Raw genomic sequence first — 57,671 nt, 5'->3', positions numbered from 1 at the left:
GAAAAATTAAAATTACGATGAAAAGGCCGTTGAATCCTTCGGCTTCGCTCTGGACAGGCTATTCCGTCGGTAGCTTTTCCAGCAGGATTCCAGCAATATAAGGAGGTGTCGTTTTTAGAACAGAGCATCGATATTTTCATTCAGAACCTCTGTTTTCGAATCAACACCTTCTCCATCGTTCGGTAAGTCTGTTATACAAAACATTCACAAAACCCAACCTTCATGCCCTCTATTGCACCAACACTTGTGTTTTTTTGCGGATAATACACGCTAAGTGGTAAATATTTGTTAATTTGCCCGCTTAACCAACTTCTGAAAACTAAACTTCATGATCAGGAAATTACTCTCTGTTGTGGCAGCCGGCATCTTTGTGGCCGGGTCTGCCCAGGTCGGCTACTGGCCCAATGATACCAAAGGAAAAGACCGCAGCGTGTATGCGGTAAAAAACATCACCCTCTATCAGGATTACAAAACGAAAGTCGAAAATGCGGTTCTGGTCTTTCAGGAAGGCAAAATCCTGGCTTCCGGCAAGGTCAGCATTCCAAAAAATGCAGTGGTGATCGATGGCCACGGCGCTTTCGTCTATCCTTCGTTTATCGATCCGTATGCCAGCGTGGGCGTCGAAAAAGCCAAACGCAACGAGTACAATCCCGGCAGTTCTTACCTGCCCACAGACGCCACTTCATCTGCGTACAATGACGCGGTGAAAGCCGATGCACGCGCCGTAAGCACCTTTACCAATCAGGGCAAAGACTTTCAGGAGTATCTGAATCAGGGATTCGGTTCGGTGTTGAGCTTCAACGAGGACGGCATTGTCCGGGGCTCCGCCGTACTTATCGCTCTGGGCGAAGGTATTTCTTCGGAAAAGGTCATTAAAGAAGATGCAGGACTCATGCTGTCCCTGGACAAAGGAAGTTCACGGCAGGCCTACCCTTCCTCACTCGTGGGTGCTGTGGCGCTGCTGCGTCAGCTGTATCTGGATGCTGACTGGTATGGGAAAGCTGGAAATGCTGAAAATAAAAATACCAACCTAGAAGCGTTCAACCGCTTTAAGAAACTGCCCACCATCATTGAAACTTCTGAAAAGTGGGACGTACTGCGCGCCGATAATATCGGGGACGAAGCCGCAACACAGTTTGTCTTTGTGGGCTCCGGAACCGAATACCAGAGGGTGAAAGAAATGAAGGCGACCAACGGCACCTTCATCCTTCCGCTGGAATACCCCAAACCTTACCAAGTACAGGACATGATGAACCCCGAAGACCTGGATGTCGCAGACCTGAAACACTGGGAACTGGCACCTTACAATGCGGTATATCTGGCCAGAGAAAAAGTTCCTTTCGCGCTGACGATGTTTAAACTGAAAGATAAGGCATCCTTTCTCGACAAACTCCGGGACCTGAACAAAAAAGGGCTTTCCAAAGAAGAAATCCTGCAGTCGCTGACCCAAAAGCCGGCGCAAATCCTTCAGGTCACGTCACTCGGAAACCTCAACCAAGGTTCACTGGCCAATTTCATTATGGTTTCAGATGACCTTTTCGCGAAGGAAGCCGTGATCTATGAAAACTGGGTTTCCGGAAAACAGAACATCATCAACAGAAGTCCAGACACCGATGTGCGCGGCGATTACAGGGTACAGCTCAACAGCCAGACCTACGACCTTAAAATCAAAGGAAAGATCACCAAGCCGGAAGCGGAGATTATCCAAAGTGATAAAAAAGGAAAAGTAAAACTCGCTGTGGCCGATTATAAAATGGCCATGGAACTGAAACTTCCGAATGATTCGCTGCAGAACTACCGCATCATGCTGCCATTAACGGATTTCAGAAACCGAACCGGTACTGCTATGGATAAAGACGGACACAGTGTGCCTTTCACCATCAGTTTTGTCAAAGCTTTCGAACCTGAAGCAAAGAAAGAAGACATCGCCAAAGCTGACGAACCAGGAAAAATATGGTATCCGTTCTCTGCTTTTGGCGCAGAAACGCTGCCCGCTCAGAAAGACTATCTGATCAGAAATGCCACGGTATGGACCAACAGCAATAAAGGCATTGCAAAGAATACCGATGTAAAAGTTTCCAAAGGGAAAATCGTGCAGGTCGGACAGGGGCTTTCTCCAGGAAACGCTGCCGTAATCGACGGAACCAATTTCCACCTTACCAGCGGAATCATCGACGAACATACCCACATCGGACTTTCCCGGGGCGTGAATGAATCGGGAACAAACAATTCCGGCGAAGTCCGCATGAGCGATGCCATCGATCCCGATGATGTTAATTTTTACAGACAGCTTGCCGGAGGGGTAACCTCGGCGCAGCAGCTTCATGGCTCTGCCAATCCAGTGGGCGGACAGGCCTCTATGGTGAAATTCCGGTGGGGTGAAGATGCTGAAAACATGCGGTTTCCACAGGCAAAACCTTATATTAAATTTGCCCTGGGCGAAAATGTAAAACAGAGCAACTGGGGCAATAGCCCAAACCGCTTCCCGCAGTCCAGAGGTGGTGTCGAGCAGGCATTCGACTTTTGGTTCACCCGGGCACTGGAATACGAAAAAGAGAAAGCCGTCAACAAAAACTACCGAAAAGACCTCAGGCTGGAAACGATGCTGGAAATCCTGAAGGATAAAAGGTTTATCACCTGCCATTCCTATGTGCAGAGTGAAATCAATATGTTGATGGATGTGGCAGACCGGTTTGATTTCAGGGTGCAGACCTTTACTCATATTCTTGAAGGTTATAAAGTCGCCGACAAGATGAAGAAACACGGTGCCAATGCCTCCACCTTCTCCGACTGGTGGGCATATAAAGAAGAGGTGCGGGAAGCCATTCCCTACAATGCCGCACTGATGATGCAGGCAGGCGTGAACGTGGCCATCAATTCCGATGACGCGGAAATGGCGAGAAGACTCAATCAGGAAGCTGGAAAAACCGTAAAATATGGAAATGTACCTCAGGAAGAAGCCTGGAAAATGGTTACGCTGAATCCGGCAAAGATGCTGCAGATCGACCATAAAGTCGGAAGCATCGAAGCAGGTAAAGATGCCGATCTGGTGCTATGGACCAATAATCCGCTCAGTATTTACGCCACCGTGGATAAAACCTTTGTAGACGGAATCCTCTATTTCGACGCTGCACAGCAGCCCTTGAAGGACAAAATGGTGAAAGACGAAAAGAACAGAATCATTCAGAAAATGCTCTTCTCCGACGACGCCAAAAAAGGAAATACGCAGAGTACAGAGAAAAAGCAACGCACCCTTTATCACTGCGACACTTTAGAAGGCGAAGAACACGAATCCCATTCCCATTAATCAGAAATTACAATCAGAACATGAAAAAATCAGTCTTCAAAATACTTTCATTCACCCTGTTCATTTCCGGAGCGGTTTCGGCCCAGCGGCCTGCCCCCGCTCCGAAGCAGACTGTTCCTGTAGCGATTACAGGAGCCACCCTGCACACCGGGACAGGCACGGTACTTCAGAATGCTTCCCTTGTTTTCGACAACGGAAAAATCACCGGCATCAATTCGCCCATCCCTGCGAACGCCAAAGTGATCAACGCTTCCGGAAAACAGGTCTATCCGGGCTTTATCCTTGTCAATAATTCCCTTGGACTGGTCGAAGTATCCGCGACCAAAGCCACGGTGGATTTCGTAGAATCCAACGGCTTCATGCCGGAAGTACGGACTTTAATCGCTTTCAACACCGACAGTCACGTTATCCCGACCGTCCGTACCAATGGCGTGCTTCTGGCTCAGCCCGTGTTGGGAAGCGGAATCCTGAAAGGAACTTCTTCTGTGATGAATCTCGACGGCTGGAACTGGCAGGACGCCGTGGTGGCCACCGATAATGTGCTCCATCTTTCCTGGCCGGCGAACCGCAAGTTCACCGATGAAAAAAGGAATAAGGAAATAAAAGAACGGCGCGATGCTTCCATCCGGGAACTGAAAACCCTGTTTGCCAGAGCCAAAGCGTACCAACCCAAAAACGGCGTTAAAGATTATAAACTGGAAGCCATTGCTCCCGTGCTGAACGGTGATAAAATTCTGTTTGCCGACGTTTCAGGTGCCAATGAAGCACTGGAAGTCATTAAGTTCGCTCAGGATTATGGCGTGAAAAAGACGGTACTTCTGGGCGATTCAAGTCTTGAAAGTGTTCTGGATGACATTAAAAAAAGCGGTTTCCCGCTCATCATCAGCAATCCGCATTCACTGCCGCCCAACGAATCCACTTCGCCGAGACTTCCTTACGAATTTGCCAAACTGGTTTCAGACAAAGGAATCCTGCACGGTCTGGATTACAGCGCCAGAAAGGATTTCTCCGATTCCCGGAACCTGCCTTTCCTTGCCGGAACCACCGCGGCGTATGGCCTCGATAAAGAGAAAGCCCTGCAGAGCATCACGCTGAACCTGGCGAAAATATTAGCCATCGACAAAGATTACGGCAGTCTGGAAGTGGGCAAAAGTGCCACCCTTTTCATCTCCGACGGCGATGCGCTGGATCAGCTCACCAACAATGTCACCGAAGCCTTTATCGACGGCCGACAGATTGACCTCAATAACCAGCAGAAAGAGCTTTACAAAAGATATAAGGAGAAGTATTCAGGAGCGGAATGACGAATTGAAGATTTAAACTTTGTCAAAGTTCCTGACTTTGACAAAGTTGTTCTACGATGTAGTAATTAGAGGGAAATTTCCTTATCGCTCCTCAACAGGCGATTTCTTGTAGTCAGACTTTTGTAAAGAAAGAAAAAACTTTTATAAAAATGAAAAAAGGAATATTAGTAACTCTACTGATTTTTATGTGTGGTTTGCTTTTGTATTATTTCGGTTTCTCTGAGGAAAAGTATATTTCGGAAAATCAACAGGTAATCAACTGTGAAGAATGTCTCGTCAAAGATGAAGAAACCGCAATCAAAATAGCTGAGAATAAATTATTTGTTATGTATGGAAAATCAAAAATTGAAGAAGAAAGACCATACAATATCGACTTGGTTCATAATAAAGTATGGGTGATCACTGGGAGTTTAAACGCAGGAATTTTGGAGAAATTATTATCCGGAGGTATGCCTATGCTTGGAGGAGCATTCGAAATTAAGATCAACGCGAAGGATGGAAAAACAATAAACATAACTCATGATAAATAATCCCTCACTGCGTATTATATTGACAAATCCGCGCTGTTTGCTAAAGCTTTCACCAATCACGTGAATTTCGGATCACCATGAAAGTCAAAGGAATGTCAAAGGAATGTATAAGTAATGTCAACCCTTATCTTTTCTTTTTCCCTACTCCCTCTTGATTCGTTCCCATAATTCTCCCTATTTTAGCGGTCTTAAAACTCTATTATGACGGCGACCGGTTTTATCCAAAAATCCCTTAATCTCTCAGAGAAAAACATCAGCGCTACTTTGAAACTGCTGGCAGAAGACTGCACCATTCCCTTCATTTCGCGCTACCGGAAAGATGCCACCGGAAATCTGGATGAAGTTCAAATTGAAGACATTTTCAAACTCAACAAGCAGTTTGATGAAATGGTAAAACGGAAAGAAAGCATTCTGAAATCAATTGAAGAACAGAACGCTTTAACCCCCAATTTAAAGCAAAGAATTGAGGAAAGTTTCGATCTTCAGGAACTGGAAGACCTGTATTTGCCTTTCAAAAAAAAGCGCAAAACAAAAGCCGATGCTGCGAAAGAAAAAGGCCTGGAACCTCTGGCAAAAATCATCATGAGCCAGAATGCCAATGATTTACCGTTTTTAGCCTCAAAATATTTGAATGAAAAGGTGAGTTCGGAAGAAGAAGCTTTGCAGGGTGCGAGAGATATTATGGCAGAATGGATCAATGAAAATATGTACGTGCGGAAAAACCTGCGCCGGCTTTTTCAGCGAAAGGCGCTCATTTCTTCAAAAGTGGTGAAAAGCAAATTGGAAGAGGAAACTGCGCAGAAATTCAAACAGTATTTCGACTGGCAAGAAAGCCTGAACAGAATCCCGTCTCACCGGCTGTTGGCGATGCTGCGTGCAGAAACGGAAGGTTTTGTGAAAACCAAAATAGAAATCGACAAAGAAGAAGCGATTGATTTTATAGAACAAACCCTCATTAAATCAAATAATGAATCTGCAGATCAGATTGCTTTGGCCATCAAAGACAGTTACAAAAGATTGCTGGAGCCCGCTATTTCCAACGAAACTTTGCAGGAAGCGAAAGAAAAAGCCGATCAGAAAGCCATCGAAATCTTTGCAGAAAATCTGAGGCAATTGCTGCTCGCTCCCCCATTGGGCGAAAAGCGGATTTTAGCGGTCGATCCCGGTTTTAAAAGCGGATGCAAAATCGTCTGCCTCGATGAAAAAGGGGATCTGCTGCACAATGAAACCATTTACCCCCATGCGCCGCAAAACGAAACGGGGATGGCGATGAAGAAAATCCGTTCTTTGGTGAATTCCTTTAACATTGAAGCGATTTCGATTGGAAACGGAACGGCCAGTCGGGAAACTGAATTTTTTATTAAGAAGATCGCTTTCGATAAACCGCCTCAGGTTTTCATCGTTTCCGAAGCCGGCGCATCGGTGTATTCTGCAAGTAAAATTGCGAGAGATGAATTCCCCAGTTTTGATGTAACCGTTCGTGGCGCCATTTCAATCGGAAGAAGACTGTCCGATCCTTTAGCGGAGTTGGTTAAAATTGATGCAAAATCGATTGGTGTCGGACAATATCAGCACGATGTCGATCAAACACAATTGAAAAACGAACTGGATTCTACGGTAATGAAATGCGTGAATTCTGTTGGCATTAATTTAAATACCGCAAGCAAATCTCTATTGAGTTACGTTTCGGGAATCGGCGAAAAAATGGCAGAAAACATCGTGAATTACCGCACAGAAAACGGGGCTTTTGAAGACCGGAAGCAATTGAAAAAAGTTCCGCGTTTGGGCGAAAAAGCTTACCAGCAAGCCGCAGCTTTTATTAGAATTACGAATGCGAAAAATCCTTTGGATAATTCGGCGGTTCATCCGGAAGCTTATGCAATAGTGGAAAAAATGGCGAAAGATTTGGGTTTAAAAACCATCGACCTGATCGCGAATAAAGGAAAAATTCAAACCATTGCTCCTGAAAAATACGTGACCGAAACCATAGGGATTTTAGGAATTAAAGACATTTTAAAAGAACTGGAAAAACCCGGACTGGATCCCCGAAAAGCGGCGAAAGTGTTTGAATTTGATCCAACGGTGAAAAGCATTAAAAACTTAAAACCCGGAATGATTCTCCCCGGAATTGTGAATAATATTACCGCTTTCGGTTGTTTCGTAGATTTGGGAATTAAAGAAAGCGGCTTGGTTCATATTTCCCAGCTCAAAGAAGGTTTCGTTTCGGATGTGAATGAAGTGGTAAAACTGCATCAGCATGTTCAGGTGAAAGTGGTGGAAGTTGATGAGGACAGGAAAAGAGTGCAGTTGAGTATGATTCTGTGATTCTTTTTTTAAAGAAAAGATGCAAGACAGGTGCAACATAATTCTGAAAAAGGATTTTGTGATTCTTTTTTTAACGCAAAGGCGCAAGACAGCTACAGCATGCTTCTGAAAAAGGCGCAAGGGCGCTTCGCTTGGCAAAGGGACTGTTTAAAATCTGACAGGAAAGTGGAAGATATTTAGTGTGATTTTGTGATTCTTTTTTTAACGCAAAGAGGCAAGACAGCTCCAGCACGCTTCTGAAAAAGGCGCAAAGGCGCTTTGCTTGGGAAAGAGGGATTGCTTTCTGTTTTAAAATGGCGGGGATTTTTTTAACTTAATTCAGATTTTATTCAGATTTAAAACTTAATTTTCTAAAAAATTGCTATGAAAATTTTATTGATCGAAGATGAAAGACAGCTGAGCAAAAGTATTTTAACGTATCTGAAGAGCGAAAAATACAGTTGTGATCTGGCGGAAAATTTTGAAACTGCAGAGGAAAAATTAGAACTATACGAGTACGACTGTATTCTGCTGGATATTACTTTGCCCGATGGCAATGGTCTTCAACTTTTAAAACAACTGAAAGAGAATAAAAAATCCGACGGTGTTATCATCATTTCTGCTAAAAACTCTTTAGATGATAAAATCAGCGGTTTACAGTTGGGAGCGGACGATTATCTGGCGAAACCTTTTCACCTTTCCGAATTGGGCGCAAGGATTTCTGCCGTGATCAGAAGAAAACATTTCAAAGGAAACTCCTCCATTACCGTCAATGATTTAGAGATTCATTCGGAAGCAAAACTGATCTCTTTTAAGAGTAAACCCATCGATTTCACGCGGAAGGAATTTGATATCCTCCTCTACCTTGCCGTCAATAAAAACAAAATCATTTCTAAAAATGCCATTGCCGAGCACATTGCAGAAGACAATATTCAGTTCTTCGACAATTTTGATTTTTTGTATGCCCACATCAAAAACATTAAGAAAAAATTAGCGGCTATTGGTGCACAAGACTGCATCAAATCGGTGTACGGAATGGGATACAAATTAGAAGCATTATGAAACTGACGCACTATATTTCTCTGCGCTACATCGGCGTTACGATTTTGGTCATGCTGATTTCCATACCGCTTTTTTACGTCGCCATTCAAAATGTTTTAACCCATAATATTGACGAAAGTTTAGCCGGTCAAAAGAACTTTATTAGCGAAAAACTTCAGCATTTACCTTCTGATCATTTTGTGAATTTTGACGACAGAATCAGTATTGAAAAAAATCCCCGACAACTTCTGACGGAAAAAATCTTCACCAGCGATGCCTATCATAAAGAAGATGACGAGATCGAGAGCTACCGCATTCTTGAATTTCCTGTAAAAACAACCGACGGCACTTTTAATGTCAGGATCCGCCAGTCTTTGGTTGAAAGTGAAGATTTGATGAAAAGCATTCTTTATCTCCTCATTTCGGTTTTTGTGGCACTTACCGCGACTTTACTGCTGATCAACATCCAGGTAAAAAAAAGAGTCTGGAAACCTTTTTACCATACTTTGGACCAGTTAAAGAAATTCCGCGTAGATCATGCGGAAGGTTTGCATCTGGCTCGGGGCAAAATTAATGAACTCAATGATCTGAATGATTCACTGAACGAGTTAGCCGCGACCAACAAAAAAGTATTTCAGTCGCAAAAAGAATTTACCGAAAACGCGTCCCACGAACTGCAAACGCCGCTGGCCATCATTCAGAATAATATTGAACTCTTCTGGCAAACCGATTTTATTACGGAGCAACAGGCAGAAATCCTGAACGATATTTCGACTGCCACCACCAGAATGCGCAAACTGAATCAGGCACTTTTGCTTCTGTCTAAAATTGAAAATAAACAGTTCACCAATATTCAGCCCGTCAATTTTAATCTTATTGTCGATACTTATATTAAAAATTATCAGGAACAGATCAAATTTAAAAACCTTAGCCTTAAAAAAGATTTTTCCGAAGTTTTTATCGTGGAAATTGATTTCGGTCTGGCTGAAATTTTAGTGGGGAATTTATTTTTTAACGCCTTAAAGTACGCGCCTCAGGAAAGTGAAGTGGAAGTCATCATTCATAAAAACGAACTGAAAATTGCTAACCATGCAGAAGGATCTGCTCTGGATCAGCACCAATTATTTAAACGGTTTCAGCGCCAAAACACGCACGAAAAAGGGAACGGTTTAGGCCTGGAAATCGCGAAAGAAATCGCGGCTGCATTTCATTTAGATTTAAAATATCAGTTTGAAAACCATCAACATCAGTTTATTTTAAATCGGCAATAATTGCCCGGCGTTTTCTTAGTTTTTTTTTAGAAATTCAGATTATGTACAGAATTAAACAGTAATTTTGATAGATAATTTCTAGATTCTGTTAACCATGGCTTTCCAAAAAAAACTGAAAATAGCAGTGCTCCTGCTTTTGTTTCTGGTACATTCAGGATACCGGGCACAAAGCAAAAATACGCTTGATTACTATCTAGAAACCGCGCAGCAGACTAATCCGAATTTACAGGATTTAAAAAATCAGATCAGCATTACGGCGATAGACAGCATCAAAATGCAGCGCGAATACGGTTTCAAAGTTATCGGAATTGCTGACGCTTCCTATTCGCCACAAATCAATAACTGGGGCTACGATGGGAATTCCACCATCAACGGAAAGAATCTCGCTCTTTTAGGTAGAGTTTCACGCGATTTCGTCAGCAAAAAAAACTTTCAGGCAAAACTCAATTCCTTTTCACTGACGGTTCAGCAATTATTAAATCAAAAAAATCTTTCCGCGCTCACGCTGAAAAAAGCGGTTACAGAACAATACCTTTTGGCGTATGAAAGCCAGGAGCAAACGAAAATCGATCAGGAAATCATTCATATTTTTCAACAGGAAGATGTAATTTTAAAGAAACTGACCCAGCAATCCGTCTTCCGACAAACTGATTACCTGACTTTTAAAGTAACGCAACAGCAAAATGAACTGCTCCAAAAGCAACATTTCGCAGATTTTCAAAATAATTTCGGACTCCTGCAATACCTTTCCGGAAATAATGAAAAGCAGTTACCGGATTTAGAGCCGCCGACTTTTAATAAGAAAATGGAACCCGATTTTGAAGAAAGTATTTATGCCCAAACTTTTCGTACAGACAGTCTGAAACTGGCCAATGACCTGCAATTGATCAATTATAATTACCAGCCGAAAATCTCAGTTTTTGCCGATGGCGGTTATTCGTCAGCTTTAATTCAAACGCCATACAAAAACTTCGGAGTCAGCGCAGGAATTTCTTTAACGGTTCCAATCTATGATGGTCATCAAAGACAGCTTTCCCTGGAACAGAAAAAAATAGAACTCAACACGCGGAAAAACTACACCCAATTTGAGCAGAAACAGTTTGAGCAGCAAAAAGCGCAGCTTACAGCCCAAATCCGGCAATACCGGGATATGATCAGTCTTGCGAATACACAGATGAAATACGCCCAAACTTTGATTGAAGCCAACCTGAAACAGCTGCCGACCGGCGACGTGAAAATGGTCGATTTTATTTTGGCAATCACCAACTATACAACTTTGAAAATTGGACTTTTGCAATACAGAATGCAGGTTTTAAGACTTGAAAATCACTATGAAAATATAATTCTACAATAATGAAATCCCTTCAAATATTTACCATTTTTCTGATTTCGATTTTAATGATTTCTTGCAAGAAAAAGTCGGAAACGGTTGCGCAGGAACCTGTAGTAAACGCTGCAACACCAGTTTCAGTAGCTTTTCCGACAGATACACTTTCCATTAATAATGACATTTCCATTAATGCAACTGCGACTTATTTATTAAAATCGGATGTAAAAGCGAACGCGACAGGATACATTACCAACGTGAGAATTAATCTGGGCGATGCGGTAAAAAAAGGGCAGTTTTTATTTTCTGTGCAGACCAAAGAATCGCGCGCTTTAGGAAATACCATTAATAAACTGGATCCTTCTTTTCGCTTTTCGGGCGTTACAACGGTGACTTGTCCGGCAACGGGATTCGTCAATGCTCTAAATCACCAGATTGGAGATTATGTGCAGGAAGGTGAAATTTTAGCGGGAATTACCGATTCATCAAGTTTCGGATTGGTGATGAATGTGCCTTATGAATACCATGAAATGCTCATCAATAATAAAAATCTGGAAATTAATTTACCGGACGGAAAAACGATTTACGGTCATATTGCAAAATTGTTACCAGGTGTTGATCCCATTTCACAAACCGAAAAGGTTTTGGTAAAACCCAACGACAATATTGCTATTCCTGAAAGTTTAATTGTGACCATCCGTCTGAAACGGCAAAACAGCCAAACCGGATTGTACGTTCCGAAAAGTGCTGTATTAACCGATGAAACGCAGACCGAATTTTGGATCATGAAATTAAAAGATAAAAATACCGCCGTAAAAGTGAACATTGTAAAAGGGACTGAAAATAACAGTTACGTACAAATTATTTCAGGGAATATCAGTTTAAAAGACCAGATTATCACCTCCGGAAATTACGGTTTAGAAAATAATGCAAAAGTGAAAATTGAGCCGTAAAATGCTAGATAACCACAAAAGTCACAAAAGGTAAAATTAAAAGCATTATGTTTTTAAGTTCACAAAATTAAAGATGAAGTGGTCTTTAAAAAGCAATAAAACAGTACTTTAAGAATGTATCTTTTGTGACTTTTGTGGTTGATATCTTCGGAATGAAAAAACTTAGCAGAAGCTTTTTGGTCTTTAAAAAGTAAAAATTTAATCTTTAAAAAATGAAGCTTATGTGACTTTTGTGGTGAAAGAATTTGTAAAACTAATCAGTTTAAAATGAAAAACTCTTTTTTTGTAAGATATAAAAATCCGCTTTTGGTGATGATTCTGCTTTTTATTTTAGGCGGCGTTTTTTCCTATACCAAAATAAAATCCTCCCTGTTTCCGCAGATTACTTTTCCGAAAATAAAAATCATTGCAGAAGCCGGTGAACAGCCGGTTGACCAAATGACCGTTGCGGTGACGCGGCCTTTGGAAAACGCAGTCAAACAAATTCCCGATCTGCACCTGCTGAAAAGTACCACAAGCAGAGGAAGCTGTGAAATTTCCGCCTTTATGGACTGGAATGCTAATATCGACCTGAGCCAACAGCAAATTGAGGCAAAAATTAATGAGATTAAAAATCAACTTCCGCCCAACATCAATATCACCGTAGAAAAAATGAATCCGGCCATTTTACCGGTGATGGGCTATTCTTTGAATGCTTCTTCGATTTCGCCCATTGCGCTGAAACAATTGGCACTTTATACCATAAAACCCTTTCTGTCGCAGGTTGACGGCGTGAGCGACATTAGAATTATCGGCGGACAGGACAAAGAATTCTGGGCCATTCTCGACCAGGGAAAAATGACGAGATTGGGTTTGAATCCAAAAGACATTGAAACTGCACTGAATGAAACCAACTTCATCAAGTCCAACGGCTTTTCTTCCGATTATAATTTTCTGTATTTAACGCTGACCAATTCCCAAATCCGAAGTCTTGAAGATCTGCAGAATGTGGTCTTAAAAAATGATGGAAACAGAGCGATCTATTTTAAAGATATTGCTAAAATTGAAGTTCACACCGCCAAGCAATTTATCAAAGTCAACGCCAACGGAACCGAAAGTATTTTGATTGCGGTCATCCAACAACCCAATGCCAATGTGGTAGAGGTTTCTGCAGCGATGGAAGCGAAAATTGCCGAATTACAGAAAACTTTGCCCAAAGAAGTGGTGATAAAACCTTATTACGTGCAGGCCGATTTTGTAAATAGTTCCATCAAAAGTGTCACAGATGCGCTTTGGATCGGACTTTTGCTCGCTATTATCGTCGCCATTTTATTTTTAAAATCCTGGAAAGCAAGTGCCACCATTTTGATCACCATTCCAGTGACGATTTGTTTAACGCTGGTTATTTTATATGCGACCGGTGCGACTTTTAATATTATGACTTTAGGCGCAATTGCGGCGGCAATTGGTCTAATCATCGATGATGCGATTGTCATTGTAGAACAAATTCACCGTACACACGAAGAATTTCCGGAGGAAAACAGTACCACTTTAGTCCAAAAAGCCGTCAATTATTTATTGAAAGCCATGGTGGGTTCTTCATTGAGTACGATTGTTATTTTTCTGCCTTTTATGCTGATGAGTGGCGTTGCCGGTGCTTATTTCAAAGTCATGACGAATACCATGATCATTACCTTGGTGAGTTCATTTTTCGTCACCTGGCTTTTATTGCCCGTGATTTATTTGTTTTTATCTAAAAAAGGAAAACCCAAAAAAAAAGAAGTTCATCACGAAGTAAAAGAAAGAAAATGGGTAGGCTTTTTCATCCGGAAACCAGTTTTTTCATACGTGTTTATGGCGGTTTTGGTTGTAATTACGGCCTTCATTATTCCGAATATTTCCACCGGATTTTTACCCGATATGGACGAAGGAAGTATTATACTGGACTACAATTCGCCACCCGGAACTTCTTTGGAGGAAACCGACCGCGAGCTTCGGGAAGTGGAAAAAATAATTAAGGCCAATCCACAGGTGGAAGCCTACAGCCGAAGAACCGGAACGCAAATGGGATTTTTCATTACCGAACCCAACCGCGGCGATTATTTAATTAATCTAAAAAAAGACAGAACCCAAACGACAGCAGAAGTTACAGACGATCTCCGAAGTAAAATTGAAGCCACGGGTTTACCATTGACCGTTGATTTCGGCCAGGTTATTACCGATATGCTCGGCGATTTAATGAGCAGCGCGCAACCGATTGAGATCAAAATTTTCGGGAATGATGTTCCTACCCTTCAGAAATATTCGCAGCAAATTTCGAAAATTGTGGGAAAAATCCCAGGAACAGCCGATGTTTTTGACGGAATTATCATTGCAGGACCTTCGATTCAGATTACCCCGAATTTTCCTGTTTTAGCGCAATATCAGATTTCGCCTCAGAATTTTCAATACCAGACACAGACGATTTTAAGCGGAAATACGGTCGGCGATTTATTTGATAAAAATCAGTTCACGCCGATCCGGATTCTGTATAATACTCAATCAAACGCGTCACTTCAGGAAATCCAAAACAGCATGATTTCATTACCCAACGGACAACTGAAACCGCTGAAAGAATTTGCAGAAGTCTCTATTTTGGAAGGCACGGCGGAAGTAGAACGCGAAGATTTGCAGAATATGGGCGTGGTAACAGCACGTTTGGATAATGGTGATTTGGGCGGAACGATTAAAAAAATTCAAACAGAAATCAACAAAAACATCAAACTGCCGACGGGTTACAGTATTTCTTACGGCGGCGCTTACGCAGAACAGCAAAAATCTTTCAGTGAATTGCTTTTGATTTTGTTCGTTTCCTGCTTGCTCGTTTTTACGACCATTTTGTTTCTTTTCAGAAATTTAAAAGTTGCTTTCTTAATATTGTTGGTTTCAGTTTTAGGAATTTCGGGGAGTTTTATTTTATTATTTATAACCGGAACACCGCTGAATGTCGGCAGTTATACCGGATTGATCATGATGGTCGGAATTATCGGAGAAAATGCCATTTTCACTTATCTGCAGTTTGAAGAAACTTTAGAGAAAAAATCCAAAGAAGATGCTCTGATTTACGCCATCAGTACGAGATTACGTCCAAAATTAATGACGGCTTTAGGGGCCATTATCGCCTTAATGCCTTTGGCTTTGGGAATTGGAACCGGAGCACAAATGCACCAACCGTTGGCAATTGCGGTTATTGGAGGTTTTTCAATTGCGTTGCCTTTACTGTTAATCGTTTTTCCGACGCTTTTAAATCAATTAAATTTTAAAGAAAAATCTTCAGCTAAAAACGCAGAAACAGAGAGCAATTGAACCGTCAAAAATCAATTAAGAAGTGAAGAAAATTAAAAATAAATACTAAGCAGATAAACTTCCTAAAATAGCTGCTTTCCTTACTTTCTTTCCTCACTGAGGTTCAACACAGGTACAAGAAATCAAAAAACGCTGTAAATACATAGATACCTCTCTTTTGCATTTTAATTGCTGTCGCCGAGCGGTGATTTTATTCCTTCGTATTCAACCGGTAGTGGGTACTGCGTCCGCCGGAACCGGATTTGAGGAGGATGCCTTTTTCAATTAAGTCCGTAATGTCGCGGAGGGCGGTATCGGATGAGCTTTTTGTCAGTTTGGCATATTTGGAAGTGGTGAGATTTCCTTCAAAACCATCCAACAGTTTGGTGATGACCAAATGCTGACGGTCATTGGTGATGGCGGGACTGTTTTTCACCATAAAATCATGCTTTGTGATGACTTTGCTGATGATTCCGTCTGAATTTATAATGGCCTCTTTGAGGCAGTTCAGAAACCAAACCAGCCACTGCGTAATATCCAGACTGCTCTTCTGGGATTTCTCCAGGATTTGATAATATGATTTTTTATCAGCATTGATCTGGGTTGACATGCTGTAAAAGCGCTGGTTTACCCGATCTGCTCTGGAAAGCTGCATATCTGCAATTGCGCGTGCTATTCTACCATTTCCGTCATCGAAAGGGTGTATCGTGACGAACCAGAAATGGGCTACGCCCGCTTTTAACAGGTCATCCATCTTCTGCTCCTCATTGAACCACGTGAGGAAATTCAGCATTTCACTTTCCAGCAGATTAGCTCTCGGAGCTTCAAAGTGTATTTTTTCTTTGCCCATCACTCCGGAAACTACCTGCATCTCCCCTGTCCTCCATTTCGCTACTTCAATTTTATACATGCCGCTTCTTCCGGCGGGAAATAATGCGGAATGCCAGCCAAACAAACGCTCGTCAGTTAGTGATTTATCGTTATTCTGTGTTGCATCCAACATCATTTCAACGATTCCATCAATATGCCGGTCTTTGTTTTCTTTTCCTTTGTAATCCAAACCCAGATGAACTGCAATGGAGGAACGCACGAGTTCAGGATTAAGGAGTTCCCCTTCAATTTCTGATGATTTTACTACATCCTGGATCAGGGTTTCCAGGTTCGCTTCGTTTCTGAGTTCGAAGCCCAAGAGTTCTACTTTCCCCAGGAGTTTACCCTGCAGGTAACGGACTTCTGCCAGCAGGTTGATCAGCTCATCAGGCTGCCAAGAAAAGTGGGGCCATTGCTTCAATTGGTGGATATATACTGCCATCGTTAAGGATTATGCTGTAAATATAGTGATTAATCTCCGTATATTTTGCGGTGATTATGGAGTTTAATCACCGCACCGTGGATGGAGCTGTAAGGAAAGGCGATAAGGATATTCTGTAACCACGCGATAGAATCGCGCGGCAGCAGAAATTGAACCATTAAGAATCAATTAAGGAGCTAAGAAAATTAAGTTTTCCACCGGAAATTATAATGCGCAAATCTTCATTGACTTTTCAACAGAAATTTTAAAAAACTAAAAAGAAGGAAGAATAACTTTGTGACTTGTGTGGTTGAAAATCTAAAACTATCATTGGAAATTAAACCGTTAAGAATCAATTAAGGAGTTAAGAAAATTAAGTTTTCCACCGGAAATTATAAATGCGCAAATCTTCATTGACTTTTCAGCAGAAATTTTAAAAAACTAAAAAACAGGAAGCACAATGGTTAAAAATCTAAAACTATCATTGGAAATTGAACCATTAAGAATCAATTAAGAAGTTAAGAAAATTAAGTTTTCCACCGGAAATTATAATGCGCAAATCTTCATTGACTTTTCAACAGAAATTTTAAAAAACTAAAAAAAAGGAAGAATAACTTTGTGACTTCGTGGTTAAACAATTCTTAGTATAAGTAAAAAAATGTCGGATATTAATTAAATGTTAAACTTTTTATAAGGAGATAAAAAATCAGATTCTCTACAGATTGGCGGGGCACTTTTGTAGGAAAGATTGAAATACATTCAGTCCGAAAAATAAAAATATTTACAAAATGAAAAAGCCAATCGTAATACTGTCATTTATTTTAGCACTTGGCGCAGGAACCATCACTGCACAACAAATGAATAAAGGCGGTGAAGTACCGGTAGTGGTGAAGAACGCCTTTAAAAAAGATTTCCCGCAGGTGAAAAAAGTAAAATGGGATGATGAACACGGAACGTATGAAGCAGAATTTAAACTGAACGGTAAGGAAACTTCTGCCACTTACAATCCAAAAGGCATGAAAGAAGAAACCGAAACTTCTTTGAAAATCAGCGAATTACCGAAAAACATCATCTCTTATGTCGCGGCAAAAAAATATGGTAAAATAAAAGAAGCGGCAAAAATTGTAAAAGCTGACGGTTCTATAGTTTATGAAGCCGAGGTAAAAGCGGGCGACCTTTTGTTTGACCACAATGGAAATTTCCAGAAATTAGTGGTTGAAAAAGACTAAAATTATTCTTAAAGGCAATTCTGTACCGGGATTGCCTTTTATTTTATCATCCGGTAAAGGAAATTTCAGATAAAATACGTCAAAAACAAAAGGGATTTAAAACTTCATCAGTTTTAAAGAAAAACAAACGTACTTCGTTTATTGAAGGAATACAACTGGTTATATTTCAATGAATTCAAAATTATTTCACAATTTATATTGATGAATTGGATCTGAGATTCCTTTAAAAAAACAGTGTAATTTTAATGCATTTGACCTGCCGGTGAAAAGCAGTTATCCGTGAAAAAACCTATTTCACTTTAAACCTTGTCATAAAATTAAGACCCAACCAGGTCCAGCTTTGCATTGATGCGGGATTTGCAACGTTTTTAAGATATTTCATCCCGTCGGTCGCAAACATTTGAGAGTGCCCCAGTTGCATGGTGAAAATACTGGCGACTTTGTACGTAAAGACCACATCACCTTCTGTTCCTAAATACCGGGAGTATTCTTTATTATTCGCCACATCATATCCCAATTCCGCATTGCCGGCAAACGCATGAAGATCGAAAGCCAGGGAAGCTTTTGGATTGAACTTGAAATGAGATTTTAGATAAAAATCCTTCAAGCCTACGCTGTTGAAATGATTGCCGACGTAAAAATAATCCATGAAACCGTTAAACTTATGATTTGTTCCGTACAGCGGGCTGAACGAATTATTTTTGGAAACATCTCCATTATAATCCGATCCTGAAAGCCATTCGGTACCCAGAATAATATTGGCATTTTGAGTCAGAATAAAATCGACGTTTGCTGAAAACTGATAAGCATTTTTGCTTTGTGCCAAAGTATTTTTACCGGTCTGCCAATAAGCAGAACCAAAGAAACCAACGTTTCCGAAGTATTTTTTAGCATTCATTCCGACGGTCAACATATCGTAATGCGTACCGTTCAGATGCTGAACGACATTATTGAGACCGATAAAGGAAAGACTTGCTTTCGGCCACAGATACTGATAATGAAGAATCTGTATCGATTTCGTTCTTTCACCGGAATCCAATATGCTGTACAATTCTCTGTCCGGCAGATCGTTCGCATCGTTATCGTCATTGTTATAGGTCACCACCGCTTCCAGTTTCGATTGCGGACTGAGGCGGAAAACTCCTTTCGCAGCATCAAAACTCCGACCCTGCATCTGCCAGTCCAAAGCGCCAAGCAGTCTTTCGTCATCGTAAGAAAGAATTTGGCGGCCAACCTTTAATCCAGTGTTTTTAGTGAACTGATATTTTGCCCAGGCCTCATTCACATTCAGGGTTCCGCTGCGCTGGTTGGTCGAGGAAACTTCGCCCCAAACCCTGGCATCCTGCAGGGAAATAAAGAGTTCCAGATCCTTCCAGTAATAATCCACGCCCAGTCGTGCTCTTGAAAAAACATTGGTTTCGGGTTTTTTATTTTCCGGGATTAAAGTTTTATAGCCATTATCGAGTTCAGCGCGGGTTCGGAAATCCATATTAATTTTCAGACTGTCGGTCTGAGCTTTTGCTGAAAACGTAAAAAAGGACAAGGCACAAAATGTAAAAATCTGTTTCTTCATGATGATGATTTTCAAGGTTGGATTTTTATTAAGACAAAAAAGTCTTATTTAAACTGATGCGAAATTAATTATAAAGCGGGAAACTGTTTCGTGAATACCACCAGAAAAACTGAAATCCTGCGAAAAGTCATTTTTTCAGCATAAAACAGAGAACATTAGCCGAAAACAAATTCTAAACCGGCGCTAACCCTTTCGGTTTTACTTATGGAGCAACTGATTGGGAATGTCAGTCGTAACAAAATCAATTCCCTGCATTTTTAGTTTTTCAAATACTGCAGTATCATTGACCGTCCATGAATTCGTTATTAATCCCAACATTTTAGCCTGCGAAATCCAGCCTGGATTTGTAATAAAAACTGAATAATGATAACTGAAACCGTCAAAACCTCTTTGTTTAATTTCTAAAGGCGAAAGGTCTCCGTTCAGGTATTTTACTTTAAAAGTTGGTTCCTCTTTTTTTAGCTGTTCACAAATATTCAGACTGAATGAAATAAATTCGCACTGCGATTCCATTTGAAAAGTTTTAACCAGCTGAACGGCTTTCTGTACCAACTCATTTTCCCGGAGTCCGGAACTGATCGGTTTCAGTTCGATGACTAGTTTTAGGGATGGATTGTTTTTACCTTTCTCTAAAAAATCCTTTAATGTTGGAATGTTCTCCCCATTTTTTAATTTCAGTTTCTCCAAATCTGCAAAATTGGTTTCTGAAATTTCCAGCGAGTCGTAATGTTCATCATGATAGATAATCAGCACTCCGTCTTTTGACATCCGAACGTCGAACTCTGTCCCATAAATATTTAATCCCCGCGCATTTTCTAAGGATTGAAGGGAATTTTCAGAAGTTGGAGGTTCTGTCTGCCAGAATCCCCGGTGTGCGATAATCTGAGTTTGTGTCTGCATGCGGAACAAATTTAATACTAAAAAACAAAAGCGGGCAAAACCCACTTTTGTTGTACACTACGGAAACTCTTTACTAATAAATTAAAGAACTCAAATTAAGGATTCGTAGAAAAAATAGAACCGTTAGCAATTAAAGCTCTTCTGTTCATCTTTAAAATATCACGAACCCATTCTGCGAAATCTTCAGGCTGCAAAACCGTTTCTGGATTTCCGTCGGTCAGCCCGCCCTGAATCGACATATCGGAGGCGATGGTACTTGGCGTCAAAGTAATTACGCGGATATTCTGTTTTCTCCATTCTGCCATCATCGATTGTGATAAAGAAACGACCGCAGCTTTCGACGCAGCGTACGCCGACATATTCGGTCCGCCTTTCAAGCCTGCAGTTGATGCTACATTCACAATATCGCCCGCGCCTTTTTCTTTCAGGAACGGATACACCGCTTTTGCTGCATAATACACGCCGAAAAGGTTGGTCTTAATGACCTGTTCCCAAGTTTCAGAAGGCATTTCTGCAATGCTTCCGAAGTTCCCGATTCCAGCATTGTTGATGAGAATATCAACACCGCCCAGATCTTTTGCCAAGGCCGCAATACCTGCCTGTACGGCAGTTTCTTCATCCATGCTGAATATTGCATAAGCAGCCTGAACGCCTAAGCCTTTCAATTCTTCAACTGTTGCTTTAAGATTTTCTTCATTTCTACCGGTAATACCGATATTCACTCCTTCTTTCGCCAATATTAAAGCCACCGCTTTTCCGAGACCTCTCCCACCACCTGTAACGATGGCGTTTTTTCCTTTTAAATTCATTTTAGTTATTTTTAAATTCGTGCAGAATACAATTTTGTTTGTTTCCGGTTGAATGATTTATATTGATTAAATATTTATAAGCACACTGCTTTTTTTAACGCAAAGACGCTAAGTTTTATCCTTCAGTGCTACCTGAAATTACGGGCGCAAAGGCGTTACACTTAGCAAAGGTAACCGTAATATTTTCTCTAATCTTTGATTTCACTCAGCAATTGCTTAAAATCAACTTACCTCGCTGTGATTTTTTTTGAATGCTTTTAAGAATAATATCTTTGTGCCTCCGTGGTTTAAAAAAAATTTAATGAGCAATTACCATCGTTTAATTCTTACTGACATTTTGTTTTAATAAACTGATACAATAACCGTACAGCAACTCCGGTACCACCACTTTGTCGGTAGCCTTTTGCGTCATTGACGAACGATGCTCCGGCGATATCCAAATGGATCCATGGGTAATCGGTGAAATGTTCGAGGAATTTTCCGGCGGTTGTCGCGCCACCGATGGGTCCTCCAATATTTTTCAAATCGGCGATATCCGATTTCAGCAGTTCTTCGAATTCTGTCCAGAACGGCAGCTGGATCAGTCTTTCGTAAGTCTCTTCCCCGGACACTTTCAATTGTTCCATGAAATCCTGGTTATTCCCTGCCATTGCAATTCCGAATGAGCCGGTGATGGCGACAGAAGCGCCGGTCAATGTTGCCATATCAACGACCAATTCAGGATTGAAACGTTTTGCATAGGTTAGCGCATCGGCCAAAACCAAGCGTCCTTCGGCATCGGTATTCTGTACTTCTACGGTGGTGCCGTCCATCATGGTGATGATATCATCGACGACCAAAGCGTCAGAAGAGATTTTATTGTCGGTTGCCGGAACCAAACCGATGATCCGGTACGGTAATTTATTCGCGGCAGCGGCAGAAATAATTCCCAAAACTGCGGCACCACCAGCCATATCCGATTTCATGGAGGTCATATTGCCGCCCACCTTGATGGAATATCCACCGGTATCAAACGTTACTCCTTTTCCTACTAAAACCAAAGGTTTCTCATTCACCGCATTTTCCGGCTTGTAATGAAAAACAGTGAAGGTAGGAGGTACAGAAGATCCTCTGTTGACGGCCAGAATTCCGCCCATGCCCAATTTTGCGATTTCTTCTTTCCCCAGTATTTCGGTTTGAAAACCAAATTTCTTGCCCGCTTCTGTGGCGTATTCGGAGAATCTCAGCGCATCCATAAACTGAGGCGGTTCATTCACCATGGTTTTGGTTAATGATATGGCTTCTGCAATTTTCTGTAATTCGGTCAGCGACTTTTTATCGATAAAGTGCGAAGAACAGGAAATTTTAATCTCAAAAGCTGTTTTTTCTTTTTTATATTTAGAAAAACTGTAACTGCTCAAAAGCAAACCCTCTAAAAAAGCAAACCGTTGAAGTTCAGTCAAACCGCTAACCTCATCAATATTCACCTCTTTGCTGTTCACCTCTTTCAAGGCCTGAAAGACTGAAGCGCCTGCAAGTCTTAGACTTTCCAGATCGGTCTTTGGGAGCGTAATCAGGAATTGCTGTACCTCGCCGTTAGTGATGATTACTTTGTTCTTCTTTTTTTCAAAGGCGTCGTTAACCGATTCAGCAACCGATTTTGGATATTGATTTGACACCTCATCAGTTTGACTGACAATAAGGTGTACCGGACTGCTTTCCGCAGCAAGATGATCTTTTTTAGCGTACGATACTAACGTTGCATTTAAATAATGTTCTGTCATTTTTTATTTTATTTTTTATTTTTTAAAGGTGGTGAAGTGATTGGTCACCATTTTCGTGATTCCAGTTCATGAACTGCCGGTGAAGAATCTACAGCGCACGTTCCGGGCATGTCCCGGCCGGAAAATTACTTTACCGACTGAGAAGCTCTTCCCTCCAACCACTATAATCTGCCTGATAACTGCTCGAGCTGCCGAACGATATCTCTCGGATGGGCACCCTGCTGCAGGGAATCGGCTGCAATTTTAAAGGCTAAAATCTCCGCTCCCAGTTCTTTTCCTTTCTCCTGAATCATTTGGAGGAGTTCATTCATTTCTATCTGATAACCCAGCATCATGAAAGACGAAAGCATTTTTCCGGCAATTTCGGTATCGGTTTCACCGAAGGCTTTTCCGGCGATGAGGGGTAATAGAAATTCCCCTTCGACAAAAATTGCATCTCCCTCCGGGAAATCCTGGACAAACTGCGGAAAATTGAATCTTGTTTTTGCACTTGCAAGAATAAAATCTTCTATCAGATCCAGCTCTTCATCAGAGAGATGACTGAATTCATCCTCATCATCTTTATCCTCATCCTCATCTTCATACTCATCGTAGAGATCTTCATCATCTTCAAAACCGTCTTCTTCTCCGGAAAACAAACTGTCATCCTCTTCATCATCTCCGTCTCGGTCTGAATGATCCTCTTTAGGATCTGCGTTTGACTTTGACTGGATTTTTTTCATCTCCTGCTGAACCAATTTGTAAAATTCATCGAAACGGAATTCATACTTTTCATCGAGTTCCCTGAGTTCTTCTTCCACCTCTTCCAAAAACTCAGCGTCTTCTTCAAAGATCTCCTCTTCCGTGGCGACGTCGCGGAGCCAGATTTTATCCCGTTGCAGCATGCTGAAAACACGAAAAATAACTGCTTCTGCCTGTTTACGGTCCTCATCTTCGATGAGAATATCAAAAGCAGAAAGGTTTTCGAGGTAAAAGTTTTTATCGATCATTATAGCAGAATTTGTTGGTTAAAATTGAAGTGCAGTTAAACTGGAATTAATAAAAGACCCTTGAAAGCGATTTTTTAAAACCTCCATTTAATGCAGCGAAATTTACGAAAACTTTCGCAGGTGACTGGAATGATCAGGTGATTTTGCTACTTAACATGAGCTAAACGCCCCCTCAATAAATACATAAGAGATTGTTATTAAAGCACTTCAAAGAGGTAACGAACCGCTGTCATTTTAAATACAGTTGCAAACCCCTTGAAGGAATGCCAGCGGGTTTCAGGAAGCACCCTCATTCCCGCCCATTTCTCCGGCAAACTTCTCTCGGCACTGCTTCTGGTACTGCGACAGCGGCATGCCATAAATGATGTAAAAAAGATGCCGCATGTTCGAAGGCGAGGCAATTCCACATAAAGCACACAACTGTTCAGCCGACCGATTCGCTACTGCAGGATCTTCAGCCATCATCCCGGCAATATAGGCAATGCGCAACTCTGCGAGATAGCGGCTGACACTCATTCCTTTTTCGCTGTTAAGATACCGCGACAGATAATTGGCATTGACGCCTGCCTCCTGTGCCACCTTTTTAAGGCTAAGGTTCGGTGCTAAAAACGCTTTGTCTTCTTCAAATTTCCGGAGGTTATTCCGGATGGTTTGGCGGATTTCTGGGGTCAGGGCAGGTGTTCTCTTTGGTGCTTTAGGTTCCGTTTCCAAATTTTCCGTGCTGAGGATGCCACCTGCCAAGAGTACGACCGGCGGTTTTTCCAGATAATCATCAAGAAGGTAGCCTGCCAAAATAAGTGAAATAAATATAACGCCAAAAAGGACTGTCCGATACCGGTCAGCAGTATTTTGATGATCATCCGTGATGCTGGCCAATCGGAACCGTGCGTACAGGTGATGCCAGTCTTCGTGGTTCACCGTTTCAGCCGCTCTTAATGCATCCATATAAGAAGTAAGATCGCGGAAGTTTAACCTTTGACCGGCTTCACGGATAAGGTAATGGTAGCCGTGCTGCAGTTCAGGAAATATAAAATGGTGGCGCTGAAAAACCGAATCCATCTTTTTAAAATAGCTCACCCCTTCATCTTTACGGTTTTGCATCACAGCGTTATTGCCTTTGTAATAATAAATTACGGACACCCAGGCAAAATCTTTTGCTTTGATCAGTTCCGGCAACGCAAGGTCGAGTTCCCCAATACTTGCCTTATAATTTCCTTTGTTGTATTCAGAAATACCTCTGGATTTTAAAAAGCAGCTTCTGATCACCGCGAAATCACGGCCTTCAGGAATTTCCTTGAGCACTGCTTCAATGAGGCGGTCCGCGCTCGCATCCTTATCCGTTTGCTGGTAGATGTTCACGAGCTCGTGCAGACTGTCATAATAATTTTTGCGAAGGTGTTGCAGCCGTTGACCTGGCTGCTCCTTGTGAAGTTCTTTCCTGAAAAAAGCAGCACACCTTTTAAGATTGTCGGTAGCCTCCTGATGCAAACCCATGTAACCCTTCACGACCCCAAATTGATACAGCAGCCTGTACTGAAGATAAGGATCACCGCTGATTTTGGCATAATCTGCCGCTTTCAGGTAATCCTCCATTGCAGCCTGGTAGTTTCTGTAATGAGCGTACGTCACAATTCCTCTGCTCATATAGGCCTCGCCAATCAGATCACTGCGGCCGCTGCGGTGCGCAATGGCGATGGCACTGTCGGCATACTTCAGCTTTAAGGGTACGGTGGGGTGAAATTTCAGGGCATCAAGATAGGCATAGGTAAGCTGCGCAGAATTCTTTTCCTCTTTTGTCAGCGTGATCAGGAGTCCTATAAAGGGAATTGCCGCCGGATCACCGTGCTCCATCTGCTGATACTGCTTTCGGATCTGCTGATAGGTTACATTGTCCTCGCACTGCGCAACGAAGGGTTCCGCAGTGAAGAGCAGGAGTAATATAAACAGTCTGAGCGAAAGCATGTTAGCTTCATTTTATAGGAATATTTTATCAAAATTAAGTTTTTTTATGATATGGCGCAAGTGAATGATGATATTATGAGGGAATTGTGTGCAAAGGGTGCTGTAAGCTGGATTACGCGCTCACTTTTCAAAGTTTCTAAGGCGGTAACAGGATACTTTGACAAAGTTTTTGAAGATAGGAATCGGCGATCAGCCTGAGGGTTGATTCTAAAATATTCTTTTTACTTTTTGTCTTGACACAAAAAATAACAAAAAAATCAAGACTGGATCTTTTCGCTAAAAAATGAAGATTTCTTCTTAGAAATTGACTCCCTGTGGTCGTCGAACCACTTCGTTAGGTTTCCCCGAAATTTATCTCGTCCCTAAGACGAGACTCGGGCGGAAACAAGATTTGTTATCGATTGAAGTTATTTGCCGCCATCGAACAGTGGGGATTATTGTTACTTTTTGTCTTGACACAAAAAGTAACAAAAAAGTCAAGACTGGATCTTTTTGCTAAAAAATGAAGATTTCTTCCAAGAAAATCCCCAAACTTGCACGGGAACAAAATATCGCTGTGAAACGAGATTATTGCCGTGCTTCGGACAAAGGGGATTTTTAGGTGGTATGTTCGTTTAAAAACTGGATGGGAAGAAATCTTCATTTTTCTTAACGCAAAAATCTCCTAAGTCGATAGAATTTCGTTTTATAATTGAAGGTTTGTTGAAAAATTAAATTCACTCCTTTTTATGCTGAGCGAAACGGAAGTAAGGCTTGGAAAAATGAATTTAATTTTCCTCTATTCTTTTTACTTTTTGTCTTGACACAAAAAGTAACAAAAAAGTCAAGACTGGATCTTTTTGTTAAAAAATGAAGATTTCTTCCAAGAAAATCCCCGAACTCGCGCGGAAACAAAGTACCGCTTCGAAACCGAGATGATGGCCGCGCTTCGGACAAAGGGGATTTTTAGACGGTATGTTCTTTTAAAAACGTGGATGGGAAGAAATCTTCATTTTTCTTAACGCAAAAATCTCCTAAGTCGATAGAATTTCGTTTTATAATTGAAGGTTTGTTGAAAAATTAAATTCACTCCTTTTTATGCTGAGCGAAACGGAAGTAAGGCTTGGAAAAATGAATTTAATTTTCCTCTATTCTTTTTACTTTTTGTCTTGACACAAAAAGTAACAAAAAAGTCAAGACTGGATCTTTTTGCCTCATTCCTTTTTATGTTTTTGATGGAATCGGCGAACCTCCTTCGTCGGTTTGCTAAAAAATGAAAATTTCTTCCAAGAAATTGACTCCCTGTGGTCGTCGAACCACTTCGTTAGGTTTCCCCGAAATTTATCTCGTCCCTAAGACGAGACTTGCACGGGAACAAAATATCGCTGTGAAACCGAGATTATGGCCGTGCTTCGGACAAACGGGATTTTTAGGTGGTATGTTCGTTTAAAAACTGGATGGGAAGAAATCTCAATTTTTCTTAACGCAAAAATCTCCTAAGTCATTTTAATTTCGTTTTTACATCTTAGTTTCGTTGAAAAATCTCCTAAGTCGATAGAATTTCCCTTTTTAATTGAATCTTCGATTTCAAGACCTCATTTTTTTTGCCTCATTCCTTTTCTTGTTTTTAATGGAACTGGCGGATCTGTGGAATCCGTGGAATCTGTGAGCCATTTTCAGTTAAGAAAATGAAGCATCAGGTTTTTAATTGAGCAATGAGTTAATTGGCTACTCAAGTTTTGACTTTAAAATCTATCATCTCATATCTCTAAGTCTTATGTCTGTAAGTCTCATTTGAACTCACATGAATAAAACAAACATGATGTTAATCCCCAATATCAGGTATCGAATTATAGGTTCTCTCAAACATTTTTACGATATCTTCTTCTTTTTTACGAATATCGGCAACACTGTTATTAATCAAAAGATAAGAGCTTATAAAAGGATATTCTAAATGGGTGAAAGTTATATTTCCAATTCTGTCCTGAATAAATTTCGAATAGACCCGAAATCTCTGGTTATTTTCCAGATTCTCAGTCAGTTTTTTAGGGTTCGAAAAATCAATAGATCTTGATGAACATAATCCAAAACTGCAATTGGGATGTTGCTCCAGCAAAATAAGAATCAGGGAAGTACAGGTATCAAGAATTCTAATTACAGATGTGAAATTGCCTTTATTAATGATTTTGTTGTATTTATATTGGCTTCCTCTGTCTTTTTTACAGTAGAATTTCAATGCCATTACATTTTCTAAATGGTATTCCGCTCTTATAATATAATGTAATCTGGTTTCTTCGCAATAGAATTTGTATATATACGTAAAAAGATGGGCGGAACCATCTTTACATTTATCTTTTTGTATGAATATAAGCCCGTACAATTTCGGGAAGAGGATTAATGAACAACTCTTTTAGGACTCACCGCAGACGCTACAACTTTTCTGCCCTTTAGATTTTTAGCCGAAATTTTTACAGAAACTACTGTAGATAATGGTTTCCAATTTAGTTTTTCGCCTTTTGATAAAGTCCTTGTACTCATAATTTTATGAATTTATAATACAAAGATATTATTTAAAATGAAAATAACAAAACTTTTAATATTTAGGACAAATCCAAGAGACTTTTCTTCACTTCAGCTCGAAGAACCCTCTCTAAACCCGTTAAATTAAAACTTTGACAAAGTTTTTGAGGATAGGAATCGGCGATCAGCCTGAGGGTGGATTCTAAAATATTCTTTTTACTTTTTGTCTTGACACAAAAAGTAACAAAAAAGTCAAGACTGGATCTTTTCGCTAAAAAATGAAGATTTCTTCCAAGAAATTGACTCCCTGTGGTCGTCGAACCACTTCGTTAGGTTTCCCCGAAATTTATCTCGTCCCTAAGACGAGACTCGCGCGGAAACAAAGTACCGCTTCGAAACCGAGATGATGGCCGCGCTTCAGACAAAGGGGATTTTTAGGCGTTATGCGTGTTTAAAGAGTTGGATGAGAAGAAATCTTCATTTTTCTTAACGCAAAAATCTCCTAAGTCGATATAATTTCACTTTTTAATTGAAGGTTTATTTAAAGGCCAAATAAGCTCTCATTTTTATGCTGAACAAAGCCGAAGTAATAGTTTGGGCAAAGAAATTTGATTTTTCTTAACGCAAAAATCTCCTAAGTCATTATCCACTCAAGGAGGGTGGTTATTCTTATTAATCTCCTAAGGGGCTATTTTTGAGAAAGTGGTTTTGGTTAAACCTGTGACTAGGTTATTTTTTTTCCAGATGTAAAAATTGGCATTTTAATGTTTTTTGATTTTGGGAGTCATTTTAGGAGAAATTTTTGTTGCAGGAAGTCTTCAGTTGCTCCTGTTGCGGCTTAAACCGCACATTTCTAAACAGGCAGCCAGCGCCCATCAGTAAAGGGGATGTTGGGAATAAGCCGCTTTGGTGTGTTTAAGCCGCAACGCAGTTCCGGCTTATTCTCACTTTTTTTATCAAAACCCGGAATATTTGCCCGTCTTTAGGAGACGGCGATGCAGCGGGTCAGTTTGCGAATAAGCCGTCAGACATTGGGAATAAGCCGCCCACCCTCTTGTTTTTCAATGATCGACCGCTATACATTTGAATCAGCATTCGGATCAGATGGATCCGTACAGAATGGATCACGCAAATTATACGGTCATGAAAACTTTAAGAAAATTCTTCCCGATTATTGTAAGTTTCTTTTTTGTCCTGCTTTTTATTTATGCTTCGGCAAGTAAAATGCTCGACTTTGAAAACTTCCAGGTGCAGCTGGCGCAATCGCCATTGCTGAGTGCTTATGCGGGATTTATTTCTTACGCGGTCATCATTCTGGAACTGGTGATTGCCGGTTTGCTCTGCTTCCATCTTACGCGTCTTTGGGGATTGTTTGCGTCTTTTGCAATCATGGTAGCTTTTACGGTTTACATCTACCTCATCCTTAACTATAGTGATTTTGTGCCCTGCTCCTGTGGCGGGATTCTTGAAAAAATGAGCTGGCAACAGCATTTGGTTTTTAATATGGTCTGTGTCCTTTTGGCACTCACCGGTGTATTTTTCATTGGGAAAGAACGGGCGTACCGCTGGTCCCGGACTGCAGCAGAGCTGGCATTTACAGCCATACTGTCTGCAGGCAGCATGGTCGCCCTCTTTCTTTCTTCTGAATACATCATGAAAAAAGAGAATAATTTTACGAGGAGGTTTTTACCTCATCCTATTGATTTTCCTCAAAAATTAAATCTCGAAGTTAATTCTTTCTATTTTGCAGGACAGCATGGTGACACAATTTTTCTCGGAAACAAAGTCGCACCACTTATTATGGGTAAGGTATATCCGTCGTTTGACAAACTGATATTAGACACCTTAAAAATCAGTGACGCATCTTTACCTTTCCAAGAACTCAAATTACAAGTGCAATATCCTTATTTCAGTCTTGCTGATGGTCATGTACCTGCCGTTTTCGAAGGTGAATTTCCAGATGTGAATGCACAATTAGCAATGCATCAAAAGGCTTATTTCTCCACGATAGTAATGATAAAACCTAAACATTATATTTTCAGGGGACAAAGTACGAAGACCAGAGAAACTATTATGGGTTTGTTAGAAACAGAGCCTGATGTTAAGTTTCGATTTAACACGACTTTTCTGGAGAAGCAGATCGATGGAATCTTCGACACCGATGGCAATTTTGTAACAGATCCTGTAAAACAGAATGTAATTTACACTTATTTCTATCGGAATGAATACAGAGTTTTGGATGATCAGCTCCGTTTTACAGGACAGGGAAAAACCATAGACACCATTACCAAAGCGCAACTAAAGCTCAATACCCTGAAAGATGGCAGGATCAAAATGAACGCCCCTCCCCTCAAAGTTAATCAGGATCAGGCCGCTTACGGCGGGTTACTTTTTAATGAAGCGAACCTCCGAGGCAGGCATGAGTCAGCAAAAATGTGGCAGCAGGCAAAAGTTGTAGATGTATACCACTACCCGACAGCTACCTATCGTTACAGTTTTTATGTACATCATGACGGACCAAACAAAATGAGAAGCATGCTGGTGACCGCAAAACATTTTTATATCCTCAGCGGAAATCAGCTCATAAGATACCAGCGCATGCGGTGACTTCTGTAGGCCAACAGAAGCAGGAGAAGTCGAAAACCTGTAAAAAAGAGTAGGCAAAAACTTTATCAATTTATTATTATGAAAAATTTAATTTTACCTGCCTTCGTGGTATTGATCGGAGCAGGAAGTGCTTTCGCAACTCAAAATGCGAAAAAAGACGCCAGTAAACTTGTCGATAGACAAGGTTATATCTACAATCATGCATTGCAGGAATGTGAGGAGGCAAATATGTGTTCCACTTTTGAATCTGATGAGGTGTGTACAATTGATGACACACCATCCGGACAACAAGCTTACGGTCTTAATTCACCTGGGGATTTAAGTACTTGTAACGCTGTATTGTTCAAAAAAAGTAATTAATCATTAAAAAAGGCTCCTTACTCGGGAGCCTCTTTCATTAACATTGGTAGCATCCAATCTGCAGGTGCCTTATCTTTCAAATAATAATCCAGCCATTGCCAGGATTTCAAGGTGAGATCGGTTTTGTTTTCTTTATTACCTAGAACATGTCCTTCATCAGGATATCTCAGGAAAATTCCATCTTTCCCCAATCTTTTTAATCCCAGAAAATAAGACATGGGCTGTTCCGGTGCAACATTCGTGTCTTCTTTACCACCCCACAGCAAAATTGGTTGGGTCACATTGGGTAATTTGTAGATCGGAGAATTTTCCAGATACTTTTTCCAATCTGTAAATACATTGGCATTAATCACAAACTGTTGCTGTGCAGTCCTGTCAAAATCGGGCATACCATCCATTTTACGGATTGTTAAGGCTGCTCTCGCCAAATCAACCGGGGCAACTCCTGCAATTGCAGTGCGGAATAATTTCGAACTTCCCATTAAATACGTTGCCCCATAACCGCCAAAAGAAGTACCCCGAACTGCCACCTTTTCATTATTGATATTGGCTTTCCGCAATGTTAACTCCACGACATTTTCCATTGATTTGGTCAGTGACTGCCCCAAATTTCCCACCTCTTGATCAATCTGTGGCAGTAATACAAAATAACCCTGCTCTACAAAATGCCTGTTATTAAAACCCGCACTATTTTCCAAAGACGGAATTTCATAACGCAGCGCTTCCCGTGCCATATTTTCGTAAACATTTACAATCATAGGATACTTTTCAGTGGGATTATAGTTCTTTGGATACAGCAGTGCTGCCTCCAACTTCTTTCCACGCGACATATATTCGAAAATTTTCACTTTTAAAGTCAGTGCTTCTGAATTGTCTTTTTGAGCCTGACCAACTTCCTCTAATTTTCTTTTGCTGTACTTATAAATTTGGGTAGGCTGATTGTAAAATTCAGTAGAAAATAACAAATCCTCATTGCGCTGAAATACTTTGTTGATTCTAAATTTCCCTTCCGTAATGACTACTGGTTTGCCCTTGCTTTTTAGATATGCAAGACCACTTCTGTAATTTTTCTTATTAAAGAAGGTCACCAATATATCCTTTTCCAGATTGATAACTTCTCGTTTCTCTGGCCCTAAATCTGTGACCACCTGATACTGCAATCCTTCTCTGCTACCAAAGGTAATTTGTTGTGAGGCATTGCTATGAAGATCTAAAAGAAAAAGATCATGCTCACCGGTAATCAGATATTTTCCCGGTACTGAAGTCCGTAGTGCTGCAGTAATAGGTTGATCAGACAATTCTCCGTAAATTTCCGTATGCCATTTTAACCCTTTGGGCAGATCAGCATCATATGTTCTGTTCTTCAAAAAATCCTGTATCTGCCATTTTTCATCTTCAAAAAAAAGCATTACTTCTTGACTTCCATCATATACCCTGTTTATTTTATACACATAGGGATTCTTTGTTTCAGAAACTTTAATTCCGTATGGGGAGAATAGGGTGATGTTTCTTTTGGGATTACTCAGCGTATCTACATAATCATTAAAATATTTATATTGTACAAAATCGCCTTTTTCGCTAATAAAATCGGCAACAAAACCTTCGTCCTTCACTGTAGGAAACCTTGACCACTTTTGGGATTGCAAATCATAGATTGCCATCTGCTTCAGCGCAAGAGGATACTGCAGGGGTTGATTGCTGTAATTAATGTCAGCAAGACCCTTCTTTTTATCGAAGTTTTTATGCAGATTCAAAACGAGATACCTCCCTTCTCTTACTTTCAATGCATTCCCTAATCTAGAAGATACCTCATAAGGAACGGAAATTCGCAAAGTATTCCGTTTTATTTTATTTATTTTCCATGCCCATTCCACTAACTGTATGTCATCGTTCTTCTGAACTAGTGCATAAACGCTTTCCTTGCTGATACCCATTTGCAAAATAGAGGATATATCTATTGATTTCTGTTGCATATTTGCCATATCCACCACGATGCACTGATCTTTTGACCTCGCCAATAGTAACCCATGATCATCTTCAAAGCCAGTGTCCAATATTCCATTCAAATGCAACAGCAACTTACCATCGTTGCTATAAACCTTCAATGCTTCATTCTTTCGATCCGTTAAAATCACTTTCTTGGTGAACTTGCTGAGGTGAACGAAAAAATTTCCTTCTATCGTTGTATGTTTACCTTTTTTAAGGTCCACGAAAGTCACCTGTTCACTCTGAGTAGATGCTACGAGATATCGATTATCGATGAAGTCATAAGCATTTCTTAACGGTAAACTTTGAGAGGTGTTCTTTAGAATATCTCGGAGCAGAAATTCATTTTTCCCATAGTCATTACGCTGGTTCACTACGAAATAATTTAAATCCGCACTCACCGCTACAATGCGGGAGGTAAAATAGTTCTGATAATGCAGTGTTTTTTTAAGGTATGCACTGTCCTGTGCATTGGGCTGCGCTTTAAGGGAAACCAAAGCCATTAAAAAGATGCCTGCAAAAAATATTTTAGTAGCCTTCATTCTGCGGATTTAAATTGGGATTAATCAACAGTTCACTTTCTGGCAATGGAAAAACTCTAAATTTAGACTGCCAATTCACCTTGCTCTTTACCATTTCAGTATCCAATACCCCAAAATGCTTCATATCAAAAAAGCGATGTCCCATTTCTGTAAACAACTCGTGCCGACGTTCCGCTAAAACAATATTCAATAATTCATTCTTGTTATTGCTGGTTATATCTGGTAATCCTGCACGAGATCTAATTGCATTAATATCACTTCTTGCTTCGTCATATCGCTGCAGGTTGACAAGTGCTTCTGCACGAAGCAAATACACTTCTTCCAGACGCATCAGGACTGAATATTCTAAGGATGTGGTGGTCACACTTCTTTGCTTGTACTTGTGGGTAAAGTAATAGCGTTGCTGGTTATTGTCTTTTATTTCACCTATCCAATATTGTCTTCTGAGGTCATTTGTTTCAAAAGATGCGACAAGGTTCGATGCTAAAGAAATAATTTTCGGTGGTGCACTTACCAACACATGTACATTACCATTGGCGGTATTAGCTTGTGCGGTAGCGGGGCGAAGAGCCCATAAAGTCCCAGTAGAACCTTTCAAAAAAACTTTTTGCAAATCTGCTTCTATATGATATCCGGGCGTATTAATTACATTGCTGGCATTGGCGACCACCTTTCCCCAATCCTTCTGGAGCATAGCTATTCGTGCCATGAGTGCATACGTCGCAATCGTAGTCGGCCGTACACGTTCACCTGCATTAGCAGTAATTGGCAATAAGTTTACGGCTATCGCTAAATCTGCCTGTGCTTTATCATAGACCATACCTTCAGAGATTTTGCCCACTGATAAATTTATTAAGTAATCTGTAGTATCTACATATGGAACAGCTCCATATACCCCTGTTAAATAAACATGCAATAAAGCCCGCAGAAAAAGACCTTCGCCATGCAACTGATTTTTGGTTGCTATATCTACACTAGGAGATTTTTCCAAACCTTCTATAATGCTGTTTATAGCGTAGATCTGAGAATACGTGGTAGACCATAAGGTCTTTGCGGTGTTCACTTGTGGCGTGATTGATAACTGATAACAATTACTGATATCAGTTCCCGACACTTGATAACTCATTAGTTCATCAGCATATGCTCCTAGAAAAACAGCCGCTCCTGAGGATGCTCCCGATAAAAAGCCACTACTATCGAATGAGCTATAAACGCCTGCCATCGCGGCTCTAGCCAAGGAAGCATCTTGGAATACCAAATCCTTGGTTAACTGGTTATTGGGAAGATCTACCTCTAGAAATTGGGAACAGCCCGACAACAAGGTCGCTATTCCAAGTATTGCAATAATATTTTTCATGATTTTAAAAATTTAAGTTGATACCAAAAGACCATACCCGCAACATCGGCGTATACCCAAGGGTATTAAATTCAGGATCAGTTCCTTTGTAATTAGTCCATGTCCAAAGATTTTGTCCCTCTAGATATACACTTGCTTTTAATTTGCTATTTCCCAACTCAGGAAGAAGATACTTTACACTTACATTCTTTACACGGATATAGTAGGAATCGTCCACAGTAGCATCACTTAATCTAAAATTAGCATTCGCCGTTGTCAGTGTACTCTTACTTCCAGAGGTGGGCTGCTGATAGGTGGCATCGGTATGTTCAGGTGTCCAATAGTCGGTAAAAATTGCAGGATAATTCCCCATTGTTCCTAGATTAGCAACACTACTCAATATATTCTCTCGCGTCTGCTTGGAAACTTGCATCAACAACTGCAGGTTCCAACTTTTATAGTCCAGACTATTTTGTAAACCGCCATACCATTGTACTCCTATATTCTTTATTACGGTGCGATCATTAATATCTAGTTTTCCATCACCATTCACATCTTCAAAACGGTATATTCCCGTAATAGGATCCACACCTAGATAATGGTACAGCTTCTTCATAGTGGTAGATTGCCCTATTGCAAAGGTATTCGCATAAGTAGAACCGCGTAGGTTAGGAAAATCTATCAGCGTATTTTTTGGAATTGATAAATTAAGAGAAGTCGTCCATTTAAAGTTTATTTTCTTCACATTCTCACTTTGCAAAGTAAACTCCCAACCTCTATTTTCGACAATGGCATTTAGATTCGCTTGTATAGAACTAAAACCTGTGCTCATAGGCAGTGGAATACCTACCAACTGGCTAGACGACCTATTTCGATACCATCCTACGGAAGTTGTTAGTCTATCTTCAAAAAAACCTAAATCTATACCAAGCTCTAGTTTACGGGTGACCTCCCAGCTAAAATTGGGATTATACAATCGACTAGGCGTCATACCCGGTACACCATCATAGGAAATTCCTGTATTTTCGTAGGTATCATAATATTGATAGTTTCCAATAAGGTCACTCCCAACGCTACCATAACTGCCCCTCAATTTTCCCGTACTTAACCATTTTACTTCCTCCAAGAATACTTCATCATCAAATAGCCAAGCCGCACCTATGGCACCAAAGTTCCCAAATTTATTGTTCGGCCCAAATCGACTACTCCCGTCTCTTCTACTCGTCACATTTACAATATATCGTCCTTTATATTGATAGTTAAGTCTTCCGTAGACAGACATATATTTGTACACGAAGTTATCCGAACTACTCACCACGATATTGGCCGCAGAACCAATATTCTCTATCATTTCATCCGATGGAAAGTTGGAGGCATATATTGCTGTACCCTCACCCGTCTGTTCCTGAAAAGTTCCCCCTACCAATGCCTGAACATGATGCTCTCCCCATTTCTTATCCCAATTGAACTGCGGTTCCAATATCCAACTGTTTTGTAAGGTATTTCCCAAGCGTAGTGCTGATTTATCACTTCCTATATTATTGGCGGGATCATAGAAAGTTTTGGGAAACAACTGATTCTCCTTAGATTGCGCATCGGTATATCCACTATTTAGTTTAAGCTCAAGCCCCTCTCCAATTTGGTAGGTTATATTAATAGTAGCCATCAGTTGCTTAGCAGTACTTTTGTATCGTTGCGTAGCTGCAGCCATCGGATTGGTAAAAGTGCTCTTTTCCCAGTTCAGTACTCCCAATGAGGTATACAATGCTGGAGCATTAGGTGTTAAAGAGCTATAGACTCTGGAAAAATCTGTAGGTGGCAATAAGTTATTTTGCGTCGTATAATAGGAACTTAAATTGAGTTTTAGTTTTTTATCTGCGCTTTGGTGGGACAAGTTTACTCCTACAGTATTTCTTTTATACTTATAATTACCAGGAAAGACCGTTCCCTGCTCATCATGTCCTGCATTAATGGAAAACTGAGTACTTTCAGTGCCTCCCTGTATATTTAACCTTGTACTGTTCTGCTCCGCATAACCGCCTACCATGTACTTTTGCCAATCGGTATATCTGTTAATATCCCAGGTTCCATTTATATCATAAGCATTCACAGGGTATTTGGTAATACCGTCATTAGCAAAAGCCTGTTTTCGTAATGAGATATACTGTTCCGTATTCATCATTTGAGGCATTTTGCCTACATCTGCTAATCCCTGGGCAACATTCAGCGAGACAGCTGTCCGTCCCTTTTTCCCTTTCTTTGTAGTCACCAGTACCACACCGTTAGCTCCTCTGGATCCATAGATCGCTGTAGCATCAGCGTCTTTCAGTACCTCAAAACTTTCAATATCGTTCGGGTTGATTACATTTAATGGATTGGTTTCCTGAGACGGCAATATAGCTGCTGACATCCCAAATTTGAAGTCGTTACCTGCAGGTACTGGTATACCATCTATAACGTATAAAGGCGTATTGGCATTATATCCTCCAATAGCGTTTGTTCTTAAACTATTTCTTCCCCGTATCTGCACGTCATATCCCCCACCTGGCGTTCCACTATTCTGCACAATGCTCACCCCCGCCATTCTCCCTTGCACGGCCGAAAGCACATTGTTCACCGGCTGATTCTCAATATCCTTCGCGCTCACTTTCGAAATACTCCCCGTACTTTCTTTAGCCTTCACATTGTAGTATCCCGCATTCAGCACCACTTCTTCAATCGACTTTACTTTTTCGGTAAGAGCAACCGTAAAAGTGGACTTTCCATCGGTGGTGATTCTTCTTTCACCGTACTCCGGATGCCGGAAAATAAGGATGGGATTTTCTCCTGCTATTTGGAGCGAGAAAGTTCCGGTTTCGGTGGTGGTCGTCATTTGGCTACTGCCTTCTTGGGTGATGACTACCCCACTAATGGGTTTTTCTCCGTTGTTCACCGTGCCCGTGACGGTGCGGGTTTGTGCCTGGACCTGCGAATGAATCGCAGAAAACACCAGACAACCGGAAACAAGTCCTATGGTTGATAGGATTTTTTTCATAGTTTTGTTTTTTAATTGTTAGTTCATTTTTGTACTGATAATTGTTATTGCTCTTTCCTGTGGGGTCTGCAAACTTTAGGGAAAGGGCGTTTTTTTTCTTTAAGATGATAGAGAAAAGAGAAAAGATAATAGAAAAAAGATGATAGACCAGGCGTTGCACCGTTTAAAAAGCTGATGGCGCATTCAAAAGGTTCATTCTTTTTCTTACTTCTGATTTCCGGTTCCTGACTCTTATTTTTTATCAAGAGAAAAGAGAAAAGATAATAGATAATAGAGAAAAGATGATAGACCAGGCGTTGCACCGTTTAAAAAGCGGATGGCGCATTCAAAAGGTTTAATTCATCCTTTTTCTTCATTCTAATTTCTGGTTCCTGACTCTTGAAATACTCAAATACTTCTCATGAACTCCTCATGAACTATCCATGAAGTATCCATGAAGATTCTGTGTTGATTTCCAAATAAAATATTTATTTTTTTTTGTAAATTTGTTTTTCAAGTCAGTCAAGAACTAGACTCTGTAGCGTGTTAAACCATTTGTGTTTGCACGCTATTTTTTGTTTGATATTCTTTGTCATATTCTGTTTCGTTTTTAAATAATAGGTAAATTAATTCTAAAAGTTTTCTTTGTATTGTTACCAAAGCTTTCATTTTTATACCATGTTTTGAAACTAATCTTGCATAGATATTTCTAAAATTATCATCCCATTTTACCGCAGCTAAAGCTGGTAAGTGAAGTGATTTTCGCAGATTCCTATTTCCCTTTTAGATATTCTCGGCTTGCCTTTTACGGATGTTCCTGATTGCTTTTCTATTACATCAAGACCTGCATAACTCGATAATTGAGATTTGTTCCTAATGAGTTCAAAACCGTTTGTTTCCGCTAAAACGATTACCGCTGTTAAATCTCCGATTCCCGGAATCGTTGTAACTCGTCCTATAATTTGCTTTATTTTCGGATGAAGATCTACAATCGATTTAATATCATTTTTAATTTCTTTCTCTTGTGTATTTAAAAATCTGATACGCAACTGCATTCTATCTAAACTTTTTAAATTAGGCTCTGCTTCAGTCTTTTCAGCATGAATTTGATTTTTAATAATACTTCTTTCCAGAACGATCTGGTCTCTTTCCCGAGTCAACTGTTGAAGTTCTTTATAGGCTTTTTCTGGTCTTTTCCACGCTTCTAATTTTCGTTCCAATCCAAATTGAGAAATGGCTTGAGAACAACTCTTGTCTGTTATCGTTTTCACCTCCAAAGTTCTCATGTAATTGCTAATCTTGTTGGGTAAAACAACACTAACATTGTACTTGTTTTCTTCAAGATAATAGGCGAATTTTTGGTGATAAACTCCTGTCGCTTCCATCACATAATTAACTACGACATCTTGGTTTCTTAATTTATTAATCCACTCAACCAACAATCTCATACCATTATCAGTATTTTTAAAAACTTTGTATGTAGATAAATCAATTGAAAAATCTTCAAATAAACATCCGAAAGTAACCACTAATTCTTTCTGTGCGACATCAATCCCTGCCACTTGTTTCAATACTTTTTTCATCATTATTTTTTAACTTATTTTAAAAGTGATGAATCTTCCTTCGTCTTTTCTCCTGGTTGGATATTCTGGATATTAAGCTCTGCCTAATTCCTTACATTCTGTTCAGACTCTAAAAGATAAATAAGAATGAGGTGTTTTCTTCATGTGAATATGTCTCTATGAACTATTTAGTATCAATTTCACTCTCATTCTTACTCACTTTATGTTGCAAAAGTAATCATACGAATTATTCAGTGTTACACCTTTGCAAACATAGGAGTATCCATGAAGATTCTGTGTTGATTTCCAAATAAAATATTTATTTTTTTTTGTAAATTTGTTTTTCAAGTCAGTCAAGAACTAGACTCTGTAGCGTGTTAAACCATTTGTGTTTGCACGCTATTTTTTGTTTGATATTCTTTGTCATATTCTGTTTCGTTTTTAAATAATAGGTAAATTAATTCTAAAAGTTTTCTTTGTATTGTTACCAAAGCTTTCATTTTTATACCATGTTTTGAAACTAATCTTGCATAGATATTTCTAAAATTATCATCCCATTTTACCGCAGCTAAAGCTGGTAAGTGAAGTGATTTTCGCAGATTCCTATTTCCCTTTTTAGATATTCTCGGCTTGCCTTTTACGGATGTTCCTGATTGCTTTTCTATTACATCAAGACCTGCATAACTCGATAATTGAGATTTGTTCCTAATGAGTTCAAAACCATTTGTTTCCGCTAAAACGATTACCGCTGTTAAATCTCCGATTCCCGGAATCGTTGTAACTCGTCCTATAATTTGTTTTATTTTCGGATGAAGATCTACAATCGATTTAATATCATTTTTAATTTCTTTCTCTTGTGTATTTAAAAATCTGATACGCAACTGCATTCTATCTAAACTTTTTAAATTAGGCTCTGCTTCAGTCTTTTCAGCATGAATTTGATTTTTAATAATACTTCTTTCCAGAACGATCTGGTCTCTTTCCCGAGTCAACTGTTGAAGTTCTTTATAGGCTTTTTCTGGTCTTTTCCACGCTTCTAATTTTCGTTCCAATCCAAATTGAGAAATGGCTTGAGAACAACTCTTGTCTGTTATCGTTTTCACCTCCAAAGTTCTCATGTAATTGCTAATCTTGTTGGGTAAAACAACACTAACATTGTACTTGTTTTCTTCAAGATAATAGGCGAATTTTTGGTGATAAACTCCTGTCGCTTCCATCACATAATTAACTACGACATCTTGGTTTCTTAATTTATTAATCCACTCAACCAACAATCTCATACCATTATCAGTATTTTTAAAAACTTTGTATGCAGATAAATCAATTGAAAAATCTTCAAATAAACATCCGAAAGTAACCACTAATTCTTTCTGTGCGACATCAATCCCTGCCACTTGTTTCAATACTTTTTTCATCATTATTTTTTAACTTATTTTAAAAGTGATGAATCTTCCTTCGTCTTTTCTCCTGGTTGGATATTCTGGATATTAAGCTCTGCCTAATTCCTTACATTCTGTTCAGACTCTAAAAGATAAATAAGAATGAGGTGTTTTCTTCATGTGAATATGTCTCTATGAACTATTTAGTATCAATTTCACTCTCATTCTTACTCACTTTATGTTGCAAAAGTAATCATACGAATTATTCAGTGTTACACCTTTGCAAACATAGGAGTATCCGTGAAGCATCTATGGAGCATCCTATTTTCAATCAAGAACTACTTTTTGCTAGGCTCTTTTTACTTTTTACTTGGCTCTCTTTACTTGGCTCTCTATACCTTCACTTGGCTCTTTTTACTTTTTACTTGGCTCTTCAGATTGCTTTAGGGGAAAGCAAAACACAAATGATGAAGAAAAGAAATACTTCCCCGCTAAAGACCAATCCTTTAAAGAGCTTTGATATGAATGTGAATGTAGCTCTAAGTATCGTTGAAATAATAAAAATAAATCTTCATGATGAATTCTATTAAAGTTTTTGATATAACGTAGTCTTTAAAACAAGACCATTTCCAAATAAGCGTACTGCCGTAACATCCAGCATCCAGCATCATACATCCAGCACCCGGCATCACAAATCCCACATCCAGCCAAAAAAACAACCAACGCTACCCGCCTCTCATCGCTTTTCAATATCATTTGGTTAATTGGAAGAAAGAACCTATTTTTAACGTGCGAGTTTTTAAGTAGTTCTGAATCCCACAATCCTCCTTTTCCGGGGGCTTTGGTGTGCTTAAGGGCAAATGATTTTACAGGATTTGTGTGGCACTGGGCTGCACAAAACCTTACCCTCTCACGGCAGTGAGGAGCGTTGGCGTTCTTTATGTCCTGATGGGTATCGGGAGACTGGTGGTGAGAACCTTGAGGTTCTTCTGATTTTAAGGAGGAAAGTAGGTAAATGTCGTTCTCATACAATGTGTTTTGGGGTTATGGAACGATGTTTTTGGATGCGAAGTAATCCTTGAAAAAGCAAGGAGCGGTTTCACACTTTAGAACTAAGGGCGACCAAACCCTTCTTCCCGAAAGAAGCTACCATCTAAAGTTTACGTGAAAACCGACTCCATGCAAATACAAAAGTAAGAAACTTTTTGGCACGGAGCGATTTCACGGTGTTCTCGATGGTAAATTGGTCGTTCTAGTTCGAGAAAACATCGTTAATCATGGTGTCTTACACCTTAATTATCAAATCGCTACACAAATATATAATAAATATCAATCACATGCAAATAAGTTTTAAAAATAAAACAATTAACATTAAAAATTCTCATAATGAACATTGAAGATAATAATGCTACTGCTACTTTATACAGAAAGAAACTTGGTGAAACATTAAAAATAAAAAGAGAAGAAAAAGGTTATTCTATTTCAGATATTATCTACATGTCCGGTCTTTCGAAAAGTACCGTTCATAAAGTCGAAAGCGGCGACGCAAAGACAATTGATTCTTATATAAACTATGCAGTATCTGTTGAATATCAATTTGCAACATTAGCTGATTTTAAGATCAAATTAATACCAATAAGAATATTATCTCCTGAATTACGGGAAAGATCTAAATTAACGCAAAAAATAAGGCAATATATTATTCAAAATAATTTCTTAGCCAACGGAAAAACAGTTGCACAAATTCACGATGAACTTATCAGATTAAAGCAAATAAGTGCTACACAAGTAAGTTCTACAGGTATTTCTGGGGTGATGAGAAACCTTTCAAGCGATAATATTGTGAAAGTTGGTGGTAAGGATGGAAGGAAGAATTTGTATGTGAGGGTGGAATAAAGGCGCGAATATATTTCCACAGCGGTATAGATATTTTTATCGAAGTTTTTTGCATTTGATTAAGTTTTAATAAGTATAAAATTATTGTATTTTTATCCCGCCTGCAGAAATACCCAACCTTTATATGCAATAATTCCCCAACAGTACAATAAATGCAAGATTTTATTTATCACTACACTTCAATTGAAACATTAGCACTAATATTAGAAGGAAAAAAAATTAAATTTTCAAGCCTTGAAAATATGGATGATTTAAATGAATCACAATTTTCGGATGAAGATGATATAAATTTTTCTTCTCATACTTTAATCTCTTGTTGGACTAAAAATGATGAAGAAAATTTAGCTTTCTGGAAAATGTATACTCCAGATATGAAAGGAGTTAGGATAAAAATACCAAGACACATTTTTGAAAATTATATTTTTTTGACTGATGATGTGGTTTATGTTGATCCAAACACTTTAATAATAGAATCATTAGTTCCAAAATCGGAATGTTTTAATGAAAATTATTGGATTATACCTTTTAAAGGTAATTTAGTAGAAGTTGTTTATACCGAAGATGATGATTTATTACGACCGAAAATTTATGATAAAGAAACAGAACTTGTTAGTTTCAGTAAAGTTGCAAAATACAAATCAACAATATGGCAGTTCCAACAAGAAATTAGATTTAAATTGACCGTGCTTCCTACCAAAGATAAAAACGGAAATAATTTAAATCCACTAAATGATTTTAAAAGGATTATGCATGAGAAAATTCGAGCACCATTTGCGCATTATTTTTTAGAAATGCGAAACGAAGCATTTGAAAAAATGGAAATAACTCTTGGACCAAAATGTACATTAGCCGAAGAAATAATTGTACAATCATTACTTGATAAATTTAATCCCAATGCAAAAATTGAACAAAATAAATTCAAAGGTTTAATCAAATAATTACTGCAGATAATAACTAAGCTTTCGTTTTGCCCAACGGGCAAGAAATGAAAAATAGGTTTAATAAAAAGGGATTTAAAAGCAAATTAATAAATTTGGTTTGACTGATGAAGAAATAAGCTTCATCACTAGCTGATTGAGAGAGGAAGAATAAAAATAAGTTAGTTAGAATAAAGTCAAGCAACCATATGAGAAATTTATTATGAAGCTTAGAGTATTGCTTGTATCCATAAAAGATGTTTTATAAATACAGCTCTTCATAAAGCCTTTTTAAATCATAAACAAAAAAATGATCTGACTTATGTAAAATGTAATCTTCCCTTGTTTAGGCACACTCAAAAGTAGAGTTTTTTGATAATATTTTATTGTTGTCGTTGTTGAAATTTTGTTGGAATGTGGGAAACTCATTTGCGCTATTTTGATTGAGTTTTCCATATTTCAATAAAAAATCCCGTGGTGTAAGGTATTGTAACGCACTATGCGGTCTCTCATTATTGTACATCCACATCCATATTTCTGCATAATTTCTCATTTGTTTGATGTTCTCAAAGAGGTAAACACTTAAAAACTCTGTCCGGAATGTTCTGTTAAATCTCTCAATCAATGAGTTTTGTGTAGGTTTCCCTGGTTGAATAAAGCTTAGTTCGATATTCTCTTTGTTGCAATAATCTTTCATTTTTTCTGCAATAAATTCCGGTCCGTTGTCCACTCTTATTTTTTCAGGTTTTCCCCGCCATTCAATTAATTGTTCCAATTGCGAGATTACTTTTGCAGAGGGCAAGCTGCTGTCAATAGTGATGTTTAAAATCTCTCTGTTAAAATCGTCAATGATATTAAGGGTTCTCACGCTTTTGCCATTTTCCAAACTGTCGTGCATAAAAGCCATGCTCCAAGTAACGTTCGGATAGATGGGGCGAACCAGTGGTTGTTTTATCCGTGCTGGAAGCCGCTTTTTCCTTTTACTTCGCAAATTTAATCTCATCGACTTATAAATCTGATAAACCCTTTTGTGATTCCATCCAAAGCCTAAGTTTTTCAACCGATTGTGCATCATCCAAAAGCCCCACGTTTGATTAGAATCTGCAAGTAAAATAAGTTCTGCACGGATTTCATCATCTGAACTTTTAAATACCTGACGATAATAATAAACTGAACTTCTTAAACTGAACACTTTGCACGCCTTGCGCAAACTCATGTTATGGATTTCTTTCGAATAATCCACCAACTCACGCTTCTCACAAGGCGTTAGAGCTTTTTTTCGATCACATCTTTTAAGACGACAATCTCCAAAGTTTGCTCAGCTACGATCTTTTTATATTGCGAAAGTTGCTTTTCCATCTCTTTCATTTTTGAAAGTTGCTGAACATCCAATCCACCATATTTGCTCTTCCACTTGTAAAAGGTTGGCTGGCTAATTCCATGCTCCCGGCAAATCTCATTTACCGTTTTTCCCTGATTTTGTTCAGATAATATCTTGATGATCTGAACTTCTGAAAATTTACTGTTTTTCATAGTCTTTCAAATTTAAAAACTATATTTTTAAATGATCCTATTTTTGGGGAAGATTACATATACTATGAATTACCCTTTAAAGTGAGAAAATTATGAAAAGTCCTTTTACAGGAAAAGAAATGAAACTGACCAAAGAGAAAAGAACAGTCAGTTTCAGAAAGCAAAAGATTGAATATACAAACCTCAGTTATTTTTGTGAGCAAAGCAACGAAAGTTTTGTATCCACCGAATTAGAGGAACTCAACATTAAACAGATTCATAACAAATATCGGGAATTGAATAATATCCCTTTCCCGGAAGAAATAAAAAAACTGCGGCAGCACTACGGTCTTGCAGCCGCTAAAATGAGTGAATTATTTGGTTTTGGGCCTAATCAGTACGCTCTGTATGAGGGTGGTGATATGCCAAGTATATCTAATGCTAAATCGATCAGTTTGGCACTGGACCCACTCGTTTTTAAAAAAATGATAGAAGAAAACAGAGTTATCATCAAGGAAAAGGAGTTTAAATCAATCGTTTCAAAAATTACGACGGTGATGATGGACGAATGTGATTTCTTTATTGAGGATTATTTGTTGGGTGACCATAATCCCACTGCATTCACAGGTTATAAAACACCAAGTTTTGAGAAGCTTTCGAATATGACCGTTTTTTTCGCTGAGCATCTTAAACCGCATAAAACTACCCTGAATAAATTATTGTTTTATGCAGATTTTGGACATTATAAGAATCATGCTTCCTCAATAACCGGTTGTAGGTATGCGGCAATTCCTTACGGACCGGTACCAGATAAATTTAACAGTTTATTCGATAAAATGAGAAGCGACTGTTTTATCAATGTTGAATACAAAGAATATCCCAATGGATCATTGGGCGAGAAATTTGTTCCTAATTCAAAATTCGTTTTTAATGAATCTTTATTTGAAAAAACGGAATTAGATGTTATGGAAAAAGTAAAAGATGATTTTAAAGGAAAATCTTCAAAAGCTGTGGTTGAAATAAGTCATCGAGAAACAGCTTGGCTTGAAAACCAGGAGGACAGGTCATTAATAAATTACGAACACGCATTTGATTTAAACTTGCTTTAGTGAAAAAGAGATGAATTTTAAATAAAATAACAATGTGGCAAAATTATTATGTTATTAACAAAAAAAGTACTGTCCCGCTTTTCCTCGTCAAAATTCAAGAGCTTATTTGCCGTAAAGCCACTCACCTTAAGCCTTTGCAGGTAAACTGCAATAGTTCGTCGTTTCACACCAGTCTGTTTTTCAATCAATCGCTGTGAATAGCCGCGATCTATCAACCGAAAAATCTGTTTAATTTTTTGCATACATAGAGGTTTATTTGCCATAATGCCAGCTTTTATTCTTGTGGAATTTAAACTGGCAATTAATTTGTTTTCTTGAACCTCAGTGGTGTACTTTGTGTCGGAATGTCACTATTTTTTAATGAGTCATTAAAAAATATAATTCACGATTTTTTCTTAAATAATGCATTTAAGTGGTGCACTTTGTCTCGGAATGGTGGTGTATTTTACAGTGGAAAATTCATTTTATTGGTTTACCATTTCTTTTCAATCAAATTTGAAATTTCGTCTAATGGCAATGATCCAAAATATAAATCTTGACTTTTTGAATACTTACTTTTTTTAAATTTTTCGGTTGGTTCTCCAACACATTTTAAAATAACTTGTTTGTAGATTACATTAGAATTTTTATTTATAAAATTAATTTCAGCATTTAATCTAATAGCATAACTACCATCAGTATAAGTGCCTTCTGATTCACCTTCTATTTTTTTGATCCAAATTAGAACATTTGAATCCTTAATTAAATTAAATTCATAATCTAAAATATTAAGATTTTTAAAAGTGATCGTGGGTTTTTGAATTTCTTCTATATCACAATTTGCATCTTTATCGGTGTAGAAAACAAAGAATTTTAATATTTTTGTGTTACGTGTTTCGTCTAATGATGGAGAACAATCGAAAGCCTTAAAATAATTTAAATTTGGTTTTTTCCAATCCTTAATAGAATCTATACGTTCTTGATATTCTTTTCCACTTTTGCGATGACTTAGATAGTCTAATCCAATAAAATTGCAATACCTATTAGAATAATCCAGGTACATCCAAAGCCTCTATCTCCTCTCATTATTTAATTTAAAATTTATGCCAATGGTTGGCTATTTCTACAAGTGCAAAATATATAAAAACTTACCTAGCCTTAAAAATTTTCGCTAAAACTTTGTCACTCCTGTAAATTAATCGAGAAGGAACAAATCCTTTTTTTTGCTAATTTTCGGTTGATATTACAATTTCCTCGAAGTTATTTAAATTCAATGTCTCAAAAAAATGATCTGTTAATTTGTCTAAAGAAGGAGTAATAATATCTTCTTCTAGGTAATCTTCAATACCAGGATGAAAAGCAAGAATAGTTTCATCTGAGATTGTTAAGCGATGCCGGATGGTCTTAAAGAATTTAATTTCAGAATATTCGATTTCATCATCAGCCTGAATCGTTTTAATTGCAAAATCCAACAAAAGAATTTCTTCTTTTTCATTTAATTCAGCATTTTCGAGAATATTTAAATATTCTTTAATAAAATGATGCCCATCTGAATTTATTTTCTGAACCAAATTATTAATAGCCTGTTGAAAATTAAAATTTCCGAACTGTTCTGAATTTTCACAAAGAAACTGTATCATTTCAATTTCTCTCTTGTCAATATTTCCGTCTGATGCCATACAGCAGAAAGCTGTTTTTAGCAAAATCTCATCAAAAGTTACCTTATCCATTTTTTATTTTTTAAATCCTATTGTAGGTCTGTCTGAAATTATGCTGTCTTCTCCTTCAATTTTTTTTCTAATTATTTCATATTTCTCTAATTCGAGTAAGGAGACGGAAGGTCTTGTTCTACTAATAACTTCTTCTAAAATTTTCATCGTTATTTTTGACTTGGCTTTTAATGCAAATCGTGATGCTTCATCCACAATTAAATCTTTGATATCAGAAGAAACGTAATTTTCAGTTAATTTTGCCAGTAATTCATAATCAAGCCCCAAATCAATAGGACGCGATTTTAAATACATTTCGAACATAGCCATTCTTGCTTCAAAATCAGGCGGTGATAAATAAACTTTTTTATCTAATCTTCCTGCCCTCAATAGTGCAGCATCAATTTTATCTGGATAATTGGTTGCACATAATACAAAAATTCCTTTTTCACCTGTTCTGTCCATTTCAGCCAGCATTGCTTCTACGGCATTTTTTGACATTTCGTGCGCATCACTATCTCGGCTTGGGAATAAACCACTAATTTCTTCTATGAAAATAATTGTAGGAGCATTCTTTTCTGCTTCCTGAAATAATTTTGAGATATTCTCTTCCGTGGCATTAACATAACGGCTTTTTAATGTGCCGGGATTTACATGTACATAATTGAAACCCACTTCTTCTGCAAAATGTTTAGCAAAAAAGGTTTTCCCACAACCTGGAGGACCATATAAAAGCATCCCGTTAGGTATAGTTACGCCGTATTTTGCATATTCTTCCGAATTATGTAGAGCATCTATTACATCTAATTGCAACTGTGCCTTTAATGCAGACATTCCTGCTATCGCTGAAAAACCTTTGCCTTTTTTCTTTTCTTTCTCATAAGATTTCTGCGCCTTTTCTTCAGGTACAGAAAGTTCAACCTCCAAGTCTCCATTTAGAATCTTCAAAAATTCATTGACCGACTTAAACCTGTTTTCTGATTTTGGTTGTAAAGCTTTCGAAATAATTAATTTGGTATGTCCGTCAATATGTTCTGGAAACTTTAGTGGCTTTTGTCTTTGTTCCAAAATAGATTCTTCGAGCTGTATTTTATCAGATTTATATTTTGAAATTTCTATAAAATATGGTGGTAATCCCGTCACCAAATGGTAATACAACGCTCCAACTGAAAAAATATCACTTTGAACCGAGAAAACCTTATTTAAGGTTTCATTTGCCGTGTAAAACAAATTCAATCCCTCTTTCAAAAAATCTTTATTCGACTGCGTTAAGAATCTGGAATAACCGAAATCAATAATTTTCGGAATCTCAACTTTCCCCGAAAGATCCAGCATGATGTTTTGGATTGTAATATCGTTATGAATAACAGAATTTGGTAGAGTGTGCAAGTAATTCAAGCCGTTTAAAACGCTCAAAACAATGTTTTTTGCTTCATAAGAAGTTAATTTCTCTTCTCTTTTCATTTTATCAGCCAAAGTCTCGCCGCTAATAAAATCTAAAACTACATAAGCAAATTTCTGATTGTCAATCATTGTATAACCACTTGCATTGTATTTAGCAATATTGGGATGACTGATTTTTTTTAAGATTTCAATTTCAAGTAGATCTCCACTCTCTGTAAATTGTGTACGGTGTAATTTTGCAAAATCAAACAATTTCAGAAATTTAATTTCTTTCGCTTCATTTTGAACACGGTATGTTTCCGCATAAGTTCCTTTCTTCAGAAAAAAACTTACTGAATATTTATCGTCAATTATTTGACCTTTTGTTAATGTAGATATTTTACTATTCATACGATTTTAACTCGGAATTTATTTCGATTAATTTTGAAGAGCTATTTTCTTCTTGCAAAACATTATATAAAATCTGGAATTTTTCTGAAGAAATTTTCTTCTCTAATGCTAAATCAAATAGTAAATTTTCTATTTGACTTGCTGATATTATCTCTGCAACTTCAGGTATAAATACATAATTATCTTCGTTCTTGTAAAGTTTAAGATTCAAGATTTGGGATAATAAAGCAGTACCTAATTTAGGATCTTTCAATTTGAGCACTTCCTCTAATTGAGTTCTTATCTTATTGACAACTTTAAAAATGTTTTCATTTCCCAAATCGCTGTTAGCTTTCTCTAAACGGTGGAATTCTTCTTTCAGTTCTTTTTCTAATTTCTGCCATTCTGTGGTTTCACTTAATTCATCAATTTTTTTGAATGTTTTTCTAAGATTTGTCAACACTTCTTGTTTACCATCAATATCGCTTTTATTGTTTTCAAATTTCTTTTCTAATTCAAGAATTTCATTTTCAACTTTCTCAACCTTGTCAGCGGAAACATTATCATCTTTCAATTCCTCGATTGCTCCTTTTGCTTTGCGTATTTCATTGGAAAGCCAAGGAGTTTCGATCGATGAAACAGTTCTTTCTACACTCACTTCATAAGAATAATCTAAATAAGGAAAGTATGCGTTAACTGTAATTTTTTCGGATCTATCAATAGTTACTGTTAAATCTACATCACTATTCTCAGGTAATAATGAAGGTAAATCTACCCCAGAAATTCTTATATCAGTAATATGCTCATTGTATATTGCTCTGGTTCCTTCCGCATTGTGTTCGCCTTCGTAAATTGGAATCCTGATAAAATCAGATGATATTCCGGGACGAATTGGCTTGTCTGTTTTTATACCATTTTTGTTACCTACAGCAGGCAATGATTGATTTTTTTCTAAACCTTGAATTGTAGAAAAAATAATTTTACCAGAATCTTGTTTTTTAATTTCAATACCAATATTATAAGCAAGAGTTGCACTTCCAATTCTAGGACCTTGTATTATAGTAAATTCGTTTGGTTCACTTTCCAACATATTTCCTTTGTCGTTATATAATGTAACTTGAAAAGAATTAGACTTACCTACCAGAAGTTGAGTCTCTATTACTTCATCAATGTCATTAATTTCAACCTTACCACTCGACCATGTATTGTCACATCTTGTAATTTCAGCAAACACTTTTTCGGGAATAGTTCCTTCTGTTTTACCAGTCAGAATTTTTAGTGTCACGAATTCTTCCATTTCTACGGTGGAAGCTTCATGTCCAATTTCAAGTTGGATTTTAGATCGATCTCTTGTCTGTTCTGCAACTTCTTCCGAAACGGTAACAGTTGAAGCATATAAAGCCGCACCTTTAGAAACTACAGTCATCGGATCAACAGTGGTGTCAGGTTTACAAATTTGATCTTCCAACATTTTTCGCAATACAGGAGAAAAAGTAGGCCCACCAACTAGAATTAGTGAATCTAAAGATGAACCTTTAAGATTATTACGCTCCAATAATTTTTTAGAAACATCAATAGATTTTTGAAAAACCGGTCCAAGAGCCCGCTTCATATCATTTTGAGTGACTGTAATATCCAACTCAAACTCTTCACCTTCATCATCTTCACCATATTCATCATATAAATTCGTAAGTATAGGATATTCATCTTTATAGGACAATTGGTTTTTAGCATCTTCTGCCAAAGGTTTCCACATTTCTTTGAATGCGTTTATTTTTTTTACATCATTTAGAATCGAATCGATAGAATAATTTTCCTGCAAATACGGTAAGATGATTTCATCCACGATTGCTAAATCCAGATTTTTACCACCTAAATAACTATCACCCTCGGTATCAGCCACTTTCATAATTCCGTCTTCGACTTTAAGTAGAGCAGCATCAAATGTTCCTCCTCCAAAATCGAATACTAACCAATAACCATCTTTCTTTTTAGAATCGAGACCATAAGCCATAGCAGCGGCAACTGGTTCCTGCAGTAATTCAATCTGTTGCAAACCCGCCAACTTTGCAGCTTCCCTTATTGCTTCTTGTTGGTTATTCTTAAAATTGGATGGTACCGTAATCACCGCACTTCTAACCCATTTATCTTTTACAAAAGAAATTAAATACTTGAAAATTTCTGCGACTAACTCTTCAGATTTAAAAGATTTATCTGCGTTAGAACTAAAGTACAACTTATCTGTACCAATCGTTCTTCTAAATCCAATAAAAGAATTTGAAGAGCTTTCATCACTTTTCATTGACGAGAGCTGATCTCTTTTTAAAGCATTATATGCGCTATCACCAACTTGTAGTGCTTTCTTCTTATTGATGTAAACACACATTGGAATAGAGTCTTTAAGTGTATCAGATTTAATAATCATGACTTCTCCATCTACCACTTGGGCAATAGATGCAGAACTTGAACCTAAATGTATGCCTATATCTATATGCACTGTTATTACTTAAATTAAAAGTTAACCAATTTCACGAACTATTCAGTTATAAAGCCTCATCCGAATTACTTGGTCTAGTGCTGAAGTTTCCATCCCGTTGTAAAATCAACTGATACTCAAGTACATTATTACTAAGCGATTGAGGATCGTCTTTACCAAAGTTTTCTTCAGCAATAAAACCGCCTTTTATTTCTCCATTTTTCATGGCTTTTTCTGGATTCCAGCCTTTCCCGTAATAAAAGAAAGCCTGATAAACACCGTTAGGAAATGAAAAAGTATAATTGCCACCTGCACGAATAAATGCATGACGAACTACTTTATCATTTTTCTTTATGGTAACTATAACATCAGAATTACTGGTCTGAACTTTTATTTGAGAACAGCCGTAAGAACTACAAGATGAATTCCCACCGAAATACTTTGAATAAGGCGTCGCGCCGGTTTGTAAGGAATTATTAATATACTTATCATGCAATTCCTGTTCAAGTCCTTCTTTTTCCAGTTGTGCTTCTTTTTCAAGACGACTTGCTTCTGCCACTTTTTCCTGCTCGATACGCACTTGCTCTAAACGTAAATTTTCATTTTTGGTTTCTTCGGCATTTTTTTTCACCAGTTCTATACGGTCTTTTTCCTCGATCACTAACCGATTTTTTTTATCGGTTTCAGATTCACAGGAAATGAGTAGCGATAAAGCAAAGAACATAGATAATACTATTTTTTTCATATTCATCATTTAAAGGTTAACCCACCAAAACCGTATCGTCTCCACTAGGTTTTTGTTCATCTGGAAGCAAATCAAATAATTCCATAACAATAGGATGTAATTCATCTGTTGTCGGATTATTCCCGATTACCTGTAATCCTTCATTAATTAACTGTCTTGCGCGATGGGTGTTCTTCCAACTATAAGAATCAAACTGCTGGTTGTGTCCTCTGATTATATTAATAAGCTGATAAATTAAAGTAATCTTAATAAAAATGCTATTTATCTCATCTAACAAAGCAGCTCCTAATTTAGGATCTTGGGATTTGAGTACTTCATCCAATTGAGTTCGTACCTGATTTACAATTTCGGTAGTTTGATCATTTCCAAAATCGGCATTGGCTTTCTCTAAACGGTAAAATTCTTCTTTCAGTTCTTCTTCTAATTTCGGCCACTCTGTAGTTTCACTTAATTCATCAATTTTTTTGAGTGTTTTTCTAAGATTTGTTAAAACTTCTTGTTTACCATCAACATCATTCTTATTGTTTTCAAATTTCTTTTCTAATTCAAGAATTTCATTTTCAAGTTTTTGAACCTTGTCAGTAGTAACATTATCCTCTTTCAATTCTTCGATTGTACCTTTTGCTTTGCGTAGTTCATTGGCAAGCCAAGTAGTTGCAGTTGATTGAACCTTATCTGTCGGAACTTTTATTTCTTCTGTATGATCAAGATATGGAAAAAATGCTTGAATTGTAACTTCTTGCGATTTATCAATATTAACCGTTAAATCTACATCACTGTTTTCAGGTAATAATGCTGGCAAATCATTCCCACTAATAATAATATCATAAACATGTTCATTATAGATTGCTCTAGTACCTTCTGATTTATGTTCTCCTTGATAAAGGGGAATTTTTATAAAGTCAGATTCCATACCAGGACGAATCTGCTTTTGAGTCTTTAGATTATTTTTTGTCCCAGTTACTGGTAATGATTTATTTTTCTCTAATCCTTGAACTTGAGAAAATACTATTTTTCCTGTTGTTCTTTGTTTTAGTTCAATACCGAAGTTGTATGGAAGTGTTTGCATTGAACCAATTCCTCCTAGTCCTTGAATTATAGTAAATGTTTTAGGTTCGCTTTCAATAATATTACCATTATTATCATATAATGTGACTTCGAAACCATTGGTTTTACCTTCTAGCAGATTCGCTTCAATCACTTCGCCGATTTCATTAATTTCAATTTGACCGCTTGCCCAAGCTTTGTCGCTTCTGGTAATTTCAGCAAAAACTTTTTCGGGAATTATGCCTTCTGTTTTTTCAACTAAAATTTTCAGCGTCACAAATTCTTCCATTTCTACCGTGGTAGATTCATGTCCAATTTCAATCTGAATTTTTGATCGATCTCTTGTCTGTTCTGCAACTTCTTCCGAAACGGTAACGGTTGAAGCATATAAAGCAGCACCTTTAGAAACCACAGTCATTGGATCTACAGTGGTGTCGGGTTTGCAAATTTGGTCTTCCAACATTTTTCGCAATACGGGAGAAAATGTTGGGCCACCAACTAAAATTAATGAGTCCAAAGACGAACCTTGTAAATTATTTCTTTCTAATAGTCTTTTGGAAATCTCTAAAGCTTTTTGGAAAACAGGAGATAACACTTTTTCTAATTCGGATTGTGATACTGTTAAGTCAATTTCGATTTCTTCTCCATCATCATCTGTACCAGAACCTTCTTCTTTATATAAATTGAATTCAGTATTGAATGATAATTCATTTTTCAATTCCTCTGCAAAAGGTTTTAATGCGTCACGATAATTTGCCTTTTTGTTATCATCACTCAAAATATTATCAATTGTATAATTCTTTTGGATATGTGGAATAATTATTTCGTCTACAACTGCTAAATCTAAATTTTTTCCACCCAAATAATTATCTCCTTCTGTATCTGCAACTTTCATAATACCATCTTCAACTTTTAGTAGAGCAGCATCAAATGTTCCGCCTCCAAAATCAAAAACCAGCCAAAACCCATCTTTCTTTTTTGAGTCCAGTCCATAAGCCATAGCAGCCGCGACTGGTTCTTGTAAAACTTCTGTATGTTCAAACCCTGCTAGTTTTGCTGCTCTTCTCGTGGCATCAATTTGATTATTTTTGAATGCTGCTGGAACAGTTATAACAACCGCATTTACATTTTCGTCTGTTACAAAGGATTTAAGCGTTTTTAAAACTTCTGCGGATAATTCTTCAGAACTCAAATCTTTTGCAATATTTGAACTGAAATATTTTTTATCGGTTCCCATTGTTCTTTTGAACTCGATAAAGGCGTTTGGTTCAATATCTTTAGATAGGCTTGCTTCTTGGTCACTACGGTAAACAGCAAATGCTTTTTTTCCTGCTAAAACTCCTTTTTTGTTATATGCAATACAAGATGGCATAGTATCATCTTGACCATTTATTTTTATGATTTTTGCTTCTCCATTCTCCATTCTAGAGATCCCTGAATTTGTTGTTCCTAAGTCTATACCGTAATCTATTTTAGTTCTTGCCATTATAATGTTTTTTAATATTTTAGTTTTGTGAAACATCAACTTGTGCTCGTTGAATGAGAACACCGTTGAAATTCACTTGTGGTTTAATAACCGCCGTAATAACTTTTTTTCCATCTACCAAATTTTCATCTGTCACGAAATTGATTACGTCAATATTCATTCTTTCATCATAATCTTTATATATAAGATTGACCATTTCATAACCGTTTGAAGCAAAATTTGCTTGTATTCTTTCAATACCTTTTACCAGTGATTTTAATCCTTTGATATCTTCATCCATTTTTGAAATATTTTTTTGCATTCTTACAATTTCATCTGCAACTTTCAAAGCTAATGAATGATCGATTTCTGTTGGGTGCTGGATTGTGCTTAGAGTTTCTTTTGTTTCCTGCTTCAGTTTTAATTGTGTTTCCAAGACTTCTACCAACTTATTGTCTAATTTGACACCTTCTTCTTCTAAAGATATTTTAGTATTTTTAATCTGTGTCTCCACATCAATTTTACTGCTTTGGATTCGTTTTCCAAGAAGCCAGTATAGAATACCTCCTAAAAGTAATGTCAGTAATGTTGCTATAATCCAATATAAACGGCTTTGATTTACATTCTTATCCAGTTTGGCAATTCCATCTTTGCTTGTGCTTTCACTTTGCTGAATTTTCGATCCTAAATCTTCTGCTATTTTATTAATATTATTGGCATTAGTTTCCGTAACCGTTTTTAAACTGTCAATCTGATTTTTTTGATTTCCTACTTTTAAAGAAAGATTTGTTAGTTCTCTCTTTTGCTTGGCAATTACAGATTGTTGATTATTAATACTTTGCTTTAAAACAGTAATGTCCTGCTGTTGCGTTTGTAATTCTTTTTTTTGATTTTGTGCAAAAATTATTGTTGCAGAAAAGAGAATGGGTATGAGTAGAGTTTTTTTCATTTATTCATTAATATTTTTCGTGCTTTATTAATTTTAGTTTGCACATCATTGACTTCTTTTTCTTTAGCTTCTGGCATTCTAAATAATTTAAATTTTTTGACTTCCAATAATTCGTCTTCCAACATTGATAAATTTCTTTTTAGTGCAGTTTTCTTTCCTGGAGACCAATCAACCTGATAAGTTTTTGTGTATACATTGTAATGATCTACATATATTTCTATTTTATGTTCTCCAACTTGAGCAGTGCATTCTGTTGCATTTCCCCAACCCCCAAGGTCTATAGTATTGGTTTCTGAAGTTATTGTTATTTCATTACAACTTGTGTAGCCTTGTGGAGAGGACTTAGAACTATTGCTGTACTTTCCTTCGGGATTTATATATTTTTTATATAAGGTAACTTTTTTATTTATTAAAGGTTTTAATTTTAACTTTAATCCTATATACCTAATATTTTCTATATAAAATGGGCTATTAATTATATTGGATTTAGAATCAGTATTTGTCACATCTGCCGACAAAATCTCAAAATATAATTTCGGAGGAATTCTTTTATACTTATCAATTATCATTGATATTGTAGAACTCTTTAAAGTGTTTTCTTTAATCCAATTTAATAATTCCCACAATTCATTTTTAGATTCGGTATTATCACAATGCTTGATTTTCTTTAATTTATTATCGGGTAAAATCTCAGTTAATAAATCATTTACAGTTTCCCAATTAATAGAGTTTTTAATATTAGCCTCTACTGCAACCCAATTTATAGTTTTATGACCCATTTTTATAAGAATGTCATTATCCTGCATTTGTTTTACTTGCTGTCTAATTTCTCTTTCATTTTCTTCAAATGAATCTTTAACGGATTGTAAGACTTGAATTGCATGAGAAAGTTCACGATCTTTCATGTCTTCAAGCGTATCCATATTGTCTTTAATTCTGTCTTTTGTTAATTTA

41 protein-coding genes (1 of these 41 cut by a window edge) are annotated in these 57,671 nt (G+C 37.9%); 16 read left to right on the top strand and 25 right to left on the bottom strand.

From position 1 onward, the window contains the following. Positions 1 to 328 precede the first annotated feature (328 nt). The 9 genes from QGN23_RS00710 (at position 329) to QGN23_RS00670 (ending at position 15,361) form a co-directional block, all read left to right on the top strand. Positions 329 to 3,307, top strand: a complete 2,979-nt coding sequence (locus tag QGN23_RS00710; RefSeq protein ID WP_282905137.1) for an amidohydrolase family protein — start codon at positions 329 to 331, stop codon at positions 3,305 to 3,307. A 20-nt stretch (positions 3,308 to 3,327) separates the two neighbouring features. After that, on the top strand, positions 3,328 to 4,611 hold the full coding sequence (locus QGN23_RS00705) for an amidohydrolase family protein (RefSeq protein WP_282905136.1): 1,284 nt from the start codon (positions 3,328 to 3,330) through the stop codon (positions 4,609 to 4,611). Between the two features lie 149 nt (positions 4,612 to 4,760). After that, positions 4,761 to 5,141, top strand: a complete 381-nt coding sequence (locus QGN23_RS00700) for an NTF2 fold immunity protein (RefSeq protein ID WP_282905135.1) — start codon at positions 4,761 to 4,763, stop codon at positions 5,139 to 5,141. A gap of 201 nt (positions 5,142 to 5,342) precedes the next feature. Further along, positions 5,343 to 7,466, top strand: a complete 2,124-nt coding sequence (locus QGN23_RS00695; RefSeq protein WP_282905134.1) for a Tex family protein — start codon at positions 5,343 to 5,345, stop codon at positions 7,464 to 7,466. 363 nt (positions 7,467 to 7,829) lie between these two features. Next, on the top strand, positions 7,830 to 8,507 hold the full coding sequence (locus QGN23_RS00690) for a response regulator transcription factor (RefSeq protein WP_282905133.1): 678 nt from the start codon (positions 7,830 to 7,832) through the stop codon (positions 8,505 to 8,507). Next, positions 8,504 to 9,757, top strand: coding sequence for a sensor histidine kinase (locus tag QGN23_RS00685; protein ID WP_282905132.1), 1,254 nt, complete (start codon positions 8,504 to 8,506; stop codon positions 9,755 to 9,757). Before QGN23_RS00690 ends, QGN23_RS00685 begins: the two co-directional genes overlap by 4 nt. 94 nt (positions 9,758 to 9,851) lie before the next feature. Further along, on the top strand, positions 9,852 to 11,111 hold the full coding sequence (locus QGN23_RS00680) for a TolC family protein (RefSeq protein WP_133440171.1): 1,260 nt from the start codon (positions 9,852 to 9,854) through the stop codon (positions 11,109 to 11,111). Further along, positions 11,111 to 12,037: an efflux RND transporter periplasmic adaptor subunit gene (locus QGN23_RS00675; RefSeq protein WP_282905131.1), complete on the top strand. Its 927-nt coding sequence runs from the start codon at positions 11,111 to 11,113 to the stop codon at positions 12,035 to 12,037. Before QGN23_RS00680 ends, QGN23_RS00675 begins: the two co-directional genes overlap by 1 nt. Before the next feature lie 267 nt (positions 12,038 to 12,304). Then, positions 12,305 to 15,361: an efflux RND transporter permease subunit gene (locus tag QGN23_RS00670; RefSeq protein ID WP_282905130.1), complete on the top strand. Its 3,057-nt coding sequence runs from the start codon at positions 12,305 to 12,307 to the stop codon at positions 15,359 to 15,361. A 190-nt stretch (positions 15,362 to 15,551) separates the two neighbouring features. On the opposite strand, the gene QGN23_RS00665 is transcribed toward QGN23_RS00670, so the two are convergent. After that, positions 15,552 to 16,652, bottom strand: a complete 1,101-nt coding sequence (locus tag QGN23_RS00665) for a Fic family protein (RefSeq protein WP_282905129.1) — start codon at positions 16,650 to 16,652, stop codon at positions 15,552 to 15,554. 29 nt (positions 16,653 to 16,681) lie between these two features. Further along, positions 16,682 to 16,810, bottom strand: coding sequence for a hypothetical protein (locus QGN23_RS00660; protein ID WP_262709552.1), 129 nt, complete (start codon positions 16,808 to 16,810; stop codon positions 16,682 to 16,684). Between the two features lie 609 nt (positions 16,811 to 17,419). On the opposite strand from QGN23_RS00660, the gene QGN23_RS00655 reads away from it, so the two are divergent. Then, on the top strand, positions 17,420 to 17,860 hold the full coding sequence (locus QGN23_RS00655) for a PepSY-like domain-containing protein (protein WP_282905128.1): 441 nt from the start codon (positions 17,420 to 17,422) through the stop codon (positions 17,858 to 17,860). Between the two features lie 289 nt (positions 17,861 to 18,149). Here the strand turns inward: QGN23_RS00655 and QGN23_RS00650 are convergent, their stop codons facing one another. The 8 genes from QGN23_RS00650 to QGN23_RS00615 all read right to left on the bottom strand — a co-directional run bounded on the left by QGN23_RS00650 (position 18,150) and on the right by QGN23_RS00615 (position 28,373). Beyond that, positions 18,150 to 19,433: an alginate export family protein gene (locus QGN23_RS00650; RefSeq protein WP_282905127.1), complete on the bottom strand. Its 1,284-nt coding sequence runs from the start codon at positions 19,431 to 19,433 to the stop codon at positions 18,150 to 18,152. Positions 19,434 to 19,631: 198 nt separating this feature from the next. Further along, positions 19,632 to 20,333, bottom strand: a complete 702-nt coding sequence (locus QGN23_RS00645; protein ID WP_282905126.1) for a glycerophosphodiester phosphodiesterase family protein — start codon at positions 20,331 to 20,333, stop codon at positions 19,632 to 19,634. Between the two features lie 95 nt (positions 20,334 to 20,428). Continuing rightward, on the bottom strand, positions 20,429 to 21,142 hold the full coding sequence (locus tag QGN23_RS00640) for a 3-ketoacyl-ACP reductase (RefSeq protein ID WP_282905125.1): 714 nt from the start codon (positions 21,140 to 21,142) through the stop codon (positions 20,429 to 20,431). Between the two features lie 326 nt (positions 21,143 to 21,468). Then, positions 21,469 to 22,905: a leucyl aminopeptidase family protein gene (locus tag QGN23_RS00635; RefSeq protein ID WP_282905124.1), complete on the bottom strand. Its 1,437-nt coding sequence runs from the start codon at positions 22,903 to 22,905 to the stop codon at positions 21,469 to 21,471. Between the two features lie 161 nt (positions 22,906 to 23,066). Beyond that, positions 23,067 to 23,894: a hypothetical protein gene (locus QGN23_RS00630; RefSeq protein ID WP_282905123.1), complete on the bottom strand. Its 828-nt coding sequence runs from the start codon at positions 23,892 to 23,894 to the stop codon at positions 23,067 to 23,069. 276 nt (positions 23,895 to 24,170) lie between these two features. Next, the gene (locus QGN23_RS00625; RefSeq protein WP_282905122.1) at positions 24,171 to 25,856 is read right to left on the bottom strand and encodes a helix-turn-helix domain-containing protein; all 1,686 of its coding nucleotides are present in this window, start codon (positions 25,854 to 25,856) and stop codon (positions 24,171 to 24,173) included. Positions 25,857 to 27,660: 1,804 nt separating this feature from the next. Further along, positions 27,661 to 28,077: a hypothetical protein gene (locus tag QGN23_RS00620; protein ID WP_282905121.1), complete on the bottom strand. Its 417-nt coding sequence runs from the start codon at positions 28,075 to 28,077 to the stop codon at positions 27,661 to 27,663. A gap of 152 nt (positions 28,078 to 28,229) precedes the next feature. Then, the gene (locus tag QGN23_RS00615; RefSeq protein ID WP_282905120.1) at positions 28,230 to 28,373 is read right to left on the bottom strand and encodes a hypothetical protein; all 144 of its coding nucleotides are present in this window, start codon (positions 28,371 to 28,373) and stop codon (positions 28,230 to 28,232) included. Positions 28,374 to 29,498: 1,125 nt separating this feature from the next. Between QGN23_RS00615 and QGN23_RS00610 the strand changes: the two genes are divergently transcribed. Next, a complete protein-coding gene (locus tag QGN23_RS00610; protein WP_282905119.1) occupies positions 29,499 to 30,962 on the top strand; it encodes a MauE/DoxX family redox-associated membrane protein in 1,464 nt (487 codons plus the stop codon). Between the two features lie 78 nt (positions 30,963 to 31,040). After that, positions 31,041 to 31,322, top strand: coding sequence for a DUF6520 family protein (locus QGN23_RS00605; protein WP_282905118.1), 282 nt, complete (start codon positions 31,041 to 31,043; stop codon positions 31,320 to 31,322). 17 nt (positions 31,323 to 31,339) lie between these two features. Here the strand turns inward: QGN23_RS00605 and QGN23_RS00600 are convergent, their stop codons facing one another. From QGN23_RS00600 to QGN23_RS00580, 5 genes are all read right to left on the bottom strand, one after another. Next, positions 31,340 to 33,850 (bottom strand): alpha/beta hydrolase family protein, encoded by a 2,511-nt coding sequence (locus tag QGN23_RS00600; protein ID WP_282905117.1) that lies wholly within the window; start codon positions 33,848 to 33,850, stop codon positions 31,340 to 31,342. Beyond that, positions 33,837 to 35,207: a RagB/SusD family nutrient uptake outer membrane protein gene (locus QGN23_RS00595; RefSeq protein WP_282905116.1), complete on the bottom strand. Its 1,371-nt coding sequence runs from the start codon at positions 35,205 to 35,207 to the stop codon at positions 33,837 to 33,839. The genes QGN23_RS00600 and QGN23_RS00595 overlap by 14 nt, the downstream gene beginning before the upstream one ends. A 4-nt stretch (positions 35,208 to 35,211) precedes the next feature. Then, positions 35,212 to 38,220, bottom strand: coding sequence for a SusC/RagA family TonB-linked outer membrane protein (locus QGN23_RS00590; protein ID WP_282905115.1), 3,009 nt, complete (start codon positions 38,218 to 38,220; stop codon positions 35,212 to 35,214). 716 nt (positions 38,221 to 38,936) lie between these two features. After that, a complete protein-coding gene (locus QGN23_RS00585; protein WP_282904865.1) occupies positions 38,937 to 39,785 on the bottom strand; it encodes a transposase in 849 nt (282 codons plus the stop codon). A 353-nt stretch (positions 39,786 to 40,138) separates the two neighbouring features. Then, positions 40,139 to 41,179, bottom strand: a complete 1,041-nt coding sequence (locus tag QGN23_RS00580) for an IS110 family RNA-guided transposase (RefSeq protein WP_282904866.1) — start codon at positions 41,177 to 41,179, stop codon at positions 40,139 to 40,141. Between the two features lie 155 nt (positions 41,180 to 41,334). Here QGN23_RS00580 and QGN23_RS00575 point away from each other — a divergent pair, with 155 nt between their 5' ends. From QGN23_RS00575 to QGN23_RS00565, 3 genes are all read left to right on the top strand, one after another. Further along, positions 41,335 to 41,730, top strand: a complete 396-nt coding sequence (locus QGN23_RS00575) for a hypothetical protein (protein WP_282905114.1) — start codon at positions 41,335 to 41,337, stop codon at positions 41,728 to 41,730. Between the two features lie 796 nt (positions 41,731 to 42,526). Further along, positions 42,527 to 43,036 (top strand): hypothetical protein, encoded by a 510-nt coding sequence (locus QGN23_RS00570; protein WP_282905113.1) that lies wholly within the window; start codon positions 42,527 to 42,529, stop codon positions 43,034 to 43,036. 152 nt (positions 43,037 to 43,188) lie between these two features. Continuing rightward, a complete protein-coding gene (locus QGN23_RS00565) occupies positions 43,189 to 43,974 on the top strand; it encodes a hypothetical protein (protein WP_282905112.1) in 786 nt (261 codons plus the stop codon). Positions 43,975 to 44,299: 325 nt separating this feature from the next. Here the strand turns inward: QGN23_RS00565 and QGN23_RS00560 are convergent, their stop codons facing one another. Next, complete coding sequence (locus QGN23_RS00560) at positions 44,300 to 45,196, bottom strand: IS3 family transposase (RefSeq protein WP_282905111.1); 897 nt, start codon at positions 45,194 to 45,196, stop codon at positions 44,300 to 44,302. A 23-nt stretch (positions 45,197 to 45,219) separates the two neighbouring features. Next, a complete protein-coding gene (locus tag QGN23_RS00555; protein ID WP_133439681.1) occupies positions 45,220 to 45,486 on the bottom strand; it encodes a transposase in 267 nt (88 codons plus the stop codon). Positions 45,487 to 45,578: 92 nt separating this feature from the next. On the opposite strand from QGN23_RS00555, the gene QGN23_RS00550 reads away from it, so the two are divergent. Further along, the gene (locus tag QGN23_RS00550; protein ID WP_282905110.1) at positions 45,579 to 46,574 is read left to right on the top strand and encodes a type II toxin-antitoxin system antitoxin SocA domain-containing protein; all 996 of its coding nucleotides are present in this window, start codon (positions 45,579 to 45,581) and stop codon (positions 46,572 to 46,574) included. A 472-nt stretch (positions 46,575 to 47,046) separates the two neighbouring features. Here QGN23_RS00550 and QGN23_RS00545 read toward each other — a convergent pair whose 3' ends face one another. From QGN23_RS00545 to QGN23_RS00510, 8 genes are all read right to left on the bottom strand, one after another. After that, positions 47,047 to 47,616, bottom strand: a complete 570-nt coding sequence (locus tag QGN23_RS00545) for a hypothetical protein (protein WP_282905109.1) — start codon at positions 47,614 to 47,616, stop codon at positions 47,047 to 47,049. Between the two features lie 163 nt (positions 47,617 to 47,779). Continuing rightward, positions 47,780 to 48,283 carry a tellurite resistance TerB family protein gene (locus QGN23_RS00540; protein WP_282905108.1) on the bottom strand — a complete coding sequence of 168 codons (504 nt, stop codon included), beginning with the start codon at positions 48,281 to 48,283 and terminating at the stop codon, positions 47,780 to 47,782. 3 nt (positions 48,284 to 48,286) lie between these two features. After that, a complete protein-coding gene (locus tag QGN23_RS00535) occupies positions 48,287 to 50,056 on the bottom strand; it encodes an AAA family ATPase (protein ID WP_282905107.1) in 1,770 nt (589 codons plus the stop codon). Continuing rightward, entirely contained in the window at positions 50,049 to 52,532 is a 2,484-nt protein-coding gene (locus tag QGN23_RS00530) for an Hsp70 family protein (RefSeq protein ID WP_282905106.1), read from the bottom strand. The genes QGN23_RS00535 and QGN23_RS00530 overlap by 8 nt, the downstream gene beginning before the upstream one ends. A gap of 46 nt (positions 52,533 to 52,578) precedes the next feature. Beyond that, positions 52,579 to 53,256 carry a hypothetical protein gene (locus QGN23_RS00525; RefSeq protein WP_282905105.1) on the bottom strand — a complete coding sequence of 226 codons (678 nt, stop codon included), beginning with the start codon at positions 53,254 to 53,256 and terminating at the stop codon, positions 52,579 to 52,581. A gap of 16 nt (positions 53,257 to 53,272) precedes the next feature. Next, positions 53,273 to 55,789, bottom strand: coding sequence for an Hsp70 family protein (locus QGN23_RS00520; protein ID WP_282905104.1), 2,517 nt, complete (start codon positions 55,787 to 55,789; stop codon positions 53,273 to 53,275). A 19-nt stretch (positions 55,790 to 55,808) separates the two neighbouring features. Then, a complete protein-coding gene (locus QGN23_RS00515; RefSeq protein WP_282905103.1) occupies positions 55,809 to 56,717 on the bottom strand; it encodes a hypothetical protein in 909 nt (302 codons plus the stop codon). Then, positions 56,714 to 57,671 carry the 3' portion of a hypothetical protein gene (locus QGN23_RS00510; RefSeq protein ID WP_282905102.1) on the bottom strand. It continues 947 nt past the right edge of the window, so only the last 958 of its 1,905 coding nucleotides appear in the window; its start codon lies off the right edge, out of view; its stop codon occupies positions 56,714 to 56,716. Before QGN23_RS00510 ends, QGN23_RS00515 begins: the two co-directional genes overlap by 4 nt.

Origin of the sequence: Chryseobacterium gotjawalense, assembly GCF_030012525.1 — a bacterium.
GTDB lineage: Bacteria > Bacteroidota > Bacteroidia > Flavobacteriales > Weeksellaceae > Kaistella > Kaistella gotjawalense.
This window is presented reverse-complemented; position numbering and strand designations above follow the sequence as displayed.

What these genes read in the sequence shown, in the direction of transcription:
- QGN23_RS00710 (WP_282905137.1), top strand. Translation starts at nt 329, where the DNA reads ATGATCAGGAAATTACTCTCTGTTGTGGCAGCCGGCATCTTTGTGGCC.
- QGN23_RS00705 (WP_282905136.1), top strand. Translation starts at nt 3,328, where the DNA reads ATGAAAAAATCAGTCTTCAAAATACTTTCATTCACCCTGTTCATTTCC.
- QGN23_RS00700 (WP_282905135.1), top strand. Translation starts at nt 4,761, where the DNA reads ATGAAAAAAGGAATATTAGTAACTCTACTGATTTTTATGTGTGGTTTG.
- QGN23_RS00695 (WP_282905134.1), top strand. Translation starts at nt 5,343, where the DNA reads ATGACGGCGACCGGTTTTATCCAAAAATCCCTTAATCTCTCAGAGAAA.
- QGN23_RS00690 (WP_282905133.1), top strand. Translation starts at nt 7,830, where the DNA reads ATGAAAATTTTATTGATCGAAGATGAAAGACAGCTGAGCAAAAGTATT.
- QGN23_RS00685 (WP_282905132.1), top strand. Translation starts at nt 8,504, where the DNA reads ATGAAACTGACGCACTATATTTCTCTGCGCTACATCGGCGTTACGATT.
- QGN23_RS00680 (WP_133440171.1), top strand. Translation starts at nt 9,852, where the DNA reads ATGGCTTTCCAAAAAAAACTGAAAATAGCAGTGCTCCTGCTTTTGTTT.
- QGN23_RS00675 (WP_282905131.1), top strand. Translation starts at nt 11,111, where the DNA reads ATGAAATCCCTTCAAATATTTACCATTTTTCTGATTTCGATTTTAATG.
- QGN23_RS00670 (WP_282905130.1), top strand. Translation starts at nt 12,305, where the DNA reads ATGAAAAACTCTTTTTTTGTAAGATATAAAAATCCGCTTTTGGTGATG.
- QGN23_RS00665 (WP_282905129.1), bottom strand. Translation starts at nt 16,652, where the DNA reads ATGGCAGTATATATCCACCAATTGAAGCAATGGCCCCACTTTTCTTGG.
- QGN23_RS00660 (WP_262709552.1), bottom strand. Translation starts at nt 16,810, where the DNA reads ATGGTTCAATTTCTGCTGCCGCGCGATTCTATCGCGTGGTTACAGAAT.
- QGN23_RS00655 (WP_282905128.1), top strand. Translation starts at nt 17,420, where the DNA reads ATGAAAAAGCCAATCGTAATACTGTCATTTATTTTAGCACTTGGCGCA.
- QGN23_RS00650 (WP_282905127.1), bottom strand. Translation starts at nt 19,433, where the DNA reads ATGAAGAAACAGATTTTTACATTTTGTGCCTTGTCCTTTTTTACGTTT.
- QGN23_RS00645 (WP_282905126.1), bottom strand. Translation starts at nt 20,333, where the DNA reads ATGCAGACACAAACTCAGATTATCGCACACCGGGGATTCTGGCAGACA.
- QGN23_RS00640 (WP_282905125.1), bottom strand. Translation starts at nt 21,142, where the DNA reads ATGAATTTAAAAGGAAAAAACGCCATCGTTACAGGTGGTGGGAGAGGT.
- QGN23_RS00635 (WP_282905124.1), bottom strand. Translation starts at nt 22,905, where the DNA reads ATGACAGAACATTATTTAAATGCAACGTTAGTATCGTACGCTAAAAAA.
- QGN23_RS00630 (WP_282905123.1), bottom strand. Translation starts at nt 23,894, where the DNA reads ATGATCGATAAAAACTTTTACCTCGAAAACCTTTCTGCTTTTGATATT.
- QGN23_RS00625 (WP_282905122.1), bottom strand. Translation starts at nt 25,856, where the DNA reads ATGCTTTCGCTCAGACTGTTTATATTACTCCTGCTCTTCACTGCGGAA.
- QGN23_RS00620 (WP_282905121.1), bottom strand. Translation starts at nt 28,077, where the DNA reads ATGGCATTGAAATTCTACTGTAAAAAAGACAGAGGAAGCCAATATAAA.
- QGN23_RS00615 (WP_282905120.1), bottom strand. Translation starts at nt 28,373, where the DNA reads ATGAGTACAAGGACTTTATCAAAAGGCGAAAAACTAAATTGGAAACCA.
- QGN23_RS00610 (WP_282905119.1), top strand. Translation starts at nt 29,499, where the DNA reads ATGAAAACTTTAAGAAAATTCTTCCCGATTATTGTAAGTTTCTTTTTT.
- QGN23_RS00605 (WP_282905118.1), top strand. Translation starts at nt 31,041, where the DNA reads ATGAAAAATTTAATTTTACCTGCCTTCGTGGTATTGATCGGAGCAGGA.
- QGN23_RS00600 (WP_282905117.1), bottom strand. Translation starts at nt 33,850, where the DNA reads ATGAAGGCTACTAAAATATTTTTTGCAGGCATCTTTTTAATGGCTTTG.
- QGN23_RS00595 (WP_282905116.1), bottom strand. Translation starts at nt 35,207, where the DNA reads ATGAAAAATATTATTGCAATACTTGGAATAGCGACCTTGTTGTCGGGC.
- QGN23_RS00590 (WP_282905115.1), bottom strand. Translation starts at nt 38,220, where the DNA reads ATGAAAAAAATCCTATCAACCATAGGACTTGTTTCCGGTTGTCTGGTG.
- QGN23_RS00585 (WP_282904865.1), bottom strand. Translation starts at nt 39,785, where the DNA reads ATGATGAAAAAAGTATTGAAACAAGTGGCAGGGATTGATGTCGCACAG.
- QGN23_RS00580 (WP_282904866.1), bottom strand. Translation starts at nt 41,179, where the DNA reads ATGATGAAAAAAGTATTGAAACAAGTGGCAGGGATTGATGTCGCACAG.
- QGN23_RS00575 (WP_282905114.1), top strand. Translation starts at nt 41,335, where the DNA reads ATGAACTATTTAGTATCAATTTCACTCTCATTCTTACTCACTTTATGT.
- QGN23_RS00570 (WP_282905113.1), top strand. Translation starts at nt 42,527, where the DNA reads ATGAACATTGAAGATAATAATGCTACTGCTACTTTATACAGAAAGAAA.
- QGN23_RS00565 (WP_282905112.1), top strand. Translation starts at nt 43,189, where the DNA reads ATGCAAGATTTTATTTATCACTACACTTCAATTGAAACATTAGCACTA.
- QGN23_RS00555 (WP_133439681.1), bottom strand. Translation starts at nt 45,486, where the DNA reads ATGAAAAACAGTAAATTTTCAGAAGTTCAGATCATCAAGATATTATCT.
- QGN23_RS00550 (WP_282905110.1), top strand. Translation starts at nt 45,579, where the DNA reads ATGAAAAGTCCTTTTACAGGAAAAGAAATGAAACTGACCAAAGAGAAA.
- QGN23_RS00545 (WP_282905109.1), bottom strand. Translation starts at nt 47,616, where the DNA reads ATGTACCTGGATTATTCTAATAGGTATTGCAATTTTATTGGATTAGAC.
- QGN23_RS00540 (WP_282905108.1), bottom strand. Translation starts at nt 48,283, where the DNA reads ATGGATAAGGTAACTTTTGATGAGATTTTGCTAAAAACAGCTTTCTGC.
- QGN23_RS00535 (WP_282905107.1), bottom strand. Translation starts at nt 50,056, where the DNA reads ATGAATAGTAAAATATCTACATTAACAAAAGGTCAAATAATTGACGAT.
- QGN23_RS00525 (WP_282905105.1), bottom strand. Translation starts at nt 53,256, where the DNA reads ATGAAAAAAATAGTATTATCTATGTTCTTTGCTTTATCGCTACTCATT.
- QGN23_RS00520 (WP_282905104.1), bottom strand. Translation starts at nt 55,789, where the DNA reads ATGGCAAGAACTAAAATAGATTACGGTATAGACTTAGGAACAACAAAT.
- QGN23_RS00515 (WP_282905103.1), bottom strand. Translation starts at nt 56,717, where the DNA reads ATGAAAAAAACTCTACTCATACCCATTCTCTTTTCTGCAACAATAATT.